Source organism: Pseudomonas sp. RGM2987 (genome assembly GCF_022952855.1).
GTDB lineage: Bacteria > Pseudomonadota > Gammaproteobacteria > Pseudomonadales > Pseudomonadaceae > Aquipseudomonas.
In genome coordinates this window covers 1-57,671 of sequence record NZ_JALJDX010000207.1, presented here as the reverse complement: position 1 = coordinate 57,671, position 57,671 = coordinate 1, and the positions used below count along the sequence as shown (strand labels likewise).

Annotated in this window: 48 protein-coding genes and 2 tRNA genes; 12 read left to right on the top strand and 38 right to left on the bottom strand. The window is 62.3% G+C overall.

Features of this window, described 5'->3' with window-relative positions; genetic code table 11:
* Positions 1 to 69: 69 nt before the first annotated feature.
* From RGM2987_RS17990 to rnr, 15 genes are all read right to left on the bottom strand, one after another.
* Positions 70 to 3,363, bottom strand: a complete 3,294-nt coding sequence (locus RGM2987_RS17990; protein WP_245143810.1) for a transglutaminase family protein — start codon at positions 3,361 to 3,363, stop codon at positions 70 to 72.
* 175 nt (positions 3,364 to 3,538) lie between these two features.
* On the bottom strand, positions 3,539 to 3,976 hold the full coding sequence (locus RGM2987_RS17985; protein ID WP_245143809.1) for a hypothetical protein: 438 nt from the start codon (positions 3,974 to 3,976) through the stop codon (positions 3,539 to 3,541).
* The gene (locus tag RGM2987_RS17980) at positions 3,973 to 4,428 is read right to left on the bottom strand and encodes a hypothetical protein (protein WP_245143808.1); all 456 of its coding nucleotides are present in this window, start codon (positions 4,426 to 4,428) and stop codon (positions 3,973 to 3,975) included. The genes RGM2987_RS17985 and RGM2987_RS17980 overlap by 4 nt, the downstream gene beginning before the upstream one ends.
* Positions 4,429 to 4,465: 37 nt before the next feature.
* Positions 4,466 to 4,927, bottom strand: a complete 462-nt coding sequence (locus tag RGM2987_RS17975) for a hypothetical protein (protein ID WP_245143807.1) — start codon at positions 4,925 to 4,927, stop codon at positions 4,466 to 4,468.
* Between the two features lie 79 nt (positions 4,928 to 5,006).
* The gene (locus tag RGM2987_RS17970; protein ID WP_245143806.1) at positions 5,007 to 5,468 is read right to left on the bottom strand and encodes a hypothetical protein; all 462 of its coding nucleotides are present in this window, start codon (positions 5,466 to 5,468) and stop codon (positions 5,007 to 5,009) included.
* Between the two features lie 96 nt (positions 5,469 to 5,564).
* Positions 5,565 to 6,026: a hypothetical protein gene (locus RGM2987_RS17965; protein WP_245143805.1), complete on the bottom strand. Its 462-nt coding sequence runs from the start codon at positions 6,024 to 6,026 to the stop codon at positions 5,565 to 5,567.
* The gene (locus RGM2987_RS17960) at positions 6,023 to 6,943 is read right to left on the bottom strand and encodes an NAD synthetase (protein WP_245143804.1); all 921 of its coding nucleotides are present in this window, start codon (positions 6,941 to 6,943) and stop codon (positions 6,023 to 6,025) included. The genes RGM2987_RS17965 and RGM2987_RS17960 overlap by 4 nt, the downstream gene beginning before the upstream one ends.
* Positions 6,944 to 7,121: 178 nt before the next feature.
* Entirely contained in the window at positions 7,122 to 9,434 is a 2,313-nt protein-coding gene (locus RGM2987_RS17955; protein ID WP_245143802.1) for a YgiQ family radical SAM protein, read from the bottom strand.
* 221 nt (positions 9,435 to 9,655) lie between these two features.
* Positions 9,656 to 11,053: a replicative DNA helicase gene (gene dnaB, locus RGM2987_RS17950; RefSeq protein ID WP_245143799.1), complete on the bottom strand. Its 1,398-nt coding sequence runs from the start codon at positions 11,051 to 11,053 to the stop codon at positions 9,656 to 9,658.
* Positions 11,054 to 11,180: 127 nt separating this feature from the next.
* Positions 11,181 to 11,627: a 50S ribosomal protein L9 gene (gene rplI / locus RGM2987_RS17945; RefSeq protein ID WP_003186385.1), complete on the bottom strand. Its 447-nt coding sequence runs from the start codon at positions 11,625 to 11,627 to the stop codon at positions 11,181 to 11,183.
* 18 nt (positions 11,628 to 11,645) lie between these two features.
* Positions 11,646 to 12,536, bottom strand: coding sequence for a hypothetical protein (locus tag RGM2987_RS17940; RefSeq protein ID WP_245143797.1), 891 nt, complete (start codon positions 12,534 to 12,536; stop codon positions 11,646 to 11,648).
* A 36-nt stretch (positions 12,537 to 12,572) separates the two neighbouring features.
* The gene (gene rpsR / locus RGM2987_RS17935; RefSeq protein ID WP_002551829.1) at positions 12,573 to 12,803 is read right to left on the bottom strand and encodes a 30S ribosomal protein S18; all 231 of its coding nucleotides are present in this window, start codon (positions 12,801 to 12,803) and stop codon (positions 12,573 to 12,575) included.
* Positions 12,804 to 12,831: 28 nt separating this feature from the next.
* Positions 12,832 to 13,260, bottom strand: coding sequence for a 30S ribosomal protein S6 (rpsF, locus tag RGM2987_RS17930; protein WP_003186395.1), 429 nt, complete (start codon positions 13,258 to 13,260; stop codon positions 12,832 to 12,834).
* A gap of 307 nt (positions 13,261 to 13,567) precedes the next feature.
* The gene (rlmB, locus tag RGM2987_RS17925; protein ID WP_245143795.1) at positions 13,568 to 14,329 is read right to left on the bottom strand and encodes a 23S rRNA (guanosine(2251)-2'-O)-methyltransferase RlmB; all 762 of its coding nucleotides are present in this window, start codon (positions 14,327 to 14,329) and stop codon (positions 13,568 to 13,570) included.
* Positions 14,326 to 16,944 carry a ribonuclease R gene (gene rnr, locus RGM2987_RS17920; protein ID WP_245143791.1) on the bottom strand — a complete coding sequence of 873 codons (2,619 nt, stop codon included), beginning with the start codon at positions 16,942 to 16,944 and terminating at the stop codon, positions 14,326 to 14,328. The genes rlmB and rnr overlap by 4 nt, the downstream gene beginning before the upstream one ends.
* A 227-nt stretch (positions 16,945 to 17,171) precedes the next feature.
* Between rnr and RGM2987_RS17915 the strand changes: the two genes are divergently transcribed.
* From RGM2987_RS17915 to RGM2987_RS17900, 4 genes are all read left to right on the top strand, one after another.
* Positions 17,172 to 17,258 (top strand) — tRNA-Leu (locus RGM2987_RS17915).
* Between the two features lie 177 nt (positions 17,259 to 17,435).
* Positions 17,436 to 17,522, top strand: a tRNA-Leu gene (locus RGM2987_RS17910).
* A 322-nt stretch (positions 17,523 to 17,844) separates the two neighbouring features.
* The gene (locus RGM2987_RS17905; RefSeq protein ID WP_245143789.1) at positions 17,845 to 18,855 is read left to right on the top strand and encodes an extracellular solute-binding protein; all 1,011 of its coding nucleotides are present in this window, start codon (positions 17,845 to 17,847) and stop codon (positions 18,853 to 18,855) included.
* Entirely contained in the window at positions 18,855 to 20,420 is a 1,566-nt protein-coding gene (locus tag RGM2987_RS17900) for an iron ABC transporter permease (RefSeq protein WP_245143787.1), read from the top strand. Before RGM2987_RS17905 ends, RGM2987_RS17900 begins: the two co-directional genes overlap by 1 nt.
* Positions 20,421 to 20,523: 103 nt before the next feature.
* On the opposite strand, the gene RGM2987_RS17895 is transcribed toward RGM2987_RS17900, so the two are convergent.
* From RGM2987_RS17895 to RGM2987_RS17885, 3 genes are all read right to left on the bottom strand, one after another.
* Positions 20,524 to 22,458 carry a methyl-accepting chemotaxis protein gene (locus tag RGM2987_RS17895; protein ID WP_245143785.1) on the bottom strand — a complete coding sequence of 645 codons (1,935 nt, stop codon included), beginning with the start codon at positions 22,456 to 22,458 and terminating at the stop codon, positions 20,524 to 20,526.
* A 150-nt stretch (positions 22,459 to 22,608) separates the two neighbouring features.
* Positions 22,609 to 23,901, bottom strand: a complete 1,293-nt coding sequence (locus RGM2987_RS17890) for an adenylosuccinate synthase (protein ID WP_245143783.1) — start codon at positions 23,899 to 23,901, stop codon at positions 22,609 to 22,611.
* A 54-nt stretch (positions 23,902 to 23,955) separates the two neighbouring features.
* Positions 23,956 to 25,143 carry an ATP phosphoribosyltransferase regulatory subunit gene (locus tag RGM2987_RS17885; RefSeq protein ID WP_245143781.1) on the bottom strand — a complete coding sequence of 396 codons (1,188 nt, stop codon included), beginning with the start codon at positions 25,141 to 25,143 and terminating at the stop codon, positions 23,956 to 23,958.
* Between the two features lie 61 nt (positions 25,144 to 25,204).
* Between RGM2987_RS17885 and RGM2987_RS27555 the strand changes: the two genes are divergently transcribed.
* On the top strand, positions 25,205 to 25,336 hold the full coding sequence (locus tag RGM2987_RS27555; RefSeq protein WP_280639976.1) for a hypothetical protein: 132 nt from the start codon (positions 25,205 to 25,207) through the stop codon (positions 25,334 to 25,336).
* A gap of 132 nt (positions 25,337 to 25,468) precedes the next feature.
* Here RGM2987_RS27555 and hflC read toward each other — a convergent pair whose 3' ends face one another.
* The 9 genes from hflC to RGM2987_RS17840 form a co-directional block, all read right to left on the bottom strand.
* The gene (gene hflC, locus RGM2987_RS17880; protein WP_245143778.1) at positions 25,469 to 26,338 is read right to left on the bottom strand and encodes a protease modulator HflC; all 870 of its coding nucleotides are present in this window, start codon (positions 26,336 to 26,338) and stop codon (positions 25,469 to 25,471) included.
* Positions 26,338 to 27,513: an FtsH protease activity modulator HflK gene (gene hflK, locus RGM2987_RS17875; protein ID WP_245143775.1), complete on the bottom strand. Its 1,176-nt coding sequence runs from the start codon at positions 27,511 to 27,513 to the stop codon at positions 26,338 to 26,340. Before hflK ends, hflC begins: the two co-directional genes overlap by 1 nt.
* Before the next feature lie 85 nt (positions 27,514 to 27,598).
* A complete protein-coding gene (gene hflX, locus RGM2987_RS17870) occupies positions 27,599 to 28,900 on the bottom strand; it encodes a ribosome rescue GTPase HflX (RefSeq protein ID WP_245143773.1) in 1,302 nt (433 codons plus the stop codon).
* Between the two features lie 12 nt (positions 28,901 to 28,912).
* Entirely contained in the window at positions 28,913 to 29,173 is a 261-nt protein-coding gene (gene hfq, locus RGM2987_RS17865; protein WP_003186419.1) for an RNA chaperone Hfq, read from the bottom strand.
* A 91-nt stretch (positions 29,174 to 29,264) separates the two neighbouring features.
* Positions 29,265 to 30,236 carry a tRNA (adenosine(37)-N6)-dimethylallyltransferase MiaA gene (gene miaA / locus RGM2987_RS17860; protein WP_245143767.1) on the bottom strand — a complete coding sequence of 324 codons (972 nt, stop codon included), beginning with the start codon at positions 30,234 to 30,236 and terminating at the stop codon, positions 29,265 to 29,267.
* The gene (mutL, locus tag RGM2987_RS17855) at positions 30,236 to 32,149 is read right to left on the bottom strand and encodes a DNA mismatch repair endonuclease MutL (protein ID WP_245143765.1); all 1,914 of its coding nucleotides are present in this window, start codon (positions 32,147 to 32,149) and stop codon (positions 30,236 to 30,238) included. The genes miaA and mutL overlap by 1 nt, the downstream gene beginning before the upstream one ends.
* Positions 32,146 to 33,576 (bottom strand): N-acetylmuramoyl-L-alanine amidase, encoded by a 1,431-nt coding sequence (locus RGM2987_RS17850; protein WP_280639975.1) that lies wholly within the window; start codon positions 33,574 to 33,576, stop codon positions 32,146 to 32,148. Before RGM2987_RS17850 ends, mutL begins: the two co-directional genes overlap by 4 nt.
* Positions 33,577 to 33,579: 3 nt before the next feature.
* On the bottom strand, positions 33,580 to 34,047 hold the full coding sequence (gene tsaE / locus RGM2987_RS17845) for a tRNA (adenosine(37)-N6)-threonylcarbamoyltransferase complex ATPase subunit type 1 TsaE (RefSeq protein WP_245143763.1): 468 nt from the start codon (positions 34,045 to 34,047) through the stop codon (positions 33,580 to 33,582).
* Positions 34,035 to 35,534, bottom strand: coding sequence for an NAD(P)H-hydrate dehydratase (locus RGM2987_RS17840; protein ID WP_245143761.1), 1,500 nt, complete (start codon positions 35,532 to 35,534; stop codon positions 34,035 to 34,037). Before RGM2987_RS17840 ends, tsaE begins: the two co-directional genes overlap by 13 nt.
* A 63-nt stretch (positions 35,535 to 35,597) precedes the next feature.
* On the opposite strand from RGM2987_RS17840, the gene queG reads away from it, so the two are divergent.
* Entirely contained in the window at positions 35,598 to 36,677 is a 1,080-nt protein-coding gene (gene queG, locus RGM2987_RS17835; protein WP_245143758.1) for a tRNA epoxyqueuosine(34) reductase QueG, read from the top strand.
* On the opposite strand, the gene RGM2987_RS17830 is transcribed toward queG, so the two are convergent.
* Both RGM2987_RS17830 and orn read right to left on the bottom strand, forming a co-directional pair.
* On the bottom strand, positions 36,659 to 37,273 hold the full coding sequence (locus RGM2987_RS17830; protein ID WP_245143859.1) for a trimeric intracellular cation channel family protein: 615 nt from the start codon (positions 37,271 to 37,273) through the stop codon (positions 36,659 to 36,661). The genes queG and RGM2987_RS17830 overlap by 19 nt on opposite strands.
* Before the next feature lie 242 nt (positions 37,274 to 37,515).
* Positions 37,516 to 38,058, bottom strand: coding sequence for an oligoribonuclease (gene orn / locus RGM2987_RS17825; protein WP_245143756.1), 543 nt, complete (start codon positions 38,056 to 38,058; stop codon positions 37,516 to 37,518).
* Positions 38,059 to 38,310: 252 nt separating this feature from the next.
* Here orn and rsgA point away from each other — a divergent pair, with 252 nt between their 5' ends.
* Positions 38,311 to 39,342, top strand: coding sequence for a small ribosomal subunit biogenesis GTPase RsgA (gene rsgA, locus RGM2987_RS17820; protein ID WP_245143754.1), 1,032 nt, complete (start codon positions 38,311 to 38,313; stop codon positions 39,340 to 39,342).
* A 174-nt stretch (positions 39,343 to 39,516) separates the two neighbouring features.
* Here the strand turns inward: rsgA and motB are convergent, their stop codons facing one another.
* Positions 39,517 to 40,557, bottom strand: a complete 1,041-nt coding sequence (gene motB, locus RGM2987_RS17815; protein ID WP_245143751.1) for a flagellar motor protein MotB — start codon at positions 40,555 to 40,557, stop codon at positions 39,517 to 39,519.
* 3 nt (positions 40,558 to 40,560) lie between these two features.
* Positions 40,561 to 41,412, bottom strand: a complete 852-nt coding sequence (motA, locus tag RGM2987_RS17810; protein WP_245143749.1) for a flagellar motor stator protein MotA — start codon at positions 41,410 to 41,412, stop codon at positions 40,561 to 40,563.
* 165 nt (positions 41,413 to 41,577) lie between these two features.
* Between motA and RGM2987_RS17805 the strand changes: the two genes are divergently transcribed.
* From RGM2987_RS17805 to RGM2987_RS17790, 4 genes are all read left to right on the top strand, one after another.
* Positions 41,578 to 43,116, top strand: coding sequence for an HDOD domain-containing protein (locus tag RGM2987_RS17805; RefSeq protein ID WP_245143746.1), 1,539 nt, complete (start codon positions 41,578 to 41,580; stop codon positions 43,114 to 43,116).
* Between the two features lie 42 nt (positions 43,117 to 43,158).
* Complete coding sequence (locus RGM2987_RS17800; protein WP_245143743.1) at positions 43,159 to 43,974, top strand: rhodanese-like domain-containing protein; 816 nt, start codon at positions 43,159 to 43,161, stop codon at positions 43,972 to 43,974.
* Positions 43,975 to 43,993: 19 nt separating this feature from the next.
* On the top strand, positions 43,994 to 44,854 hold the full coding sequence (gene asd / locus RGM2987_RS17795) for an archaetidylserine decarboxylase (protein WP_245143741.1): 861 nt from the start codon (positions 43,994 to 43,996) through the stop codon (positions 44,852 to 44,854).
* Between the two features lie 249 nt (positions 44,855 to 45,103).
* Positions 45,104 to 46,858, top strand: a complete 1,755-nt coding sequence (locus tag RGM2987_RS17790) for a molecular chaperone (RefSeq protein WP_245143739.1) — start codon at positions 45,104 to 45,106, stop codon at positions 46,856 to 46,858.
* 142 nt (positions 46,859 to 47,000) lie between these two features.
* Here the strand turns inward: RGM2987_RS17790 and serB are convergent, their stop codons facing one another.
* Positions 47,001 to 48,215: a phosphoserine phosphatase SerB gene (gene serB, locus RGM2987_RS17785; RefSeq protein ID WP_245143737.1), complete on the bottom strand. Its 1,215-nt coding sequence runs from the start codon at positions 48,213 to 48,215 to the stop codon at positions 47,001 to 47,003.
* Positions 48,216 to 48,348: 133 nt separating this feature from the next.
* Between serB and RGM2987_RS17780 the strand changes: the two genes are divergently transcribed.
* Positions 48,349 to 49,866, top strand: a complete 1,518-nt coding sequence (locus RGM2987_RS17780; protein WP_245143735.1) for an AhpA/YtjB family protein — start codon at positions 48,349 to 48,351, stop codon at positions 49,864 to 49,866.
* A gap of 251 nt (positions 49,867 to 50,117) precedes the next feature.
* Here the strand turns inward: RGM2987_RS17780 and RGM2987_RS17775 are convergent, their stop codons facing one another.
* From RGM2987_RS17775 to RGM2987_RS17750, 6 genes are all read right to left on the bottom strand, one after another.
* A complete protein-coding gene (locus RGM2987_RS17775) occupies positions 50,118 to 50,828 on the bottom strand; it encodes a PqiC family protein (protein ID WP_245143732.1) in 711 nt (236 codons plus the stop codon).
* Positions 50,829 to 51,007: 179 nt separating this feature from the next.
* Positions 51,008 to 53,272, bottom strand: a complete 2,265-nt coding sequence (parC, locus tag RGM2987_RS17770) for a DNA topoisomerase IV subunit A (protein WP_245143730.1) — start codon at positions 53,270 to 53,272, stop codon at positions 51,008 to 51,010.
* A gap of 10 nt (positions 53,273 to 53,282) precedes the next feature.
* Positions 53,283 to 53,804, bottom strand: coding sequence for a TIGR02281 family clan AA aspartic protease (locus RGM2987_RS17765; RefSeq protein WP_245143728.1), 522 nt, complete (start codon positions 53,802 to 53,804; stop codon positions 53,283 to 53,285).
* On the bottom strand, positions 53,801 to 54,787 hold the full coding sequence (locus tag RGM2987_RS17760) for an esterase-like activity of phytase family protein (protein ID WP_245143725.1): 987 nt from the start codon (positions 54,785 to 54,787) through the stop codon (positions 53,801 to 53,803). The genes RGM2987_RS17765 and RGM2987_RS17760 overlap by 4 nt, the downstream gene beginning before the upstream one ends.
* Entirely contained in the window at positions 54,787 to 56,691 is a 1,905-nt protein-coding gene (gene parE, locus RGM2987_RS17755) for a DNA topoisomerase IV subunit B (protein ID WP_245143723.1), read from the bottom strand. The genes RGM2987_RS17760 and parE overlap by 1 nt, the downstream gene beginning before the upstream one ends.
* A 43-nt stretch (positions 56,692 to 56,734) precedes the next feature.
* On the bottom strand, positions 56,735 to 57,343 hold the full coding sequence (locus RGM2987_RS17750; protein ID WP_245143721.1) for a YqiA/YcfP family alpha/beta fold hydrolase: 609 nt from the start codon (positions 57,341 to 57,343) through the stop codon (positions 56,735 to 56,737).
* Positions 57,344 to 57,671 lie beyond the last annotated feature (328 nt).

Genomic DNA, 57,671 nt, shown 5'->3' with positions numbered 1-57,671 from the left:
GCAGCGCTCACAAAAGGGGCCGCTTCGCAGCCCAGCGGGAGCAAGCTCCCTCGCCACAGGGGTGTGCATCTAGATTTTCGGGGCTCCGTGGAAACGCCGCAGATCGAGCGTAAGCGGAAATTCGTCATCCGTTTCCAGGCTCGGTATAGGAAGTTTACCGGGCGTGTGTCCAAGGCGGAAAAAGCGCGCCATCCGCCGGCTCTCGGCTTCGTTGGCGTTGACCGGCAGGCTCTCGTAGTTGCGCCCGCCCGGATGGGCCACGTGGTACTGGCAGCCACCCACGGAGCGTTGCATCCAGGTGTCGACCAGGTCAAAGACCAACGGGGCGTGCACCGGGATGGTCGGTTGCAGGCAGTTGGCCGGTTGCCACGCGCGAAAACGCACGCCAGCGACGAACTCGCCAACCCGGCCGGTGGCTTGCAGCGGCACCGGCACGCCATTGCAGGTCAGCACATAGCGTTGCGGCGCCAGGCCGCTGAGCTTGACCTGCAAGCGCTCCAAAGAGGAATCCACATAGCGCACCGTGCCGCCCACCGCACCCTCTTCCCCCAACACATGCCACGGTTCCAGGGCCTGGCGCAATTGCAGCTCGATGCCAGCGACCGCATAGTCGCCGACCTTGGGAAAGCGAAACTCCAGGTGCGCAGCGAACCACTCGGCTCGCAACGGGTAGCCGGCGGCGTTGAGCTCATGGATGACATCGGCAAAGTCCTGCTCGATAAAGTGCGGCAGCAGGAAACGGTCATGCAACTCGGTGCCCCAGCGTGCCAGTTTCGCCGGCGCGTAGGGTTCACGCCAGAACCGCGCCACCAGCGCCCGCAACAGCAGTTGCTGGGCCAGGCTCATGCGCGCATGCGGCGGCATCTCGAAAGCGCGCAGCTCCAACAGGCCGAGACGTCCGGTGGCACCGTCCGGTGAGTAAAGTTTGTCGATGCAGAATTCGGCGCGATGGGTATTGCCGGTCACGTCGATCAACAGATTGCGCAACAGTCGGTCAACCAGCCAGGGCGGACATTCCTCGCCGGGCTGCGGCATTTGCGCAAAGGCGATTTCCAACTCATACAGCGCGTCGTTGCGTGCCTCATCCACCCGGGGCGCCTGGGAAGTCGGGCCGATGAACAATCCGGAAAACAGGTAGGACAACGACGGGTGGTTATGCCAATAGCTGATCAGGCTGCGCAGCAGGTCGGGACGCCGCAGGAACGGTGAGTCCGCCGGTGTCGCGCCACCCAGTACGAAATGGTTGCCGCCGCCAGTACCGGTGTGCCGTCCGTCGATCATGAATTTTTCAGTGGTCAGCCGGTTCAGTCGCGCCTGTTCGTAGAGAAATTCGGTGCGCTCGACCAGCTCATCCCAGGTCGCCGAAGGTTGCACATTGACCTCAATCACGCCGGGGTCAGGGGTGACGCGGAAGTTGCTCAGGCGCGGGTCGCTCGGCGGCTCATAGCCTTCCAGCAGCACCGGGCAATGCAGCTCTTCGGCGGTCGCCTCGATGGCACTGACCAGTTCCAGGTAATCCTCGACCCGCTCCAGCGGCGGCATGAACAGGTACAGCCGGCCATCACGGGCCTCGGCGCAGAAAGCCGTGCGGGTCAGCCAATCGGCAGATTGATCGATTTGCGGAACCCGGCCATCCTCGATGACCGCCTTAGCGTGGCGGGACAGCCGCTCGGTGTCAGGCAGTCCGGGCAAGTCCTGGTTCGGATCGGTGGGATGGATGAACGGATACTCGGCCGCCGTCACCCAGGGTTGCGAGGCCAGCGGCAAGCGATAGCCCAGGGGCGAATCCCCCGGCACCAGCCGGCAGTGGTTGTCCCGCAGGTACCAACGACCGCTTTGCCATTGATCGCCCTTGGCGGTGCGGGCCAGCGGCAGCACCTGGCCGATCACTTTGTCCAGGCCCTGGCTGAAGACCTTGCGCAAGCGTGCCCGCTCCAGTGGATCGTCAAGACGTGGGTTCTGGGCGGTGACATTCGAAGGCAATGCACCTTCGCGCCATAGGTAATAGAAATTGTCTTCGTAGGCGGGAAACACGAAGCGTGTCGGAATTTTCAAGCGTTCGGCAACACTGCTCAGGAAGCGACCGGCGAGTTCGCCGTCGGCGCCATAGTCCTGCTGCTCATCGGCAATCAGCGCCGGGTTGTGCCAGATCGGCACGCCGTCACGCCGCCAGTAGCAATTGAGCGACCAGCGCGGCAGTTGTTCGCCGGGGTACCACTTGCCCTGGCCGAAATGCACCAGCCCCTTGGGCGCGTAGTGATTACGCAGGCGCAGGAACAACTCGGCAGAAAGCCGTCGCTTGTCCGGGCCGAGCGCCGCCGTGTTCCATTCGGCACCATCCGGGTCGTCGATGGACACAAAGGTCGGCTCGCCGCCCATGGTCAGGCGCACATCGCCTTCCAGCAAGTCGGCATCGATCTGCCGCCCCAGCGCCTGGATCTCCCGCCATTGCTCCTCGGTGTAAGGCTTGGTCACGCGCGGCGCTTCCCAGATCCGCTCGACGGACATCTCGTGGCTGAACTCGCACTCGCAAGGCTCCACCAGGCCACTGATCGGCGCCGCCGATGTCGGATCGGGGCTACAGGCCAACGGGATATGCCCTTCACCGGCGAACAGCCCGGACGTCGCATCCAAGCCGATCCAGCCAGCACCCGGCAGATAGACCTCACACCAGGCATGCAGGTCGGTGAAGTCCACGTCGGTTCCGGACGGCCCGTCGAGGCTTTTCACATCGGCGGTCAACTGGATCAGGTAACCGGAAACAAAACGCGCAGCCAGCCCGAGATGGCGCAACAACTGCACCAACAACCAGGCCGAGTCGCGGCAGGAGCCAGAGGCATGCTCCAGGGTGTGCTCCGGGGTCTGCACGCCCGGCTCCATGCGGATCAGGTAGTTGATGTCTTCGCTCAAGCGCTGGTTGAGTGCCACCAGGAAGTCCACCGCCGGCAGCGGCGTGCGGTCGATGCTGTCCAGATACGCCTGGAACCTGGGCGTCAGCGGCAGCTTTTCCAGATACGGCATCAGCTCATGCTTTTCATCGGCCGCATAGGTGAAGGGAATCTGCTCGGCATAGGGTTCGAGGAAAAAATCGAACGGATTGAACACCGCCATTTCCGCCAACAGGTCGACTTCGACCCGCAGCTCGCTGGTTTTCTCGGGAAACACCAGCCGCGCCAGGTAGTTGCCCTGGGGATCCTGCTGCCAATTGATGAAATGCTGCTCGGGCGAAACCTTCAGCGCATAGGAAAGAATCCGCGTACGGCTGTGGGGCGCCGGGCGCAGGCGAACGATCTGCGGGCCGAGCTCGACAGCGCGGTCATAGCGGTAGTGCGTGACGTGATGCAATGCGACATGTATCGACACAGCGTGCCTCCTGCGAGCCTGGGCGTTATCGAAAGCGGCGCAAGACTTATGCCATGCAGGCAGGCCGGACACTTTCTTGGTCTACTCAAGGCAGTAGAGCACTAAAACCGGACGTTGCTCGCTTTCGCGTGCAAAGGGCCGCACATAAATGTGGCGGGGACGGTAGCGAATCGACTCAGCGACGCGGGCGTGAGGCCTTGGCCGCCCGGATGATGAGCTCGCGTTGGCGGCGGATTTCCACCAGTTGGCTGCGCATTTCCCGGTGGCGTTTGCTGTTGAGCAGTAGTAGTCCCAACAGCGGGAACAACAAACCGGTCATGTAGACGACAGAATGCGGCTGATAGGTATAGGTAGGAAGCACCGCAAGAAAACTCGCCACATAGAACACGACAATGGCCCGCACGCCCCAGGGCCGCCCCCTGATCATCAAAAAATGACTCAACGCCAGGAGTAAAGCCAGGACCAACGCGACGAGAAAGGAATATTTGGCTCGCTCAGGACTGCCCCGAAAGTAGGTACTTGAAATCAATGAAATCGAAGCGGAGAGAGAGAAACAGGCTAAAAAGAAAGCGCAGATGAAGGTAGGAAAATAGCGAGCGAGGAAAGCCTTCAATGACGCCTCCCCTTTTTCATGGCTTTTTTAAGAGACTCGCGTTGCTCGCGAATCTCGACCAGCTTACTGCGCATTTCACGGTGGCGCTTGCTGTTGAGTAACAGCAAGCCCAATAGCGGGAACAACACCGCCAACGTATAGATGACTTTATGCGGGCGATCCTCGATAGTGGGTAATACGCCCAGCAGGCATAAGACCAGCACCGCGACCAATCCCCAGACCCATTGCGGCCTGCCGCGCACCACCATGAAATTGCAATGCACCACGATCAACGTGACTGCCGCGCCCCCCAGCACCGACCAGGTCGCTTGCTCACCGATTGAGGCCCTGGGCAGGTAAGACGTCACCAGCAAGGGAGCTGCACAGCCCAGCGATAACAGTGCCGCGAAAATCCCGCCAATGAAGGTCGGGAAATAGCGCACTAGAAAACGCGGCAGACTCAGATCGTCCATTACCTCTCCTAAGACGGCGATAGGTTAGCGAATCAGCTCAGCGGCGGGAGCGTGACGCTTTAGCGGCTTGGATGATGAGTTGGCGCTGGCGGCGGATGTCGACCAGCTTGCTGCGCATTTCCCGGTGGTGTTTGCTGTTGAGCAGTAGTAATCCCAGCAGCGGCAGCAGCAGCGCGAACAAATAAGCGCCTTGATGCGGCCGGTAAGCAAACATCGGAATCACCGCCCCCAGACAGCCCAAAAAGTAACCCGCTACACACCAGACGGCCCAGGCACGCCCGCGAGCAATCAAGAAGTTGCCCACTACCAGGACCAATACCAGGGCCAAGGTCCCGAGCCCGACACAGTTGGCCCTGACGGAGGGTTCCAAAGCACGCCAGTAAGTCGTTCCAGCCAGCACCAGCAACGTTGATCCTGAAAAGCAGGCCAGTAGGATGGTGCCCATGAACACCGGAAAATAACGGGCAAGGAAGCCCTTCAGCGATCCGCCGCCGATCATTCCGTGAACTCCTCGTACAGGCCGACGGCGATGGTCTTCACATGGCCGTTGCCTGTAAACTCCGATGACTCCCTACCACTCATCGGCGGGACCTAGGGCTTTTGATAGCTTGGATAATGAGTTCGCGTTGGTGGCGAATTTTCACCAGTTTGCGGCGCATTTCCCGATGGCGCTTGCTGTTGAGCAGCAAGAGGGCGAGCAGTGGAAAAAGCAGACTCAAACTGTAAATCAGCCTGTTGGGTCGATATTCAATTGTGGGCAGTACACATAAAAAACAAAGGCCCAGCACCATCGACAACAGCAACACCCAGCGCGGACGTCCGCGCGCGATCATGAAATTGCAATGCACAATGACAAGGGTAAGGGCAACTCCGCTCAGAAACGACCATTTCGCGTCATCGGCCAGGGAAAGGTCCCGGAAATAGCTGTCAAAGAACAGCGGAACAGCGAACACCAAGGCAAAGACCGACGCCATTATCGCCCCTATGAAGACGGGAAAATATTTAAACAAAAAACTGCGGATGCTGGGCCGCTCATTCACTGTCGATCCCCTCGTTTAGGCGTATGGCAATGGTCAGGACAGTTCCTCTTGTAGGCAACGGTACAAATTCGCAGTCGGACCGCCGAGCGAATGGGCTCAGTGACGCGCCCGTGAAGCTTTGGTAGCCCGGATAATTGCCTCGCGTTGATGGCGGATTTCTACCATGTGGCTGCGCATTGCTCTTTGCCCCTTGCTATTGATGAAAAGCAACCCCAGCAAAGGGGCCAGTATCGATAGCCCATAAACAACTTCATTAGGACGGTAGTTAATCATCGGCAGTACGAACAACAGGCACGACACGAAAATCCCATTTACCACCCTGACCCATTTTGGTCTGCCACGCAAAATCATGAAATTGCTATGGACAAGCAAAAGCGCTACTACAGCTCCGGCCAGTAATGGGTAGAACCCGAATTCAGCCAAGGGAATATCGTTGAAATAAGTCGAGTAAGACAGCGCGATGGCAAATGCGATTGAGAAATAAGCAGCAAAGACCCCACCAAGAAATGCCGGGAAGTAATGCCTGAAAAAAGCCCTGAGCGTGAGCACGTCATTCACTCTTCAATCTCCTCATAGAGACCGATTGCGATAGTTTTCACATTGCCTGACAAGGCACTTCCGGTGAGACCGATGGCGGCACCTAATGAGTCTTTGATTTGGGTGACGGTGCCATGCTTAATCTGGGTGGCTGTGAAACGCTTGGGCAACTCACCAGCCAATTGCTTGAGCTTTAGCATCTTCGAGGTCAGCCTTGGATCATTGATACTCAGCAACTCCTTAGTCAGCTTCGCCCGCTCCTGCCTGTTAAACCCGCGAAGTACTTCGCGCAGACTTTTCCCAGTCGTCGCCTTCGCAACCCTGACAAGCTTGATGGTAGTCAACGCGGAAGCGCCAACACCCACCAGGGAAGCGGCATCCAACCCAATAGCAACATTCTGGTACCAGGCTTCGCTGTCCAGCCAATCGTTGATGTCAGGCTTGGTCACCTCAAGTGTGGTCCGGCCAACCCCGTTGAGGCACTGTAAAGTGCTGGCGCCCGCAGCAGTCCAGGCAATCGCGACCATCACACCACTGGCCCCGGCACTGAAGGGTACCAGGATGGTTCCGCTGGCAATCACTACCCAACTGATTACCGCTCCCGCGCATGAAAGTGTTGTATTCACAGCCTCTATGACTAAACGCGACTCACGCGGATTGCTCTGTACTTGCTGAGCAAATTGCTGCGGAGCAACGTATTTCTGCGCCTCACGCAAGATGATCCGCTTGGGCTTAATGCTGCAGATCGGCTTGAACTCGCGCAGGGTCACCACGTTGAATTCGGCGTCGATGTACACCACGCCAGCGCCGACAATACCGGGGTCGGCATCAATGGCGGCGAACAAGCGCGGCAGGTTGATCTGGCTTTCGATGCGTTGGCGGGCCATGAATTGGGAGAAAGTGTTGTCCATGCCGATGCCCGGCAGCTGGGTGCTCATGTCTATCGTCCTTGGCAGTCGAGAAATGTCTTTTACCAACACTGAACCTGTGGCCGTCTGCACTTCCCGGTGAAAAACAGCAAGCATTGGCGGGCGCCACGATAACAAACGGCCAGCACCGTCGCTAGAAAGCAAAACGCCAGCACTTCGGCTGGCGTTTTACGTTATCGCTCAGGGATCAGCGCGGTACCACAGGCTTGCGCGCAGGCTTCGGCCCCTTGCCCTTGGCCGCGTCCTTACGCTCCTTGGCGGCCTGCTGGTTGCGGGCGAACGCCGCGGCCTTGGCTTGCTCGCGCTTGTCCCACGCATTGCCGCCGTCGCTGGCGCGCGGTGGGAGGCCGGTGTGCTGGGTCAGGATCCTGGTGGTGTCCTTGCCCACTTTGTGGCTGCCAGCCGGCGTCGAGTTCTTGCGTCGGGCACTCTGGTAGCTGTCGGTGGCCGGCTGGTGCAACGGGATCAACTGGTTCTTGCCTGGCCCGATCAGGTCGGCACGGCCCATGCGCGTCAGGGCTTCACGCAGCATCGGCCAACCCTTGGGGTCGTGATAGCGCAGGAAGGCCTTGTGCAGGCGGCGCTGCTCCTCGCTCTTGACGATGGTCACCCCGTCGCTCTTGTAGGTGACCTTGCGCAGCGGGTTCTTGCCCGAGTGGTACATGGCCGTGGCGGTGGCCATCGGCGACGGGTAGAACGCCTGCACCTGGTCGGCCCGGAAGCCGTTGCCCTTGAGCCACAGCGCCAGGTTCATCATGTCTTCATCGGTGGTGCCCGGGTGGGCGGCGATGAAGTACGGAATCAGGTACTGCTCTTTCCCGGCTTCCTTGGTGTACTTCTCGAACATCCGCTTGAACCGGTCATAGCTGCCGATACCCGGCTTCATCATCTGGTTGAGCGGGCCTTCCTCGGTGTGCTCCGGGGCGATCTTCAGGTAACCGCCGACATGGTGGGTCACCAGTTCCTTGACGTACTCCGGTGACTCGACCGCCAGGTCGTAACGCAGGCCGGAGGCGATGAGGATCTTCTTCACCCCAGGCAACGCCCGGGCGCTGCGGTACAGCTGGATCAGCGAGGAATGGTCGGTGTTCAGGTTCGGGCAGATGCCGGGGAACACGCAGGACGGCTTGCGGCACGCGGATTCTATTTCCGGCGTCTTGCAGGCGATGCGGTACATGTTCGCGGTCGGGCCGCCGAGGTCGGAAATCACCCCGGTGAAGCCTGGGACCTTGTCACGGATCTCTTCGATCTCGCGGATGATCGATTCTTCGGAACGGTTCTGGATGATCCGGCCTTCGTGCTCGGTGATCGAGCAGAACGTGCAGCCGCCAAAGCAGCCACGCATGATGTTCACCGAGAAACGGATCATCTCGTAGGCTGGAATCTTTTCCTTGCCATAGGCCGGGTGCGGGACACGTGCGTAGGGCATGCCGAACACGTAGTCCATTTCCTCGGTGGTCATCGGAATGGGCGGCGGATTGAACCAGACATCGACTTCGCCGTGCTTCTGCACCAGGGCACGGGCGTTGCCCGGGTTGGTTTCCAGGTGCAGTACGCGGTTGGCGTGGGCGTAGAGCACCGCGTCGTTGCGCACCTTCTCCACCGAAGGCAGGCGGATCACGGTCTTGTCCCGGGTCATTTTCGGGCTTGCCAGGATCTGCACGACCTTGGCTTCGCTCGGGTCTTCTGCACTTGAAAAAGTCGACCCTTTTTCCTGCTCGATGGCGCAGGCTTGAGTGTCCTGGGTGTTCACGTACGGGTTGATGATCTTGTCGATCTTGCCCGGGCGGTCGATGCGGGTGGAGTCCACCTCGTACCAACCTTGCGGCGTGTCGCGGCGGATGAATGCGGTGCCACGCACATCGGTGATGTCTTCGATCTTGTGGCCGTAGGACAGGCGCTGGGCGACTTCGACAATCGCCCGCTCGGCGTTGCCGTAGAGCAGGATGTCGGCGCAGGCATCGATCAGGATCGAGTTGCGCACCCGATCCTGCCAGTAATCGTAGTGGGCGATGCGCCGCAGGGACGCCTCGATGCCGCCAAGCACGATCGGCACATGCTTGTAGGCTTCCTTGCAGCGCTGGCTGTAGACCAGGCTCGCACGGTCCGGCCGCCTGCCCGCCAGGCCGCCGGGGGTATAGGCGTCGTCGGAGCGGATTTTCTTGTCGGCGGTGTAGCGGTTGATCATCGAGTCCATGTTGCCGGCCGCGACACCGAAAAACAGGTTGGGCTCGCCGAGCTTCATGAAGTCGTCCTTGGACTGCCAGTTCGGCTGGGCAATGATCCCCACGCGAAAGCCCTGGGCTTCCAGCAGACGGCCGATGATCGCCATGCCGAACGATGGGTGGTCGACGTAGGCATCACCGGTGACGATGATGATGTCGCACGAATCCCAGCCGAGCTGATCCATCTCCTCCCTGCTCATGGGCAGGAACGGCGCCGGACCGAAACATTCGGCCCAGTACTTGGGATAGTCAAATAACGGCTTGGCTGCTTGCATGTCGATGACCGGTATAGAAGATGAAAAATCGCGGGCGCGGAATATAGCACAAAAAATGATCAAGTCCGACGGCTATGGTCGGAAATAGCGCATTCCCCTGTGGGAGCGGGCTTGCTCGCGAAGGCGGACGGACATCCAACATCGATGTCGACTGATCCACCGCTTTCGCGAGCAAGCCCGCTCCCACAAGGAGCATTGCAGTCCTTCAAAAAGAGAAGGTCTTATTCATCATCATCAAAGTTATAGCTGCCCGGCGCCAAGTTCTCGAACCGCGTGTACTTGCCGATGAACGCCAGGCGGATAAACCCGATCGGGCCGTTCCGCTGCTTGCCGATGATGATTTCGGCGATGCCCTTGTGCTCCGTTTCCGGGTGATACACCTCGTCGCGGTACACGAACATGATGACGTCGGCGTCCTGCTCGATCGCACCCGACTCACGCAAGTCGGAGTTCACCGGGCGTTTGTTGGGACGCTGCTCCAGGGAGCGGTTCAGCTGGGAGAGCGCCACCACCGGGCAATTGAATTCCTTGGCCAGGGCTTTGAGGGAACGGGAGATCTCGGAAATCTCGTTGGTCCGGTTGTCGCCGCTGGAACCGGGGATCTGCATTAATTGCAGGTAGTCGATCATGATCAAGCCGACCTCACCGTGCTCACGCACCAGGCGTCGGGTACGGGCGCGCATTTCCGACGGGCTGATGCCGGCCGTATCGTCGATGAACAGCTTGCGGTCGTTGAGCAGGTTGACCGCCGAGGTCAGGCGTGGCCAGTCGTCATCTTCCAGTTGGCCGGAACGGACCTTGGTCTGGTCGATACGCCCCAGGGAAGAGAGCATCCGCATGATCAGCGATTCGCCTGGCATCTCCAGGGAGTAGACCAGGACCGCCTTGTCGCTGCGCAGTACGGCGTTTTCCACCAGGTTCATCGCGAAGGTGGTCTTCCCCATGGACGGACGGCCGGCGACGATGATCAGGTCCGATGGCTGCAGGCCGCTGGTCTTCTCGTCGAGGTCGGTGTAGCCGGTCGACAGGCCTGTGATCGCGTCCGCGGTGTTGAACAGCGTATCGATACGGTCAATGGCCTTGGTCAGCAGTTCGTTGACGCCCACCGGGCCACCGGTCTTCGGCCGGGCCTCGGCGATCTGGAAGATCTGCCGTTCGGCTTCGTCGAGGATCTCCTCGGCGGTGCGGCCTTCGGGGTTGAATGCGCTGTCGGCGATTTCGGTGCTGATGCCGATCAGCTGGCGCAAGGTCGCCCGTTGCCGGACGATTTGCGCATAAGCCTTGATGTTGGCGACGGACGGCGTGTTTTTCGCCAGCTCACCGAGGTAACCAAGGCCGCCGACCTGGGACGTCTGGCCTTCCTTGTCCAACTGCTCGGCCAGGGTCACGACGTCGATCGGCATGTTCTGATCGGCCAACTTGGCGATCGCACGGAAAATCAGGCGATGGTCATGCCGGTAGAAATCGCCGTCGGACACTTGATCGAGCACGCGTTCCCAGGCGTTGTTGTCCAGCATCAGGCCACCGAGCACAGCCTGTTCGGCCTCGATGGAATGCGGCGGCACCTTCAGGGCAGCGGTTTGCAGATCGTATTGCTCGGGAGCGGTGATTTCGTTCATGGCCACTTGATTCTTGGGAAACGCAGGGGAAATCGGCATTGCAGAAAGACAAAGGGCACGACCTGTAAACAGGATCGTGCCCGATGTTACCGACTAGTACCCGAGGGTGCCAGCCGACAGGTGTTGCTTAGGCTGCTACCACGACAACGCGTACGGTGGCTTCAACTTCGGCGTGCAGGTGCACGGCTACGTCGAATTCGCCTACGTTGCGGATGGTGCCGTTCGGCAGACGAACTTCGCTTTTTGCCACTTCAACGCCGGAGGCGGTCAGTGCGTCAGCGATGTCGTGAGTACCGATCGAACCGAACAGCTTGCCTTCGTCGCCAGCGGTGGCAGTGATGGTCACTTCCAGCTCAGCCAGTTGGGCAGCGCGGCTTTCAGCCGATGCTTTACGGTCTGCGGCGGCTTTTTCCAGCTCAGCACGACGCTCTTCGAACGCAGCCAGGTTGGCAGCGGTCGCAGCGGTGGCTTTGCCGAAAGGCAGCAGGTAGTTACGACCGTAGCCGGCCTTAACGTTTACTTTGTCGCCCAGGTTGCCCAGGTTGGCGATTTTTTCCAGAAGGATCAGTTGCATGTGAAAATCCTCTAACTTTTAACCTTCACCGTTCGCGTTGTCGGCATCCTTGGATGCCATACGACCGCGAAAATCAATCAGGCTGTCAACGATGGCCAGGACCACGAGCAACGGACCGAGCAAGTGCATGAAAGGCAACAACGTCACGTACATCCCCACCAGCCAGAAAGCAGCCAGTCGTTTCTGCGCCACCAACCCGTGAACCAGGGCCAGGCCGGCGAAGACCAGCGGTACACTGCACAACGGCAACAGGATCAGTGCCTGCAACCCGAAAAACGGGGCCACAAACATGACGGCCAGCAGTGACAGCGCCACGCTCTTGGGGAATCGGATTGCGCGAAATTCGCGCCCGAAACCACCGGGGTTATACAACGACGCCTGCCAATAGCGCCCAAGAATCAGGCACAGCACGCTAAAGATCTGCAACGACGCCGCTATCGAAACGATCATCAGCGGAGTGGCCATGCTGGTGAAAAACGCCTTTTCGTCTGCCGAGAGAGTCTCGTAGACCCCACCCATCGCCAGCGGCAGGACGTTCTCGAACGTCTGCGCCAGTGATTCGATGATGGAACTGAACACAGTCCCCAGGCTCACCGCACACAACAACCCCACGGCCACGCTGCATAGCAGCACGCGGTTCCAGGTATGCCCGGCGCGCAGAATCAACGCCAGGCCGCTAGCCCCAAGCAACACCAGAAGTGTCGTCGGGTCTTTCAGGAAGTACCAGCTCACCAACGCTGACAACACCCCGATACCCAGGACGCTCAAGGCGTCCGAACCGCGCCGCAGGAGCACCAGGCTCCCGGCGGCGGCACTCAACCAGAACAACAGCGGCAATGCCGCGGATCCGGCCACAACCAGCGTGGCCTGCACGCGTCCCCGCATGATGAAGTCAGCTAAGGCGCGCATGCATTCGATCCCTTACTACTCGTCGACTGCCCGGTCTCAGCGGCCGTGGCTGTCGGTGTAGGCCAGCAGGGCCAGGAAGCGGGCGCGCTTGATAGCGGTGGCCAGCTGACGCTGATAACGAGCTTTGGTACCGGTGATGCGGCTTGGAACGATTTTGCCGGTCTCGGATACGTAGGCTTTCAGAGTGTTGAGATCTTTGTAGTCGATCTCTTTCACGTCTTCAGCGGTGAAGCGGCAGAATTTACGACGACGGAAGAAACGTGCCATGTGATTGGCTCCTTAAAAGGTCCGTGGATTACTCGTCAGCGTTATCGCTGTTGTCGCTGTCGCTATCGCTGTCATCGCCATCGGCGCTGTCAGAGTGCTCAGGACGGTCGCGACGCTCACGGCGCTCACTGCGGTTTTCTTCAGCCTTGAGCATCTCGGATTGGCCGGTAACGGCTTCTTCGCGACGGATGACCAGGTTACGGATCACTGCATCGTTGTAGCGGAAGTTGTCTTCCAGCTCGGCCAGGGCCTTGCCGGTGCACTCAACGTTCAGCATCACGTAGTGAGCCTTGTGAACATTGTTGATTGCGTAGGCCAGTTGACGACGGCCCCAGTCTTCCAGACGGTGGATTTTGCCGCCGTCTTCTTCGATCAGCTTGGTGTAACGCTCAACCATGCCGCCGACTTGCTCGCTTTGATCCGGGTGGACCAAAAAGATGATTTCGTAATGACGCATGAATGCTCCTTACGGGTTGTAGCCTGCCGCTCAAAAACGGTCAGACAAGGAGTGAATGACACTTATGGACTTGAGGACGCTAGACACATAAGTGCCTGCCATCACAGCAAGGGGCGCAATTGTAGAGAAGGGCCGAGGGCGGCGCAAGGAAATTGGTGATTATTTGAACAGTCACAATCCGCGCGCCAACACAAACCACTGTGGGAGCGGGCTTGCTCGCGAAAGCGGTCTGACAGTCAACACATCGGCTGAATGATAGTCCGCATTCGCGAGCAAGCCCGCTCCCACAGTTTGATTGGGCTTGGCCTTAAGGTTTCTTGGCAGCCGCCTTCGCCCCACGCTGGCGCAGCGCCTCGAACAGGCACACCCCGGTCGCGACCGAGACGTTGAGGCTGCTGACGCTGCCGGCCATCGGCAGCTTGACCAGGTAATCGCAATGCTCGCGAGTCAGGCGGCGCATGCCTTTGCCTTCGGCGCCCATGATCAGGATGGTCGGGCCGGTGAGGTCCTGGTCATAAATGTTGACCTCGGCCTCGCCCGCCGTGCCGACGATCCACAAGCCACGCTGCTGAAGTTTTTCCAGGGTGCGGGCCAGGTTGGTCACGGCCACCAGAGGGATGACTTCCGCAGCGCCGCAGGCGACTTTACGCACCACCGGCGTCAAGGTCGCCGACTTGTCCTTGGGCACGATCACCGCCAAGGCCCCGGCGGCGTCCGCCGAACGCAGGCAGGCGCCGAGGTTGTGGGGATCGGTCACGCCGTCCAGCACCAGCAGCAAGGGCGCGCCTTCGGTGCGGTCGAGCAACTCGTCAAGCATCGCCTCGCCCCAGACCTGGCTTGGGCTGACTTCAGCCACGACGCCCTGGTGGACGCCTTCGACCCAGGCATCCATCTCGCGCCGTTCCGCCTGGCCGATGGCCACGCGGTTTTCGTTGGCCAGTTCGACCAGGGTCTGGACCCGCGGCTCGCTGCGGCCTTCGGCCAACCAGATCTGCTTGACCCGCTTGGGGTGATGACGCAGCAACGCTTCCACGGCGTGCACACCGTAGATTTTTTCCAACTGACTCATGACTTGGCCTTGGGTTTACGCGCCCCGCCACTTTTGGCCGGGGCCGAGCCCGCTTTCGGCGGGCCTTTACGGTGTTTACTCGGTTTGCTGTGGGCACTGTCCGGGGCTGACCGCTCGGCCTTTGTCCCCGACGCGGCCTTGCCGCCTTTCTTGGCTTCCGCCAGCAACGCTTGTTTCATTTCACGGCTTTTGCGCACTTCGGCGTTTTTCGCCGCGGCATCGCTCGGACGATAGGCTTCGCCGGCTTTTTCCTTGGCCGGACCACGACGCCCGGACTTGGACGAAGCAGGCTCCGCAGCAGCCTTGGCCGCAGGTGCAGAAGTTTCGGTACCGCGCTTCTTGCGGCCGATTGGCGCGCTGATGGTTTTTTCCGCCATCTCGAAGTCGATCTTGCGCTCGTCCAGGTCGACGCGCATCACCCGCACTTCAACGGTATCGCCCAGACGGAAGCTGCGACCGGTGCGCTCGCCCGCCAGGCGGTGATGCACAGGGTCGAAGTGGTAGTAATCGCCCGGCAGCGCGGTGACATGCACCAGGCCTTCGACGTAGATATCGGTCAGCTCGACGAACAGGCCGAAACCGGTCACGGCCGTGATCACGCCCGGGAACGACTCACCCACGCGATCCTTCATGTATTCGCACTTGAGCCAGTTCACCACGTCGCGAGTCGCTTCGTCGGCACGCCGCTCGCTCATCGAGCACTGCTCGCCGAGTTGCTCCAGCGCCGCCTCGTCGTACGGATAGATCCGCGCCTTCGGAATGGTCATCGCACCGGCACGCTTGACGTGCGGGGTGTTCATCTTCGAATGGATCACGCTGCGGATCGCCCGGTGCGTGAGCAGGTCGGGGTAGCGGCGGATCGGCGAAGTGAAGTGGGTATAGGCTTCGTAATTCAGGCCGAAGTGGCCCTGATTGTCCGCGCTGTACACCGCCTGGCTCAACGAACGCAGCATGACGGTCTGGATCAGGTGGAAATCCGGACGGTCCTTGATGCTCGCCAGCAGGGCCTGGTAGTCCTTCGGCGACGGACCTTCCTTACCTTTATGCAAGGACAGGCCGAGCTCACCGAGGAATGCCCGCAGTTTTTCCAGGCGCTCCGGCGGCGGGCCGTCATGGACCCGGTACAACGCAGGAATCTCGTGCTTCTTCAGGAATTCGGCGGTAGCCACGTTGGCCGCCAGCATGCATTCCTCGATCAACTTGTGCGCGTCGTTACGCACGGTCGGACGGATTTCGGCGATCTTGCGCTCGGAACCGAAGATGATCCGTGTTTCCTGGGTCTCGAAATCAATCGCGCCACGGACATGACGAGCCGCCAGCAGCACCTTGTATAACGCATAGAGCTGCTTGAGATCCGGCAACACCTCGTTGTATTCACCGCGCAGTTTGCGCGATTCGGCCAGTTTCGGCGTCTCGAGCATCGCGCTGACCTTGTTGTAGGTCAGGCGGGCATGGGAGTGGATCACCGCTTCGTAGAAGCAGTAGTCGGTCATTTCGCCGGACTTGGAGATAGTCATCTCGCAAACCATGGCCAGGCGGTCGACATGGGGATTGAGCGAGCACAGGCCGTTGGACAACTCTTCAGGCAGCATCGGCACGACGCGCTCGGGGAAGTACACCGAGTTGCCACGCACCTGGGCCTCGGCGTCCAGCGCCGAACCGAGCTTCACGTAGCTGGAAACGTCGGCGATCGCCACGTACAGCTTCCAGCCACCGGAGAACAGGCGCAGCTTGCCCGGACGGGCTTCGCAATAGACGGCGTCGTCGAAGTCACGGGCGTCCTCGCCGTCGATAGTGACGAACGGCAGGTGACGCAGATCGATGCGCTTCTCTTTGTCCTTTTCCTCGACTTCCGGCTTGAGCTTGGCGGCCTCTTTGAGGACCGCTTCAGGCCATACGTGCGGGATGTCATAGGTGCGCAGGGCAACGTCGATCTCCATGCCCGGCGCCATATAGTTGCCGACCACTTCCACCACGTCACCTTGCGGCTGGAAGCGTGGGGTTGGCCAGTGGGTGATCTTCACCTCGACGAACTGACCGACCTTGGCGTTGGCATTGCGGCCCGGGGTCACCAGCACTTCCTGCTGGATCTTCGGATTGTCGGCGACGACAAAACCGATGCCACCTTCTTCGAAGTAACGGCCAACGATGGTTTCGTGGGCGCGGGACACCACTTCGACGATCACGCCTTCGCGACGACCACGTCGATCCAGGCCGGACACCCGGGCCAGGGCCCGGTCACCGTCGAACACCAGGCGCATCTGCGCCGGGCTCATGAACAGGTCGTCACTGCCGTCATCCGGGATCAGGAAGCCGAAACCGTCGCGGTGACCGGCGATGCGGCCCAGGATCAGGTCGAGCTTGTCCACCGGCGCATAGGTGCCACGGCGGGTGTAGATGAGCTGGGCGTCGCGTTCCATGGCACGCAGACGGCGGCGCAGGGCTTCGAGCTGGTCTTCGGTGGTCAGACCGAATTCTTCGACCAGTTGCTCGCGGCTAGCAGGCGAACCCCGATCGGCGAGATGCGCCAGGATCAGTTCGCGGCTAGGAATAGGGTTTTCATATTTTTCCGCTTCACGAGCGGCCTCGGGATCGAGGGACTGCCAATCGGCCATTAGAGAGTTTTCACCTTGTCTATATGCGGGTTAGTTTGGCATAGGCTTAATGAAACGGGAAATTTCAGGCGCCTGAATCCTCTTTCTGAAGCTCTTCGACCATCCTTTGAAGCCTGTGATCGCGCCGCTGGTGAAATTTCCAGGTTTTTTTGTCGGGAGGGGTTTACAGTTAAAAACACGCTCCGTATAGTGCGCGCCATCGACGACGTACACACGTTGCCGATACTGCCCAGATGGTGAAATTGGTAGACACGCCAGCTTCAGGTGCTGGTGACCGCAAGGTCGTGGAAGTTCGAGTCTTCTTCTGGGCACCAATTTCAAGCAGCAGGTTGTCGACCTGCCAGCTTAACGAAAACCCGCGAAAGCGGGTTTTTTCGTTTACGGCCCCGGCAATTTCGTTTTGGTAATTACTAAAACAAAAACAGGGGTTTACAGATCAAAATGCGCTCCGTATAGTGCGCCACATCGACAGCGGCAACGCTGAAGATGCTGCCCAGATGGTGAAATTGGTAGACACGCCAGCTTCAGGTGCTGGTGACCGCAAGGTCGTGGAAGTTCGAGTCTTCTTCTGGGCACCAATTCAAGCTTCAAGGTCAAGACCTTGAATCCTCACAGAAACCCGCGAAAGCGGGTTTTTGCGTTTCTGGGGTTTGCTTACCAGTATCTGTGGCGAGGGCGCTTGCTCCCGCTGGACCGGGCTGGCGCACCAGGACGAAGTCCTCCTTGCCTAGCTCGCCTGATGGGCCTTTAGCCTTTGGGGCTACTTCGTAGCCCAGCGGGAGCGAGCTCCCTCGCCACGGGACCCGCATCTCCCCCCCAGGACATCCAGACGCACATGAGAAACAATATCGTTTATCATTGTTACAAGTTTTTGCTACACGACAGTGAGGAACCCTGCGAATGATGTCTGGAACCACCCTGCGCCGCGCGCTCAACTGCACCCTGCTCGGCCTGGCCCTCGCAACACCCCTCGCCCATGCCGCCGACAAGGTGGAACTGACCCTCTACAACGGCCAGCACAAGGAAGTCGGCGACGCGCTGGCCAAGGCCTTCGAAGCCAAGACCGGCATCCACGTCAATGTGCGCAAAGGCAGCAGCAATCAACTGGCCAGCCAGGTGGTCGAAGAAGGCGAGCGCTCCCCCGCCGATGTGATCTACACCGAAGAGTCACCGCCCCTGAACAAACTTGGCGAACAAGGCCTGCTGGCGAAAATCGACGACGCCACCCTGAATGTGCTGCCCAAGGATTATGTCGCTGGCAATGGCACCTGGATGGGGGTGACCGCCCGCGTGCGCGTGGTGGCCTACAACCCGAAACGGGTCGACGAAAAAGACCTGCCCAAGACCGTCCTCGATTTTGCCCAGCCGCAATGGCAAGGCAAGGTCGGCTTCGTACCGACCAGCGGCGCATTCCAGGAACAGGCCGTTGCCATCATCAAACTGCATGGAATGGAAGCCGCCGAGGAATGGCTCACCGGGCTGCGCGCCTTCGGCAAGGTCTACAGCAACAACATGGTCGCTCTCAAGGCTGTGGAAAACGGCGAAGTGGCGGCTGTGCTGGTGAATAACTATTACTGGTTCGCCTTGCAGCGAGAGAAAGGCCAGCTCGCTTCCAAACTGCATTATTTCACCGGCGGCGATGCCGGCGGGCTGGTGACGGTGTCCAGCGCCGCGGCCTTGAAGTCCAGCAAACACCCCGAGCAAGCCCAGCAATTGCTTGCCTATATGGCCAGCGAAGAAGGCCAGCGGGTGATCACCCAGACGTCCGCCGAATACCCGCTGCACAAGGGCATGGTGTCGGATCGCGGCCTCAAGCCATTCAGTGAGCTGGAACCACCGAAAGTCACCCCGGCCGACCTGGGCAACGCCGAAGAAGCGTTGGAGCTGGAACGCGAAGTCGGCCTGAACTGATGGCGACATCGCTGAACGCTCCGTCCATGGCGGCTGGGTATCTGCCCCGACGCAAGCGCCCGCCCATCGGCCTGTTGTTGCCGGTGGCGTTGCTGGTGCTGCTGAGCGCGTTGCCCCTGCTCTACGTGGCAACAAAGGCCTGGCAAGCGGGCTGGGCCGAGGCCCTGCATCTGCTATGGCGACCGTATGTGTTCGGGTTGCTGCGCAACACCCTGGCGTTGATGCTCGGCGTCACACTGGCCTGCGGCGTCATCGGGCTGTCCCTGGCCTGGTTGCTGGAGCGCAGCAATCTACCCGGACGCCGGGTATGGGGGGTGATCCTCTGCCTGCCGTTCGCGGTGCCGGCGTTTGTCAGCAGTTTCACCTGGGTGTCCCTCAGCGCGCAGTTCGAAGGCCTGGGCGGGGCGATCCTGGTGATGAGCCTGTCGAAGTACCCGCTGATCTTTCTTCCGGTGGCAGCCACGTTGCGCAACCTGGACCCATCCCTGGAAGAATCCGCCCGCACCCTGGGGCAGAACCGCTGGGGCGTGTTCTTTCGGGTCACGCTTCCGCTGCTCTGGCCCTCGTTGCTGGCCGGCTCGTTGCTGATTGCATTGCACATGCTGGTGGAGTTCGGCGCACTGTCGATCATCGGCCTGCAAACCTTCACCACCGCCATCTACCAGCAGTTCGAGCTGGAATTCAGCAACGCCAACGCGGCCATGCTGTCGGCGGTCTTGCTGGTGCTGTGCCTGATTCTGCTCTGGCTGGAGTTGCGGGTGCGAGGCAAGGGGCGCCATGTGCGCACCGGCCAGGGCGCGGCGCGTCAGGCCGAACAAGTGCGACTGGGACCTTGGGCCCTTCTCGGCCAGGCGTACTGCCTGCTCCTGACGGTGATCGGCAGCGGTATTCCCTTGGGGATGCTGGTGTATTGGCTGCTGGTCGGCACTTCCGCCGCGTTCCCGATCGGCGAGATCAGCGAGGCGTTGCTGTCGTCGCTGGCGCTGTCACTTGGCGGCGCCGCGCTCTGCCTGGTACTGGCCGTGCCGGTGGGCCTGCTGGTGGTGCGCTACAAGGGCCGGCTGGCCGTGTGGGCCGAACGCCTGCCCTATCTGCTGCACGCGCTGCCGGGACTGGTGATCGCCCTGAGCCTGGTGTATTTCGCGCTGCACTATGTGCCGGCGCTGTACCAGACCTCAGGTTTGCTGCTGATCGCCTATGCACTGCTGTTCCTGCCGCTGGCCCAGGCCCCGGTGCGCACTGCCTTGAACAAAGCCGCACCGCAGCTGGAGGAGGCGGCCCGCACCTTGGGCGCGTCTTCGTTCAGTGCTTTTTGCCGGGTGACCCTGCCGATCATCTTCCCGGCGCTGGGCGCCGCGTTCGCGCTGGTGTTCCTGGATGCCATGAAGGAGCTGACCGCCACGCTGCTGCTGAGTCCAACCGGGCTCAACACGTTGGCGACGGCTGTCTGGGCTCATACCTCGAACGTGGAGTTCGCGGCCGCAGCGCCTTATGCGGCGCTGCTGATCGTGGTGTCGGGGTTGCCGGTTTATTTGCTGACGACGCGGATGTATCTGGACCGCTGAAATGGCTATCGCGAGCAGGCTCGCTCCCACATTGGCCCGAGTACACACTCGAGGACAGCTGTGGGAGCGAGCCTGCTCGCGATGAGGTCAGCCCGGGCAACGATCAAGCCCTGAACTGCCCCAGGCTCGCTTTCAACTGCGCCGCCAGGCCGTCCAGCACCTTGCCGCTGGCAGTGGTCTCGACCACGGCCTGGGCGGCTTTCTCAGCCTGGACGTGGATGGTTTCCACTCTTCCGCGCACCGCTTGCGCGCCCTGGGCCTGATGGGCTGCCGCCTGGGTCGCAAGACCGATGGCCGCGTGCACCTGCTCCACGGAGGTCTGCACCGATTGCTGCAAACGCGCGCTGTCACGCAGCACCAGCAAGCCCTCGTTGGCCTGGCGCCCGGCCTGGCCAATCGCCGCCACCGCTTCGCGAGCGCCTTGCTGCAACGCCACGATATGCGCCTGGATGTCGCCCGTGGAGCTTTGGGTCTTGCTCGCCAACGCCCGCACCTCATCGGCCACCACCGCAAAGCCACGCCCGGTTTCCCCGGCCCGCGCGGCTTCGATGGCCGCGTTCAAGGCCAGTAGGTTGGTCTGCTCGGCGATGCCGTGGATCACCGTCAATACCACTTCGATCTGCTCGCTCTGCTGCGCCAGCCGCTCGATAACTTTTGCCCCGGTGTCCACCTGTCCGGCCAGTGCCTCGATCAAACCGCTGACCTTGGCCGAGGTCCGGGTGTTTTCGTCGGTGGCCTGGCGAATCTCCACCACTTGTTGCAAGGCCGCCTGCATGGCCTGGCTTTCCGATTGCGCCTCATCGGCCATTTGCGACAGCGCACGCAGGCTCTCGGCCACCTCATCGCGCTGCATCCCGGCCGCGGCATCGGCGCCGGAGTTACGCAAAGTCATCGCGCCGATTTCCACACCGGTGCGCTGGGCGACATCGCCTGCCTCGCGCACGATGGGCTGCAACTTATCCACAAAGCGATTGACCGCCGAGGCCATGTCGCCGATTTCGTCCTTGCTGCTGATTTGCACGCGCTTGGTCAAGTCACCCTCGCCCGCCGCCAGATCATTCATCGCCGCGATCAACAGCTTCAGGCGGTTGACCACCCGGCGCCCCAGGACCACGGCCAACAGCAGCAACACACCAAAGCCCACCAGCGCCAGGCCCAGGCCGATGCGCCAGCGTAAGGTACTGGCAGCTTCCTGCACGGTGCTGGCGGTGTTGGTCTGCATCTGCGTGGCGGTGGCCTGCGCCGATTGCAGGCGGCCGCGCATGGCGGTGGCGCTGTCGGCCGCAGCCCCCTTGAGGCTGTCACCGACCAACTGGTCGCTGCTGGCAATCAGAGCCGCGAAGCGCTGGTCCAGCGCCTCCAGGTCGGTCTCCACGGACGCCGTGGAGACGCCCATCAAGACCTTGCCGATCTCCACGCCGTTGGGGTTGATCGAGGCTTCCAGGTAATACACCGATGGATCGCTCTTCGCCGCATCCAGCACTTTGTCCAACGCCCGCTCGCCCTTGCCCTTTTCCAGCAAGGCCTTGTTGATCGGGTTTTCCCGGTTCAGGTAGCGGGTCAGGTGCTCACCGGCAGCGTCGTCGTAAATGACGAACAGCACGTTGGGATTGCGCTGGGCGCGACGGGCGAACTCGGACAGCGTAGGGACGTCGTTGTCCCACATGGCGCGGGGTGCGACGGAGGCCAGGAGTTGCGCCATATCATTGGCGGAATCGCGCAAGTCCTTTTCCAGGGTGCCACGCAGCTGCGCCTGTTCATCCTTCAGACGGGCAGAAAGCCCGGCATTCAGGCGCTGACGGGTATTGGCGGACAGACTGTCCAGGCTTGAGGTGACTTCGCGCCCGGCCTGTTCCAGCTCAGCCGAGAGCTTCTGACTGTCAGCCCCCAGCCGCGAACCGAGGTCCGCCTCGAGGGCCGTGACCGTGCTTCGGGTCAGCGCGACAGCCACCAGCACCTGCACCAAAAGGGCGATACCAAGGGTAACGAACACCGGCCGCAGCAAACGGCTTTGTAACAATGAGAGAACAGCCGACACGGGAAATCCCTCTAGCAAACGCCATTAATTTGATGGCACTCGTCAAGAGGTGCCTGTAATGGACATTCACAGCAAGTGTCGTGCCGCCGGGCCGGCAGAAACGACAAAGGACCCAAACAAGGGTCCTTTGTTTTTTACATCAACGACTTATCAGCCGAACGGATGGCGCAGAACGATGGTTTCGTTGCGGTCCGGCCCCGTCGAAATAATGTCGATCGGCGCACCGACCAGCTCTTCGACGCGCTTGATGTAGTTGCGGGCCGCCACCGGCAGCTCTTCCAGGGTCTTGGCGCCCACGGTCGATTCAGCCCAGCCTGGCATCTGCTCGTACACCGGCTCCAGGCCGATGTAGCTGTCGGCGTCGGTCGGTGCGTCGATGACAGCGCCGTCCTGGTTCTTGTAGCCCACGCAGATGTTGATGGTTTCCAGACCGTCCAGCACGTCCAGCTTGGTCAGGCACAGGCCCGAGATGCTGTTGACGTCGATGGCGCGACGCAGGATGACGGCATCGAACCAGCCGCAACGACGGGCACGGCCGGTGGTGGCGCCGAACTCGTGGCCACGCTTGGCCAGGAATGCACCGACGTCGTCGAACAGCTCAGTCGGGAACGGGCCCGATCCGACGCGCGTGGTGTAGGCCTTGGTGATGCCCAGGATGTAGTCCAGGTACATCGGGCCGAAACCCGAACCAGTGGCGATGCCGCCGGCGGTGGTGTTGGAGCTGGTGACGTACGGGTAGGTCCCGTGGTCGATGTCCAGCAACGAACCCTGGGCACCTTCGAACATGATGTCCTTGCCGGCGCGACGCAGCTCGTGCAGCTCGGCGGTGACGTCGAGCATCATCGGCTTGAGCAGCTCGGCGTACTCCATGCACTCGTCCAGGGTTTTCTGGAAGTCGATGGCCGGTTCTTTGTAGTAATTGACCAGGACGAAGTTGTGGTAGTCCAGCAACTCACCCAGCTTGGCGGCGAAGCGCTCGCGGTGGAACAGGTCGCCGATGCGCAGGCCGCGACGGGCCACCTTGTCTTCGTAGGCCGGGCCGATGCCGCGACCGGTGGTGCCGATCTTCAGCTCGCCACGGGCCTTTTCACGGGCCTGGTCCAGCGCGACGTGATAGGACAGGATCAGCGGGCAGGACGGGCTGATACGCAGGCGCTCGCGCACCGGTACGCCTTTTTCTTCCAGCTTGATGATTTCCCGCAGCAAGGCGTCGGGAGCCACCACCACACCGTTGCCGATCAGGCACTGGACGCCTTCGCGCAGTACGCCGGACGGAATCAGGTGCAGGACGGTTTTTTCACCGTCGATCACCAGCGTGTGGCCTGCGTTGTGGCCACCCTGGTAGCGCACTACGGCGGCAGCATGTTCGGTCAGCAGATCAACGATCTTGCCTTTGCCCTCATCACCCCACTGGGTGCCCAGGACTACGACATTCTTACCCATAACACTTGTCCTCATTCGCGCAAACTTGGTGCCGGCCACGGCCGGCGGGAAAACTCAAGAAGCCAGCGGCAATACTTGCCAAAGCCCATTCTGCTGAATCAATTGCCGGTCGCAGTCCGCTTCACGGGCGGCGGCCACGGGTTGCCCAGGCAAAGCCTGGACGACTCGCTGACCCTCACTGCGCAACTGGCAGACCGTCTGCCAGAGTGCCGCATCCGTACTGTCAGGCATCCAGATACCGCCGGACGGTAGCTCGATTTCAGCACGCCCCAGGGTCACCAGGGTTTTCAAATCGGTAGAGAAGCCGGTGGCCGGACGGGCGCGACCGAAGTCGGCGCCGATATCGTCATAGCGACCGCCCTGGGCGATGGACTGGCCCACGCCCGGTACGAAGACCGCAAACACGACACCGGTGTGGTAGTGATAACCGCGCAACTCACCCAGGTCGAAATACAACGGCAGCTCGGGGAAGCGCACCGACAGCCGCTCGGCAATGGCCAGCAAGTCGTCCAGCGCCGCCAATACCGGCGCCGGCGCCTGGGCCAGGCGCTCACGGGCAGCCTCCAGCACCTCACGCCCGCCACACAGGTCCACCAGCGCCCGCAGCATGCCCGACAGGTCTGCCGGCAAGCCTTCGGTCAGGCTGATGACTTCGTCAATGGCCTTGCGTTGCAGGGCGTCGAACAACTGTTGTTCCACTTCGCCGGACAAACCGGCCGCGCGGGCCAGGCCGCGGTAGATGCCGACATGCCCCAGGTCCATGTGGACATCCGGCACGTCAGCCAGTTGCAACATGGCCAACATCAGGCTGATGACTTCTACGTCGCTGCTCGGGCTGGCGTCGCCATACAACTCGGCGCCCAGCTGGATCGGGCTGCGCGACGATGACAAGGCCCGCGGCTGGGCGTGCAGCACACTGCCGGCATAGCACAGGCGGTTGGGGCCTTCGCGGCGCAGGGTGTGGGCGTCGATGCGCGCCACTTGCGGCGTGATGTCGGCCCTAAAGCCCATCTGCCGGCCCGACTGCGGGTCGATAACCTTGAAGGTGCGCAGATCCAGGTCCTGGCCCGCGCCGGTCAGCAGGGATTCCAGGTACTCGATATGCGGGGTAACGACGAATTCGTAACCCCAGCTCTGGAACAGATCCAACACCTGCCGACGCGCTACTTCGATACGCGCAGCTTCCGGTGGCAGTACTTCTTCGATGCCATCTGGCAGCAGCCAGCGGTCTACCGTTGCCATTACGCCATTCCCCTATGGTCCGGGCGGCCAGCCCTCGGGCAAGCCTTGAGTGAAGCAGAAAATGCCTGCGTCATGCGCACCCCATGGGTTAAACACGCGCAAGAGCGACGTGACGAATGGCCTGCAATCGGCCTCGTCCGGCACTTTCCTCGAAAAACCTGTCGAGTCGTTCAACCCGACGCCTGCCACTTGAACCGCAATCGAACGTGCAGACGCAAAAAAGCCGGGAATTTCCCGGCTGCCGCATCATACACACGTTTTCCCAAAGGATCACCCCGCCCGACGCTTTAGCCGCCGGGCGGAGTGCCCCAAGGTCAACGCCGTATCAAGGCTTGGCCTTCTCCAGGTAATGGAAGAAGTCGCTGCTTGGGTCCAGGACCAATACGTCGGATTTGTTCGCGAAGCTTTCACGGTAGGCACGCAGGCTACGGTAGAACGCGTAGAACTCCTGGTCCTGGCCGTAGGCCTTGGCGTAGATCGCGGCGGACTGGGCGTCGCCATCACCGCGAACCTCTTCCGATTCACGATAGGCTTCAGCCAGCAGCACGCGACGTTGGCGATCGGCGTCGGCACGAATGCCCTCGGCCAGCTCGTTACCCTTGGCGCGGTGCTCGCGGGCTTCACGCTCGCGCTCGGTGCTCATCCGCTCGAACACGCTGCGGTTCACTTCCTTCGGCAGGTCGATGGCCTTGACCCGGACATCGACCACTTCGATACCCAGCTCCTTTTCCGCCATCGTGTTCAGCGAACGGGTGATGTCGGCCATGAGCGCATCACGCTCACCGGACACCACTTCATGCAGCGTGCGCTTACCGAACTGGTCACGCAGGCCCGATTCCAGGCGACGGGACAAGCGCTCGTCGGCAATCTGCTTCAGGCCGGACGTCGCGGTGTAGAAGCGCTCGGCATCCTTCACGCGCCACTTGGCATAGGCATCCACCATCACGGCTTTCTTTTCCAGCGTCAGGAAGCGTTGCGTCGGCGCATCCAGCGTCATCAGGCGAGCGTCGAACTTGCGCACCTTGTTGACGTACGGCACCTTCACATGCAGGCCAGGCTGGACATCCGCCTGGACCACGCGACCGAATTGCAGCAACACCGCGCGCTCGGTCTGAGCCACGATGTAGAAGCAGTTCCAGGCAGCGATCGCCACGACGACACCGACAATAAGGGCGATCAGTGATTTATTGCTCATCAGCGACTCTCCCTGGTACGTGCTTGCTGTTGCTGCAGGTCCGCCGCCGCACGGGCATTGGCTTCATTGCTGGCGGCCGCCGTGCTGCCGGTCGGCGGCGTGCTGGTATTGCGACCGCCCTCGACCATCTTGTCCAGCGGCAGGTACAGCAGATTGCTCTGGCCGTTCTTGTTGCCGGTCACGAGGACCTTGCTGGTGTTGCTGAAGACTTCCTGCATGGTGTCCAGGTACAGGCGCTGACGGGTCACCTCAGGGGCCTTGCGATACTCGGCCACCAGCTTGGTGAAGCGATCGGCCTCACCCTTGGCACGGGAGACCACTTCGTCGCGGTAACCGTTGGCGTCCTCGATGATCCGCTGGGCCTGGCCACGGGCTTCCGGCACGACGCCGTTGGCATAGGTTTCGGCCTGGTTGCGTGAACGCTGCTCGTCTTCACGGGCGCGGATCACGTCATCGAAGGCTTCCTGGACTTCACGCGGTGCCGCGGCGCTCTGCACGTTGACCTGGGTCACGGTGATGCCGGTGCGATAGGTGTCGAGGAACCGTTGCAGGCGCTCCTTGATCTCGCTGGCCATCAGTTCACGGCCTTCGGTCAGCACCTGGTCCATGGCGGTGGAACCCACCACATGGCGCAGGGCGCTTTCGGTTGCGTGTTGCAGGCTGATTTCCGGCTGGTCGACGTTCAGCACGAAGTCCTGCAGGTTGGTGATCTTGTACTGCACGGTCAGCGGCACTTCGACGATGTTCTCATCTTCGGTGAGCATCTGGCCCTGCTTGGTGTAGGCACGCTCGCGCGTGACGTTTTCCATGTACTTCTGATCGATTGGCGGGAAGTAGATGTTCAGGCCCGGACCAACCGTCTCGTAATACTTGCCGAAGCGCAGCACCACGGCCTGCTCCTGCTCGTCCACGACATACACGGCGCTGTACAGCCAGACAGCCGCGAGCACGACAAGACCGATGCCGAGCAGGCCGAAACCGCCGCCCTTGCCCGGACGACCGCCGCCATCGTCACCGCGTTTCTTACCACCACCGAACAAACCGTTCAGGCTTTCCTGCAGCTTGCGGAAGGCCTCATCGAGATCCGGTGGCCCCTTGCGGTCGCCGTTGTTACGACGCTTGCCGCCCCAGGGATCCTGGTTATTCGAGTTGCCACCCGGCTCATTCCAAGCCATAGCGCTCTCCATCTGATAAAGCAAAGACGCACCCACGGCGCGCCGACCAATGCTACAGAATGCCTGACACCGCTTTCTCAGGCTTTTATTGCAAAGTGTGTTGCTCGATGAACTCCGCCGGTTCCAGCCCTTCGCGACTGACCAGGCGGTTCAACTCCGACCGGGGCAGGCGCACGGCCAGCAGGCAGGTGCCTTCCTCGTCGTGCTGTTCCTGCTGCACCGCCCCCAGCTCGAAGAACTGGGCGCGCAGCCGGGCGAAACGTTGCGGCAACTTCAGGGTGCCGACGAACAGGTCGTCACCCAACAACTCGGCCACGGCCTGCTTGAGCAGGTCCAGGCCAGTACCGTCGCGGGCCGACAGCCAGACCCGCTGCGGCTTGCCGTCGGCATCGCGCTGGATCTGCGGCTCCACGCCTTCGAGCAAATCGAGTTTGTTGTATACCTCGAGGATCGGCAAGTCCTGGGCCCCGATCTCGCCCAGCACCACCATCACCTGCTCGATCTGCAGCATCCGGTCCGGCTCGGCGGCATCGATCACGTGCAGCAGCAGGTCGGAATTGCTCGACTCTTCGAGCGTAGCCCGGAAAGCCTCGACCAGCTTATGCGGCAAGTGACGGATGAAACCCACGGTGTCGGCCAGCACGATCGGCCCGAGGTCGTCCAGGTCGAGCCGGCGCAGGGTCGGGTCGAGCGTGGCGAACAACTGGTCGGCGGCGTAGACGTCGGACTGGGTCACGTTGTTGAACAGGGTCGATTTGCCGGCGTTGGTATAACCCACCAGTGAAACCGTCGGGATATCGGCGCGCTTGCGACCGCGACGCGACTGCTCGCGCTGGCTGCGGACCTTCTCCAGCCGCCCCTTGATCTGGCGCAGGCGGACCCGCAGCAGGCGCCGGTCGGTTTCCAGCTGGGTTTCACCCGGGCCGCGCAGACCGATACCGCCCTTCTGCCGCTCAAGGTGAGTCCAGCCGCGAACCAGCCGCGTACTCATGTGCTCAAGCTGGGCCAGTTCGACCTGGAGCTTGCCTTCATGGGTGCGGGCGCGTTGGGCGAAGATGTCGAGAATCAGCCCGGTCCGGTCGATCACGCGACACTCGAAGACACGTTCGAGGTTACGTTCCTGACTGGGCGTGAGGATGTGATTGAAAATCACCAGGTCGACGTGCTCGGCCTTGACCAGGTCGCGCAACTCCTCGACCTTGCCACTGCCGATCAGGAACTTGGCGGTTGGCCGATGACGCGGCACGTTGAAAAACGCGACGGTATCGGCGCCGGCCGACAGTGCCAGTTCCTGAAACTCCTGCGGATCTTCGCGCGCCTCAGGGTCCTGTCCATCCAAGTGAACGAGAATGGCCCGTTCACCACCACCGTGGCGCTCAAAGAACAAAGGAGACTCCTATCAGGCGTTACCCGGCTCAGCGTCGCCGCCTTCGGATTCGGTTGCGCTAGGCAGACGAATCGGACGGACCGGCACGACGGTCGAGATCGCGTGCTTGTAGACCATCTGGCTGACGGTGTTTTTCAGAAGGATGACGAACTGGTCGAAAGACTCGATCGTGCCTTGCAGTTTGATCCCGTTGACCAGATAGATGGACACCCCAACTTTTTCTTTACGTAAAGTGTTCAAGTAAGGGTCTTGTAGCGAATGCCCTTTTGACATGTGCCGCACTCCTTTAAGGATCAATAATAAAAATCGGAATCAGATGGCTTGGGCCGTCACACCCCCAAGGATAGACGGCAATTGCAAGGACTCAGCTCAATATGGAGATGGTCCGAAGGTATTTCAAGGCGCGTGGCAGATTGTCGCAATCGAGACTGTCGAGCCAATGCAGGTCAGTCCAGCTGCGCAGCCAGGTGAACTGGCGCTTCGCCAATTGGCGCGTGGCAATGATCCCACGCTCCTGCATCTCGGCTGACGTCAGCTTGCCGTCCAGGTAATCCCAGACCTGTCGGTAACCCACAGCACGTATAGACGGCAACCCGGCATGCAGGTCACTTCGCTCACGCAGGGCTACGACCTCGTCGATGAATCCCTGTTCCAACATTAAAGTGAATCTTTGTTCAATTCGCCGGTGCAGCACTTGCCGGTTCGCCGGAGCGATGGCCAGATTCGCGACAGTATAGGGCAATTGTTGCAGTCCCGAAGCGGCTGCTTCAGTACTTTGCGCAGATTGTCGCTGGCGCAGGGCCGTCATGCTCAGGCCGCTGACCCGATAAACCTCCAGCGCCCGGCTGAGCCGCTGCGGATCGTTGGGGTGGATACGCGCCGCCGACTCCGGGTCGATCGCCGCCAATTGTTCGTGCAGGGCTTGCCAGCCAAGGCGCGCAGCCTCCTCTTCGATCTGCGCGCGCACCTCGGGGTCGGCCGCCGGCATGTCCGCCAGACCGTCGACCAACGCCTTGTAATACAGCATGGTGCCGCCCACCAGCAGCGGGATCTTGCCCCGCGCGGTGATCTCGGCCATGGCCTGGAGCGCATCACGACGAAAATCCGCCGCCGAATAGGCTTCGGCCGGATCGAGGATATCGATCAGGCGGTGAGGGAATTCGGCCAGCAGCGCCTTGGACGGCTTGGCCGTGCCGATGTCCATGCCCCGGTAGACCAGCGCGGAATCGACGCTGATCAGCTCGCAGGGCAGGACTTTGGTCAGCTCGATGGCCAGGTCGGTCTTGCCCGCCGCAGTCGGGCCCATCAGGAAAATCGCCGGAGGCAACTGGCTCATCAACGACCGCGCAAAAACAGTTTGTCCAGGTCGTCCAGGCCCAATTGGGTCCAGGTCGGCCGGCCATGGTTGCATTGACCGCTGCGCTCGGTGTTTTCCATGTCCCGCAGCAGGCCGTTCATTTCCGGCAGGGCCAGGCGTCGGTTGGCGCGAATCGCACCGTGGCAGGCCATTGTGCCAAGCAGCTCGTTCAGGTGCGCCTGGATCCGGTCGCTGGTGCCGTATTCCATCAGGTCCGCCAGCACATCGCTGACCAGTCGGTTGGCCTCGGCCTGTTTCAACAACGCCGGGATCTGGCGGATCGCCAGGGTTTCCGGGCCCAGGCGTTGCAGCTCGAAGCCCAGGCGCTGAAACCAGCTCACGTGTTCTTCGGCGCAATCGGCTTCGCGCTGGCTGACGGCCAGGGATTCAGGCACCAGCAGCGGCTGGCCACTCAAGCCTTCGCTGGCCATGGCGATTTTCAGCCGCTCGTACATGATCCGCTCATGGGCGGCGTGCATGTCTACCAGCACCAGGCCCTGGGCGTTTTCCGAAAGAATGTAGATGCCTTTGAGTTGCGCCAGGGCGTAGCCCAGCGGCGGGATATCGCCCTGGCCATCAGGCAACGCGGGCGCAGCGCTTTCAGGCAAGGGCTTGAAGAATTCGCGATAGGCCGCCTGGGCCTCGGCGGCCGGCACGTTCGACTGCGGGCGCGGGGTGTATTGATACTGATAGCCACTGCCCGCACCGCTGCCTGCGGTGTTGTAGCTCGGCTGGGGCTGGGGTTGTTCCAGCAAGGCATTGGCCGCCAGGCGCATCTCACCTTGCGGCCCGAACTCGCCGGCCTCAAGCCCGGTCGGCCGGACCATGCCGGCCACCGCAGCCGGCGCCGCCAGTTGGTCTTCCGGGCGCACGTCGCCCAAGGCGCGGTGCAAGGTGCCGTAGAGAAAATCGTGGACCATGCGCCCGTCCCGGAATCGCACTTCGTGCTTGGTCGGGTGCACGTTGACGTCCACCACGGCTGGGTCGACTTCGAAAAACAGCACGAACGTCGGATGCCGACCATTGAACAGCACATCGCGATACGCCTGGCGCACCGCGTGGGCCACCAGTTTGTCGCGCACCGCCCGGCCATTCACGTAGAAATACTGCAAGTCCGCCTGGCTGCGGGAAAAGGTCGGCAACCCGACCCAACCCCACAGATGCAGGCCATTGCGCTCCACCTCGATGGGCAAGGCCTGCTCGAGGAACCCCGCGCCACACACTGCCCCCACGCGCCGGGCACGGGCCGCATCGTCCTGGGCCTCGTGCAGGCTGAGGATGGTCTTGCCGTTGTGGCGCAAATGGAAGGCCACGTCAAAACGCGCCAGGGCCAGGCGCTTGATGACTTCTTGCAGGTGATCGAATTCGGTTTTCTCGGCCTTGAGAAACTTGCGCCGGGCCGGAGTATTGAAAAACAGGTCGCGTACTTCCACCGAAGTGCCCACCGGGTGCGCCGCCGGCTGGACGCGCGAGGCCATGTCCCGGCCCTCGGTCTCGACCTGCCAGGCCTGGTCGGCGTCGCGGGTGCGCGAGGTGAGCGTCAGGCGCGACACCGAACTGATGGACGCCAGCGCCTCACCCCGGAACCCCAGGCTCATGACTCGCTCCAGGTCCTCCAGGTCGCGGATCTTGCTGGTGGCGTGACGCGCCAGGGCCAGCGGCAGGTCGTCGGAGGAAATGCCGCCACCATCATCGCGCACCCGCAACAACTTGACGCCGCCCTGCTCGACGTCCACATCGATGCGCCTGGCCCCGGAATCGAGGCTGTTTTCCAGCAACTCCTTGATGACCGACGCCGGGCGCTCGACCACCTCGCCGGCGGCGATCTGGTTCGCCAGCCGAGGGCTGAGCAGCTCGATGCGGGCGTTGCTGCCGATCACTTCATTGCTCATTCTTTGGACGCCACTTCGTTGCCCGGAATCGTCAGGGTCTGGCCGATCTTGAGTTCGTCGCTCTTGAGGTTATTGGCGCTGCGCAAGGTGGCAGGCGATACCTGGTAGCGCACGGCAATCATCGCCAGGGTTTCGCCCGGGCTGACCCGATGGTCCCGCGGGCCTTGGGCGATCTTGCCGGAATCACGCAGCCAGGCGATGTAGGTGCCGGGCGGCGGGTTCTGTTGGAAGAACTGCCGCACGCCGCTGCTGATGGAACGAGCGAGCGCCTGCTGGTGGCTGGACGACGACAGTTTGGACGCTTCGTTGGAGTTGGAGATGAAGCCGGTTTCCACCAGGATCGACGGGATATCCGGCGACTTCAGCACCATGAACCCGGCCTGCTCGACACGCTGCTTGTGCAACGGCGTGACGCGGCCGATGTTGCTCAGGACTTTCTGGCCGACGTTGAGGCTGGAGGTCAGCGAGGCGGTCATCGACAGGTCGAGCAGCACACCGGCGAGCATCCGGTCCTTGTCGTCGAGGCTGACGTTGCCGGCCCCACCGATCAGGTCGGAACGGTTTTCGCTGTCGGCCAGCCAGCGGGCGGTCTCGGAAGTGGCCCCACGGTCGGACAGGGCAAACACCGAGGCACCGAAGGCCGCTGCCGAAGGCGCGGCGTCGGCGTGAATGGAGACGAACAGGTCGGCGCCTTTCTTGCGGGCGATTTCGGTACGGCCGCGCAATGGAATGAAATAGTCGCCGGTGCGGGTCAGCTCGGCGCGGAAGCCTTTCATGCCGTTGACCTGGCGTTGCAGCTCACGAGCAATGGACAGCACCACGTCTTTTTCCCGCTGCCCGCGCGAGCCCGAGGCTCCCGGGTCTTCACCGCCGTGACCGGCGTCGATCACCACGATGATGTCACGCTTGCCGGCCGGGGCCGGTGGCAGCTTGATCGCCGGTTCAGACGGGGTGACCGGTACCGCCGGCACCGTGGCGACATTGGTCGGCGGTGGAGGTGGCGGCGCGGCATCGGCCGGGTTGTCGAACAGATCCACCACCAGCCGATTGCCATACTGGGCGTTCGGGGCCAGGGTGAAGCTTTTCGGGGTCACGGCCTTCTTCAGGTCGATGACCACCCGCAGGTCGGTCGGCGTGCGCTGGGCCGAACGCATCGCAGTGATCGGCGTGTTGGCGGTCGCCACGTTCAACGGCGCGCCAAGGGACGCACCATTGATGTCGATCACCAGGCGATCCGGGGCGGTCAGGGTGAATACGCTGTGTTGCACCGGGCCCGTCAGGTCGAACACCAGGCGCGTGTTGTCCGGCGCCCGCCAGAGGCGAACGCTGTTGACCTTCGTCTCAGCCACAGCATCGACGGCCAGTGCCGTAAGCAACAGTCCTACGACAGCAACCACCGCGCGAAAGCGCATACCAAACCCCATCATCAATTAGTTTTCCAATGCCAAAGCGGCACACCACGACTCGCCACGCGAGCCTTGCGGCGTCAGTTTCAGCGAACGCCCGCCGTTATGCGCGCCAATGGTAATGGTCAGGTCAGGCTTTGGCAAAAAGCCTGCACCCTTGCGGGGCCATTCGATCAGGCACAGTGCGTCATCTTCGAAATAATCGCGGATACCCAGGAATTCCAGCTCTTCGGGGTCCACCAGTCGGTACAGGTCGAAATGGAAAGCGCGAATGTCGCCGATCTCGTAGGGCTCGACCAGGGTGAAGGTCGGGCTCTTGACCGAGCCAATGTGCCCAAGGCCGCGGATAATGCCCCGGGACAGGGTGGTTTTCCCCGCGCCGAGATCGCCTTCGAGAAATATCAGGCCATGGCCTGCGGTGATGCGCGCGATGCGGGCACCCAGTTCCGTCATGGCAGGTTCGTCCGCCACGTACAGGGTTACTTCAGACACGGTGAATGCTCCTCCAACAACTGACGAATGGCCGGGATCAGATCGGTGGCCGCCAGCCCCCGGCCCGCCCGACCGACCTGGGTGCCGGCGTTGGCGTGCAGCCAGACCGCCAGGCACGCAGCCTCGAAATGTTCCATGCCCTGGGCCAACAAGGCGCCGACCACGCCGGCCAGTACATCCCCCAGGCCGGCGGTGGCCATGGCCGGATGGCCCTGAGCGCAAACCGCCAGGCGACCATCCGGGCTGGCAATCAGGCTGCCGGCGCCCTTGAGAATCACCGTGGCGGCGTATTTCTGGCTCAGGGCGTGGGCCGCCGCCGGACGATCAGCCTGCACCTGGGCGGTGGATATCTCCAGCAGCCGCGCCGCCTCGCCCGGGTGCGGGGTGATGACACATTGCTCAGGCAGACTGACCGCACCGCTGCCGAGCAGGTTCAGCGCATCGGCGTCCCACACCTGGGGCAGTGGCGCATCGGCTGCTGCCGACAGCAGACTGCGCCCCCAGGCCGCCTGGCCCAGGCCCGGCCCGACCACCAGCACACTGGCCTGCTGCAGCAACCCCATCAACTGGTTTGCCGAGCCGGAGCCCTGCACCATCACTTCCGGCAGCCGGGTCAATGCGGCCGGTACGTGTTCGCTGCGGGTCGCCATGGAAATCATGCCGGCACCGCAGCGCAACGCGCTTTCGGCACTCATCTGGATGGCGCCGCCGAAGCCCCGGTCGCCGCCGATCAACAGCACATGGCCGAACTTGCCTTTGTGGGACGTGGCAGGGCGCGGCACCAGACGTGGGAGATTGCTCGGCAGGAGCAATCGAGCGCAGGCCGGCGCCGCTTCGATGAGGTCAGGATCGGCGTGCAGGTCGTTGAACACCAGTTCACCGACCCGATCCGCCGCCTCGCCCGTGAACAGCCCCAGCTTCAAGCCAATAAAGGTCACGGTCAGGTCAGCCGAGACCGCCGTACCCAGCACCCGGCCGGTGTCGGCACACAAGCCCGAAGGGATATCCACCGCCGCAACCGGCAGGCCGCTGACATTGATCGTGTCGATGGCGCGGATATAGGGCTCGCGGACCTCGCCGCTCAAGCCGGTGCCAAGCAAGGCGTCCAGCAACACACCGCGCATGGGTGACTCATCCGACCACGGCTCTACCGGCACGCCCACGGCGACCGCCTCGGCGTGGGCATTGGCCGCATCGCCCTGCAATCGCCGCGGCTCGCCCACCGTCAGCACCCGCACCGACCAGCCGGCGCGCCGGGCCAGGGTCGCCACCAGGTAACCGTCGCCAGCGTTGTTGCCATGCCCGGCCAGCACCGTCAACTCGTCGGCATCCGGCCAGCGCCGCACGATGGCCCGCCAGGTGGCGCGGGCGGCGCGCTGCATCAATTCAAAACCGGCCGTGCCCGCCGCGATCAGTTGCGCATCGAGGGCCCGGACCTGCGCAGCGCTGTACAGCGCGTCGGGAAAATCATCTTTAGTGTGCGGCATGCGTCTTCGGGCTCCGATGTCTGGCAGAATTATACGCATCTCAGCTCCGGTTTCTCTCGCCTCATGCCTGCCATTCCCACCGACCTGCCCGCCCTCGCCCAATCCATCAAGGACTGGGGCCGCGAGCTGGGTTTCCAGCAGGTCGGCATCAGCGGCCTGGACCTCGCCGAGCATGAGCAACACCTGCAACGCTGGCTCGAGGCCGGCTACCACGGCGAGATGGACTACATGGGCGCCCACGGCAGCAAACGCTCGCACCCCGAGGAACTGGTGCCGGGCACGTTGCGGGTGGTGTCCCTGCGCATGGACTACCTGCCGGGCGACACGCACATGGCGCAAATGCTCGGCCAACCGGAAAAAGCCTACGTCTCGCGTTATGCGTTGGGCCGCGATTACCACAAATTGATCCGTAAACGCGTGCAACAACTGGCAGAAAAAATCCAGGCAGCCATCGGCCCTTTCGGCTATCGCGCCTTCGTCGACAGCGCACCGGTGCTGGAGAAAGCCATCGCCGAACAGGCCGGACTGGGCTGGATCGGCAAAAACACCCTGGTGCTGAACCGCAAGGCCGGCAGTTACTTCTTCCTGAGCGAACTGTTTGTCGACCTGCCATTGCCAGTGGACCCGCCCCAGGCCAGCGAACACTGTGGAAAATGCACCGCGTGCCTGGACATCTGTCCTACGAACGCTTTCGTCGGGCCCTACGTGCTGGATGCCCGCCGCTGCATTTCCTACCTGACCATCGAACTGAAGAGCGCCATCCCCGAAGAATTGCGGCCGCTGATCGGCAACCGGGTATTCGGCTGCGATGACTGCCAGATCGTCTGCCCGTGGAACCGCTTCGCCCGCCCCTCGGCAGAAAGCGATTTCAAACCGCGACACAACCTGGACAATGCCGGTCTGGCCGAGCTGTTTCTGTGGGACGAGGAAAAATTCCTCAGCAGCACCGAAGGCTCGCCGCTGCGCCGCGCCGGTTACGAGCGCTGGCTGCGCAACCTGGCGGTGGGCTTGGGCAACGCACCGTCAACCATCCCGGTGATGCAGGCCCTGGAGGCGCGGCGTGATTATCCGTCGGAACTGGTGCGCGAACACGTGGAGTGGGCGCTGCGCCAGCACGCCGAGCGTCAGACTTCGTCGTTGTAGACGAACTTCGGCATCTCCCAATGAAAGCGGATCGCCAGCAGCCTTAGCAGGAAACCGCCGAACAAGGTGATGAGAATCGCCTGTTCGCTGGGCAATTGCAGGTACACGCACAGCAGATAGCACCACGCGGCGGCAAACGAGACGCTGGCATACAGCTCGCGACGGAAGATCAGCGGAATATCGTTGCAGAAGATGTCGCGCAGGATGCCGCCGAACACGCCGGTGATCACACCACTGACCGACGCCACCAGCATGCCGTGGCCCATTTCCAGGGCGGTCATGCAACCGATCAGGGTGAAGGCCACCAGGCCCACGGCGTCGAGCACCAGGAACAGCGAGCGCAGGTGACGCATCCAGCGCGCCAGGAACACCGTCAGCATCGCCGCCGCCGTGGTCAGCACCAGGTATTCCGGGTGCTTGACCCAGGTCAGCGGGTAATGCCCGAGCAGCACGTCACGCACCGAGCCGCCACCCAGCGCCGTGACGCAGGCGATCAGCACTACGCCGAACCAGTCCATGCCCCGCCGCCCGGCGGACAGTGCGCCGGTCATGGCTTCGGCGGTGATGGCGATCAGATAGAGCATCAACAGCATGATGGCGGTCCTAACGGGAAGGCGCGCAGTCTAGCCATTTCGAGCAGGCACCAAAAGAGGGCGATCATCGACCCTGCAAATACAGAACTGTGGCGAGGGGATTTATCCCCGTTGGGCTGCGCAGCAGCCCCATGCAGCCGCTCCCCTGGCCAACCTGACACAGCGAGGCGTCAGGTTTGAGGGTTGCTGCGCAACCCAGCGGGGATAAATCCCCTCGCCACAAAAAGCGCTCTTGCCGCAGCGTCTTAGAACTTGATGAAGTGCTTGCGGTAATGCTGCAACTCGGCGATGGACTCGCGGATGTCGTCCAGGGCCAGGTGGCTGCCGCCCTTCTTGAAGCTGTCGCGCACTTCCGGCGCCCAGCGCGCGGCCAGTTCCTTGAGAGTGGAGACGTCCAGGTTGCGGTAATGGAAGTAGCTTTCCAGGGATTTCATGTGGGTATACAGGAAGCGCCGGTCCTGGCAGATGCTGTTGCCGCAGATCGGCGACTTGCCCTTGGGTACCCATTGTTCCAGGAACGCGATGGTCTGGGCCTCGGCCTCGGCCATGCTGACTTTGCTCTCGCGTACCCGCTGGGTCAGGCCCGAGCCGCCGTGCTGGCGGGTGTTCCATTCATCCATGCCGGCCAGGATCTCATCGCTGTGATGGATGGCGATCACCGGGCCTTCGGCCAGGGTGTTGAGGTCACTGTCGGTGACGATGGTGGCCATTTCGATGATGACGTCGGTATCAGGATTCAGACCGGTCATTTCCAGGTCGATCCAGATCAGGTTCTGCGGGTTTTGCATAGGAAGGGCTCCTCGGAGTAGCTGCGCAGTTTAGCCTAGGCTTTGTACGAGAAGTGCCTACGCGACGATCATACTGCGTTGAAAACAGGCTCGGAATGCTCATTTACAATCAGTAGACTCCACTTCCTCGCCTGTTTTCGCCTTGTCTGATCGCCGCTCGGCGACTTCTCGTACAAACCCAAGGCAAGCCCCTCGGCGTGCTAAACTCGCGGCCGTTTTACCTAATCGCTGCATTATTCATACGGAACACCCATGGCCAAACGCCAACTCAATCGTCGTCAAAACTGGCGCATCGAAAAGATCCAGGGCGAGCGCGCCGCACGTGCCGCCAAACGCGAATCCAGTGCTGTCGAAGCCCTGGAAGGCGGCGACCTGGGCCCTGAACAGACCGGGCTGGTGATCGCCCACTTCGGCGTGCAGGTCGAGGTCGAGGCCCGCGAAGGCGAGCTGGCTGGCCAGGTGTTCCGCTGCCACCTGCGCGCCAACCTCCCGGCACTGGTCACCGGCGACCAGGTGGTCTGGCGGGCCGGCAACCAGGGTATCGGCGTGATCGTCGCGCAATTGCCGCGTCACACCGAGCTGTGCCGTCCGGACAGCCGCGGCCAGCTCAAGCCCGTGGCCGCCAATGTCGACATGATCGTGATTGTGTTCGCCCCGCTCCCCGAGCCCCATGCCAACCTGATCGACCGCTACCTGGTGGCCGCCGAACACGCCGGCATCCGCCCGTTGTTGCTGCTCAACAAATTCGACCTGATCGACGAACACAACGCGCCGGCGCTGAATGCGCTGCTGTCGGTCTATCGGCAGTTGGGTTACCCGGTGCTGGAAGTCTCGGCCCACCACGGCAACGGCATGGAGCAACTGCAACAGCAGCTGGACGGGCGCATCAGCGTGTTCGTCGGCCAGTCCGGCGTCGGCAAGTCGTCGCTGGTCAACAGCCTGCTGCCGGAAGTCGAGACTCGTGTCGGGCCGCTGTCCGAGCTGTCCGGCCAGGGTACCCACACCACCACCACCGCGCGCTTGTTCCACTTCCCCCGCGGCGGCGAGCTGATCGACTCCCCGGGCATCCGCGAATTCGGTTTGGGCCACGTCAGCCGGGCAGATGTCGAGGCTGGATTCATCGAGTTCAACGACCTGATCGGCACTTGCCGCTTCCGCGATTGCAAGCACGACCGCGAGCCCGGCTGCGCCTTGCTCAAGGCGCTGGAAGACGGTCGCGTGCAGCAGCAACGGATGAACAGCTATCGCTCGATCATCGCCAGCCTCCCGCAAAGCAGTTATTGATTTAACGCGATTGAAGGGCGGGCTCTGTTGTGGCGAGGGAGCTTGCTCCCGCTTGAGCGCGCAGCGCTCACTCAAGGGGGGCTGCTACGCACCCCAGCGGGAGCAAGCTCCCTCGCCACGAAAGCCAGAGCTTCAAATAAAAAGCCGCGAATAATCGCGGCTTTTTATTTGGGCTCACTGCGCCGGCGGCGCGGCCGGTTTCGGCGCGGTGTCGTCGAACAGGTTCAGCCGCTCACGCAATTCATGGGCCGGCACGGGTTGCTGGTCCGCCGGCAACGCGTTCGGATCCGCCGCAGCGCCAGGTGTCGCCGCCGGCGCTTCGCCCGGAGCACCCTGGCCCTGGGCCGGGTCTGGCGCCGGGTCATCGGTTTGCGAACCTTCGATGGCCTGCTGGGCCTTCTTGGTCAGTACCACGATGTCGATACGCCGGTTGACCGGGTTGAACGGGTCCTTGCGATCGAACAGCGCCGAGGAGGCATAGCCGACCACCCGCGCCACCTGCTCGTCCGGATAACTGCCGGTCACCAGGGCCCGACGTGCCGCGTTGGCGCGGTTGGCCGACAGTTCCCAGTTACCGTAGTCGCCCTTGCCGACGTAAGGCTTGGCATCGGTGTGACCGCTGATGCTGATCTTGTTCGGCACCGCCTTGATGGTGTCGGCCATGGCCAGCAGGATGTCTTCGAAATACGGCTTCAGGCGTGCGCTGCCGGAGTCGAACATCGGACGGTTCTCGGCGTCCATGATCTGGATGCGCAAGCCGTTCGGCGTGATCTCGAACAGGATCTGGTCCTTGAATTTCTGCAGTTGCGGGTTTTCTTCAACCTTGTTCTGCAATTCCTGCAAGAGCAATTCCAGGCGTTCGCGCTCGATCTGCTCGGCCATGCCTTCGACCTGCTCGGAATCCACCGTCACCTTGTCAGGCTGGGGCTGGGATTTGACTTCAGGGTTGAGGGTGCTCTCCGGCGCCAGGGTCGGCGTACCGCCCAGGTCGATGATATACGGCGTGCCACTCTCGGAGAAACCGACCGGGTCCTTGAAGTAGCCGGCGATGGCGATCTTCTGTTCAGGGGTTGCAGTGGACAGCAGCCACAACACCAGGAAGAACGCCATCATCGCCGTCGCGAAGTCGGCGAAGGCGATTTTCCAGGCCCCGCCGTGGTGCCCGGCGGCGATGCGCTTGACGCGCTTGATAATAATCGGCTGGTTGTTTTCCATGACTCAGCGACCGCGAACCGCTTGTTCCAGCTCAGCGAAGCTTGGACGGTGCGCCGGATAAAGGACCTTGCGACCGAACTCCACCGCCAGCGATGGCGGCATGCCCGAGGCCGAGGCCACCAGGGAAGCCTTGATGGCCTCGTAGACGTTGAGCTCTTCCTTGGCGTCATGGGCCAGGGAGTGAGCCAGCGGACCGAAGAAACCATAGGCCGCCAGAATACCGAAGAACGTACCCACCAAGGCCGCACCTACGTGCAGGCCGATGGACTTCTGGTCGCCATCGCCCAGGGAAGCCATGGTCACCACGATACCCAGTACCGCCGCGACGATACCGAAACCGGGCATGGCGTCAGCGATACCGGTTACGGCGTGGGACGGATGCTCCAGGTCTTCCTTGAGGCTGTACAGTTCCATGTCGAACAGACCTTCGAGCTCATGGGGAGCCATGTTGCCGGACGACATGATGCGCAGGTAATCGCAGATGAACGCCGTCATGCGGGCGTCCTTGAGCACCGCGGGGTACTTGGCGAAAATCGGGCTGGCGGCGGCGTCTTCGATGTCGCCCTCAATGGCCATCATGCCTTCGCGGCGGCTCTTGTTGAGGATCTCGTAGATCAGCCCCAGCACTTCGAGGTAGAAGGTGTGGCTGAAGCGCGAACTGAACATGCTCAGGGATTTTTTGAGCACGTGCATCGTCATATAGCCAGGGTTGGCTTGCAGGAATGCACCGAGGGCCGCACCACCGATGATCATCACCTCGAAAGGCTGGATCAGGGCGGCAATCTTGCCATGGGAGAGCACGTATCCGCCGAGCACGCTCGCGAACACGACAATGATGCCGATAATTTTAGCCATAGATAGAAAGTACTTACTTAAGTCGGGTTCAAGGTCATATTCGGAAGCTGAAAAATCTCTTCTTCTACTTATCGGCAAAACTGCGCCAGACTATAGCCAGTTCTGGCGAAAAGCCAATTTGCCCCGTTCCGGGCGTAGATACTTCGGGGATGAGCGCGTCCAGCCATGACTCACGAAACCAAGGTTCCAACGCCACGACCGACCACGCTGCAAGGCTGGGTACAACTGCTTGAGGGCGTGCATCTACCGGTTCCCCAGGCCAGTCACGACCTGGTCTGCAAGGCCATCGCCGACAGTCGCCGCTCCCTGCGTGACATCGCCGAGCTGATGCAAGACAGCCCCGCCCTGGCCCTGAGCGTGATTCGTGAAGCCAACCAGCACACCCATGGCAGCCTCGCCGAGCCTGCGGAAAATCTCGAAGTGGCGATCAACCGCCTCGGCCTCAAGCGCACCGAAGAACTGCTTGCGCGCCTGCCCTCGCTGCCACAGCAGGAGATCCCCGTCGCCCTGCGCCAGATGCAACTGATCAGCCAGCATGCCACGCAACAGGCCAACGGCTTTTTTGCCAGCCGCCTGGCGCGCCTGTGGCAGGATATCCACTGGGGCAGCCTGCTGTTCCTCTCGCCGCTCTGGGCGCTGGCCCTGACTCACCCTCGGCTGCTGGAAGAGCGCGAGTTGCGGGTCGTCCACAAGGGCCAATCCGCCGCCAAGGTGGAGCGCGAACTGTTTGGTGTCAGCCTGTTGCAAATCTGTCTGGCGCTGGTGGAAACCTGGCGCCTGCCGATCTGGGTGGTGCAGGGCTATCGCCTGTTGCTCACCGAGCGCCGCGAACTGGTGAAGGTGCTGCGAATCGCCCGGGACAGCGAGCACCCGTTGCGCCAGCAAAATCGCCTGGACGACGACCCGACCCTGCGCCGGTGGCTCAATCAACCGGCCAACACCGTCTTGCTGGCCAACGGCCTGGCACTTTCGGCCCACCAGGCCTGGGATTGTCCCCACAGTTCGCGCTGGCAGTACCTCACCAGCTTGTATCTGCAGATGTCGATGGATGAGCTGCAACAGCAATTGCACCAGCAAGCCGCCATCAGTGCCCGTCATCATGCCATGCCGGACCTCTGGCACCCGGCCGTGGCACTGATCTGGCCGTGGGGCCGGCGTCGCGTCCACCCCGGTTTGCTCCCGGCAGCCGCGCCCAGCGCCGAGAACCTGGGCCAGTGGCGCAAGCAATGCTCTGAACTGCTGGTGGAGCCGAGCCCCTTCCGCAATGCCATGCACCTGACCACTTCGGCACGGGATGTACTGGTCGCCTGCGGCATGCGTAGGGTGATGATCCTGATGGCCGACCGCAGCCAGACCAGCGTGCGCGTGCACCAGACCGCCGGCCTGCCCACCGAAGCCGCAGCCATGAGTTTCACCATCAGCCAAAGCAAGGTCTTGCAGCGGTTGCTGGCCCAGCAGGCTCAGATTCGCCTGAATCCGGAGAACAACGCGCAGTTTTCCGCGCTGCTGCCACCGGGCCTGCGCAGCCTGTTCAAGGGCGAGCACCTGATCTTGCGTTCGCTGACCTGCAACGGACGGGTGATCATGCTGGTGGCGGTGGACCAGGGCGGCGGGCCGTTCTCGGACGTGACCGTGCAGGCCTTCGGCAAAACCGTGCAATGCATTGAACGGGCCCTGCACACCTTTACCAACCGCGGCCGCTGAACTTGCTACAATCCTTTCCCTTTGCGCCCCTGGAGACCTCACATGCCTGACTTCTCTGGCTTGCCGCTGGTGATCGAACCGAGCGAGCTGCTTGCGCGCCTCGACGCCCGCGAACTGATCCTGGTGGACCTGACCAGCGCCGCCCGCTACAGCACCGGGCACATTCCGGGCGCCCGCTTCGTCGACCCGAAGCGCACGCAACTGGGCCAACCACCAGCACCGGGCCTGTTGCCGGCCAAAGCTGACCTGGAAGCCCTGTTCGGCGAACTCGGGCACAACCCCGACGCTGTTTACGTGGTCTATGACGACGAAGGCGGCGGTTGGGCCGGGCGCTTCATCTGGCTGCTGGACGTGATTGGCCACGGCAAGTATCACTACCTCGACGGCGGCCTGCTGTCGTGGCTGGACGAAAGCCTGCCGGTCTCGGTCGAAGTCCCGGCGCCCGTCGCAGGCCCGGTGAGCCTGACCCTGCATGAAGCCCCCACCGCAACACGCGAATACCTGCAAAGCCGCCTCGGTGCCGCCGACCTGGCGATCTGGGACGCTCGCGGCCCGCTGGAATATTCCGGCGAGAAAGTCGTCGCGGCCAGGGGCGGGCATATCCCCGGCGCAATCAATTTCGAATGGACCGCCGGCATGGACCAGGCGCGCAACCTGCGCATTCGCCGGGACATGCCGCAAATCCTCGAACAATTGGGCATCACGCCTGACAAAGAAATCATCACCCATTGCCAGACCCACCACCGCTCTGGCTTCACCTATCTGGTGGCCAAGGCGCTCGGTTATCCGCGGGTCAAAGGCTATGCCGGTTCCTGGGGCGAATGGGGCAACCATCCCGACACGCCCATCGAGCTTTGAAAGCGCTTAAGGACAGTTAATGAAAAACCGTTTGTTCATCCTCTCTCAGTACCTGCTGCCCCACCACCTGCTGTCGCGGCTGGCCGGCTGCATCGCCGAATGTCGCGTGCGCTGGTTCAAGAACGCATTCACGGCGTGGTTCGCCAAGCGCTATCAAGTGGACATGTCCCAGGCCCTGGTGGAAGACCTGACTGCCTACGAGCACTTCAATGCCTTCTTCACCCGGGCCTTGAAAGACGGCGCACGCCCGCTGGACGAAACCCCGGGCGCGATCCTCAGCCCGGCCGACGGAGCGGTCAGCCAACTCGGTCCGATCGAGCATGGCCGGGTGTTCCAGGCCAAGGGCCACAGCTTCAGCGTGCTGGAACTGCTGGGCGGTGATACGGCCAACGCCGCACCGTTCATGGGTGGTGATTTTGCCACCATCTACCTGTCCCCCAAGGACTACCACCGCGTCCACATGCCGCTGGCCGGCACGCTGCGGGAGATGGTCTACATTCCCGGGCGGATTTTCTCGGTCAACCAGACCACCGCCGAAAACGTCCCGGAACTGTTCGCCCGCAACGAACGCGTCGCGTGCATTTTCGACACCGAGCGCGGGCCGATGGCCGTTGTGCTGGTGGGCGCAATGATCGTCGCCTCCATCGAAACCGTCTGGGCCGGGCTGGTCACGCCACCCAAGCGTGAGCTCAAGACCTTCCGCTACGACGAAGCCGCCCGGGCACCGATCCACTTGGAAAAAGGCGCAGAGCTTGGGCGCTTCAAGCTGGGCTCCACGGCCATCGTGTTGTTCGGGCCGGGCCAGGTGAAATGGGCCGAGGAACTGGTGGCCGGCTCGCCGGTGCGGATGGGCCAGGGGCTGGCGCTGCCAACCGCTTAATCAAGCCGCTCAGACCGGGTCGCGGCATTCGCGAGCAAGCCCGCTCCCACAAGGGATTTACTGCGCACACAAGTTTTGTGTCCAGCGGAGATCCCCTGTGGGAGCGGGCTTGCTCGCGAATGCGGGATGCCAGCCGCTACAGTGCTGCTGACCCAACCCCTGTACCGCGCACTCATACCCCTATTTCAGCCACAGCTGCTAGAGTTGAGGAGATCCTTTTCATTTTTCTGGCCGGAGCCCGTCCACGGCATGAATGAGACCAGCCCTCTCCAGTTATTGCGCGTCTTGACCCCGACGCAGTCACGCCTGTCGTTCTGCGATGGTACGCCACGCGATCTCAAGCGCTGGATCGCCAACCTGCCCAAGGCCAACATCGGCGAGACAGCCCGCCTGTTGTACCAGGCCCTTGGCGAACTCAACCAGTTTCTCACCCCCAGCGACAATCGCCTGCAACTGCTCGAGCTGCTGCGGCCCGAGGTGTATTACGTCTGCAAACACCTGGAGCGGCACTTCCTGCAACAGGCCATCGTGCTGGACGACCGCTCGCGCAAGATCGTCAACCTTTGCCAGGCCCTGCAAACCCATCTGGCGATGGGCTACAAGCAGATCGTGGCGCGCATTGCGGCGAAATACACCAAGGACCGCGCGCGCCTGCTGAGCACCGCATTGCAGCGGGCCATGCATGCCCTCGACAGCCTGCTGGTGCGGGTCAGCCAGATCTATAGCCCGGTGCCTGAAGGCTTGTGGCTCGATTTACACCAGTTGTACCGGATCGCCTGTCAGCACCGCTTGCAGCACCTGAGCGTGAGCGACGAACTGGCGAGCCAGGTCCATCAATTGAACGCCGAGCAAACCTACGTCGTCGCGCTGCTGTTGGGGGCGTCACGCAGCAATCAACTGCGCCAGAGCCAGATCGCACGGCTGGCCGAAGTGCTGGAGCCCTGGAGTCAGTACGTCCAGCTCGATCCAGCCACAACCGCCACCAGCCTGTTCGCCGTCGCGCCGGAACTGGACATCGGGCCACGCTATCGCTCCAAATTCAGGGCCGAGCAGCAACCGACCTTGCAGGGTTTCGATCCACAGCGCCTGGTCAGTGCGATTGCCGCTCACCTGGATAAACCCGCTGACCTGCCCGTGCCTGGCGGCATGAGCGCCGACACCCTGCACCATTTGCAAGCGGCCTGGGGCGAGGCGGCCGAGCGCAGCTTCCAGCGCACCGAGGGCAATGGCACGCTGACCCTGTGCGTGGGCATGAGCGCGTTGCACTACTTCCTCGGCGGCGAACGCTCGTTCAGCGATATCCTGAAAACCCCTACCACTGGCAAGGCGCGGTTCGAGGCTTCACCGACCAAAGGCAGCGACACCTGGAAACAGGCTTTCGATGCCGCCCCCAGCGGCGACAGCGACATGCTGCCCTACGAAGAAATCGAGTATCCGGTCAACCCGGCCGACGACGACGGCAGCAGCTCCGACAACCAGCATCACTTCCCGACCTACGACCTGCCGATTGTCAACCACAGCCCCGGCGGCTACTGCCTTGCCTGGCCGAAGGAAATGCCGGAACAGCTGCAAGCCGGGGAAATGATCGGCATCCGCGATGCCAGCGATCAGACCTGGAGCGTTGCCGTGGTCCGCTGGATCCGCCAAGTGCGCAACGGCGCCATGCAAATGGGCATCGAACAGGTCGCGCCCCATGCCCAACCCTGCGGTTTGCAACTGGTCCGGGAGGAGAATGAGCATGGTCACTACCTGCGAGGGCTGCTATTGCCAGAGATCAGCGCCATCGACCTGCCCCCCACCATGATCGCCCCACGCCTGCCGTTCCAGGAGGGCCAGCAGATCCTGATCAACACCAACGGCCAGGAACGCCGGGCCGGCCTGGACCGACGGCTCACCAGCACCCACAGCTTCAACCAGTTTTCCTATCATCCGGAGGACTCGACCGCCGCCGGGGATGGAACCGATGCCGAGGGAGATTTCGACTCGTTGTGGAAATCGCTTTAGACAACCAATACAGTCCTTTTGTGGCGAGGGAGCTTGCTCCCGCTGGGTCGCGAAGCGGCCCTAAAAACCTGACGCCTGCTGCGCAGGCCAGCGAGCAAGCTCCCTCGCCACGAAAGCGCTCACTCCAAATCGGTGTATTGGCTCAGAGCTGCCCGTCCCGATCCCTGAAGCCCAACAGGTACAACACCCCATCCAGCCCCAGGGTTGAAATCGCCTGCCGGGCCGATTGCTTGACCAATGGCTTGGCGCGGAACGCCACGCCCAGGCCGGCGATGGCCAGCATCGGCAAGTCGTTGGCGCCGTCGCCCACGGCGATGGTCTGCTCCAGGCGCAGTCCTTCCTTCGCCGCCAGCTCTCGCAACAGGTCAGCCTTGCGCTGGGCATCGACGATGGGCTCGACGGCGACGCCGGTGACCTTGCCATCCACCACTTCCAGCTCGTTGGCGAACACGTAGTCGATGCCGAGCTTGGCCTGCAACTGCTTGGCGAAGTAGGTGAAGCCACCGGACAGGATCGCCGTCTTGTAGCCCAGGCGCTTGAGCTCGGAAAACAGGGTTTCAGCGCCCTCGGTCAGGCGCAGGGAGGCACCGATGGAATCCAGCACACTGACGTCCAGGCCTTGCAACAAGGCCAGGCGCTCCTTGAAGCTGGCGCGGAAATCCAGCTCGCCGGCCATGGCCCTCTCGGTGATAGCCGAAACCTTGTCGCCCACCCCGGCCGCTTTTGCCAGTTCATCGATGACTTCGGCTTCGATCAGCGTCGAATCCATGTCGAACACCGCCAGGCGGCGGTTACGCCGGAACAGCGAATCTTCCTGGAAGGCGATATCGACGTTCAGTTCCTGGGCGACGCTGAGGAATTCAGCCCGCAGTGCCTGGGGATCGGCCGGTTCGCCGCGCACGGAAAACTCGATGCAGCCCTTGCCCTTGTCGTCCGGGGTGTCCAGCGGCATGCGCCCGGACAACCGATCGATGTGGTCGATGTTCAGGTCATATTTGGCGGTGATCGAACTGACGCGCTGCAACTGCTCGGCGGTGACCTTGCGGGTCAGCAGGGTTACGATGTGGCGCTTCTTGCCCTGGCCGGCGACCCAATGCTGATAATCGGCTTCGGAAACCGGAGTGAAACGCACCTGCTGGTCAAGTTTGTAGGCGGTGAACAGGATGTCCTTGAGCACCGATTTGCTCTGCTCGGCGTCCGGGATTTCCACCAGGATGCCGAACGACAGCGTGTCATGGATCACCGCCTGACCGATGTCGAGAATGTTCACACCACCCTGGGCCAGAACGCCGGTAATGGCCGCAGTCAGACCCGGACGGTCGCTGCCAGTGATGTTTATCAGGACGATTTCGCGCAAGGCGCACCCCCGCAGGTGGAAAAAAAGCGCATTCTACCCACATTCAGTGACCATCGGGCACCGCCGGTGCTTTGCCGGTCATGGGGCTGTCGCTATACTGCGCGTCAATTTCACGGACAAAGAGCCGAGCTCAGTGAACCGGCCCACGCCAGTCAAAACCGACAATTTCTTCCTGCTGATCTTCCGTGCACTGCGCCACCGTCGCGTGCCGATCGCATTGCGCATTGCCAGCCATAACGTGATCCTGGTCGCCCTGGCCCTGGTCATCTATGCCTGCGTGATGGGGTTGCAGTTCAAGCAGGCCATGCATGAGCAGGCCGATGCGCTGGGTGAAAGCCTGACCACCCAGACCGCCACGTCCGCCACCGAGCTGCTGGTGTCCAACGACATCCTCAGCCTCAACGTGCTGCTCAACAACCTGACCAAGAACAAACTGGTGGCCCACGCCGCCATCTACAGCGTCGACAACCGCATCCTCGCCGAGGCCGGCCAGCGTCCCAAGCCAGGCCTGCTGGGCGAGTCCGGCGGCATGTACCAAAGCAAGATCACCTTCCAGGACGTGACCGCCGGGCAACTGCGCATCAGCCTGGACATGGACCAGTTCCAGCAGCCGATGACCATCAGCCTGCAAAGCATGGGCATCCTCAGCGCGATCCTGCTGGCACTGGCGCTGGCCTTGAGCCTGCGCCTGGGCCGGCACATCTCCACGCCGCTGCTGCAACTGCGAGTGTGGCTGCGGGACATCGACGAGCACACGCCGGCCACCCAGCGCCAGGACGAAATCGGCGACCTGGCCCGGCAACTGCACGCCAGCTTCGCGCCGGAACCTGCGCCCGTGCCGGAACCCGAAGAACTCGACTTCGTTGACGAGGACGCCGCCGAGCCAGGCTTTGAGGTGCGCAACCTGCGCGATCCGGGCTTCGACGAAAGCCCGCCGATGCCGGCTGCCAAGGCCGCCCCGCGGCATGTGGTGCGTACGGTAGAGGATGACGAGGACGACGACGCCTTCGCCGACCTGCGTGACGAGTCAGTGACCGGCGAGCCAAAACCGCTCGCCCGACCTGTCGTCTCGAACCAGCCCCAGCACAGCGCCGTACTGGCGGTGCAACTGGGTGCCCAGGATCAACTGCGCCGCCTGCCCCAGGCGCGCCTGAAGGAATTGCTCGAGCGCTACCGCGATTGCCTGGACCAGGCCGCATCGCTTTATCAGGGCGAATTGCACACCCTCAACGATGGCAGCACGCTGATGCTGTTCCATACCGAGGACAGCGGCGACGACTACCTGACCAATGCCGTTTGCTGCGGCGAGCTGCTGCGGGCCCTGGGGCATCAGTTGCAGATCGAAGTCGCCGACAGCGGCATCACCCTGCAACTGCAACTGGGCCTGACCCTGGGCGACGGGCTGTTCGGCCTGAGCCAGATCGACCTGCTGCTGACCGAAACCGCCCAGGACGCCCTGGCCCTGTCGCAACACAGCCGCAACCTGCTGCTGGTGGAACGCAAGATCAACGACGACGCGCTGATTCGCCAGCGCGCCCGCATCCGCCCCATCGCCAGCCCCGAAGGCGCCTGCTGCGTGGAGCGTCTGATGGAGCCGTATCCGTCGATGCTGGAGCGGCAGTTGGCGCGGATGCATGAGCGCCAGGCCTGAGATTCAGTAGCTGGTACGACGAAGCCCGCAAATGAGTAATTGTCTGCGGGCTTTTTGTTGGCTGTGCTGGCCTCTTCGCGGGCAAGCCCGCTCCCACAGGGATCTCCAGTGGACGCAAATTCTGCAGTCCGTTCGGATCCCTTGTGGGAGCGGGCTTGCTCGCGAAGAGGCCCGTGCGGGCACCGGTAATCCACCCGCCAGAAACAACAAAGCCCGCATCAACGCGGGCTTCGCTTCACATCAGTCCAACCTCAAAACCTGAACACTTCCATATCCGTACGAATCGGCAAGGCCATCGGGATTTTCGGCGATTTTTCCGGTTCGGCAGGCTTGGCCTGGACCGGAGCGGACTTGCGGGTCGGAGCTTCGACGATCGGCGGCTGGTTGGCCAGCGGTTTGAGCGCCGTGGAGAGCTGTTCGGCCAAGCGCTGCACCAGGACGCCCTGGGCCTGGACCTGTGCCGCGGTGGTGCCGGCATGTTGCTCTTGCAGGTGCACGATGCGGTTTTCCCGCACCTTGCCGCGACGGTCGATCAACCGCCACTGGGCGTCGAGTACCGCCGGTTGGGCTTTGCCCGAATCCAGGCGGGTAATCGACAGCAGCACCTGGACATCCGGGGTAAAACCCTGGATGGCTGGCGCCAGGACTACGCGCTGGCTGTCCAGGTGCCCGGCCACCTGACGCAACAGCAATTGATCGATGTCCGAGGACAGGCTACCGGCCCAACGGCCGTCCGTAGCAGCCTGCAGGCTGCCGTCCGGCTGGCGTTGCAACAGGGTTTCGCGTTGCAGGTAATCGGCAATCAACACCGGCCCCAGCAATACCGCCATGCCCGTGCTTTGCGCAGGCTGGGCCGGGTTGCCGCTGTCGAGTTGATACAGCGACACCGGCTGGTTGACGGCGCAACCCGCCAGGCCAAGCAGGCCGGCGAGCCACAAAATAGGAAGGCGCAGAGCAGTCATCATCCCGTCCAAGTGGCGGCCACAAGGCATACCACAGTGAAAAAATACTTGGTCATAAAAAAGAACGCTCGGCCACGCCGGCGCTTGAAAGGGCCTATCATCCGTGAATATGCGTCCCGACTCCAGCGCGAAAGCGTCGGTCTGCACCTTTTAATCGCAGACCGAGCCCTCTAGCACGCTTAATTCAGGTTTTCGACGAGCAGCGCATCGACCCGTTGAAAACCCCTCGGAAGCTTGTTGCCCCGCCGACCGCGTTCACCTTTGTAATGTTCAAGATCGTCTGCTTTCAACGACAGCGTCCGCTTTCCAGCCTGCAGGACGAGCGTGGCGCCTTCCGCCAATACTGCAATATCCGTGACATATTCCTCACGGCTCGCCACCCGTTCGCCGGAAATGCCAATAATTTTGTTGCCCTTGCCTTTGCCCAGTTGCGGCAGGTCGCTGATCTTGAACACCAGCAGCCTGCCCTCGGTCGTCACCGAAGCCAGCCAATTACTCTCACGGTCGGCGACCGGGCGCGGCGCAATCACCTTGGCGTTGTTCGGCAGGCTCAACAGTGCCTTGCCCGCCTTGTTCTTGGCTTGCAGATCCTCGCCCTTGACCACGAAACCGTAGCCTGCGTCCGATGCAATAACGTACAGCCCATCATCATCAGGCATCAGCACGCATTCAAAAGTTGCACCTGGTGGCGGAGTTAATCGACCGGTCAGCGGTTCGCCCTGGCCACGCGCCGACGGCAGGGTATGAGCCGCCACCGAATAGCTGCGTCCCGTAGAGTCGATAAACACCGCAAACTGGTTGGAACGCCCAGGCGCCAGGGCCTTGAAACCATCCCCGGCCTTGTAGGAAAGCCCTGCGGCGTCGATGTCGTGGCCCTTGGCGGAACGTACCCAGCCTTTTTCCGACAGCACGACGGTGACTTTCTCGTTCGGCAGCAGATCGTGTTCGCTCAGCGCCTTGGCTTCGGCGCGCTCGACGATCGGCGAACGGCGGTCGTCGCCATAGGTTTCGGCGTCCTTGAGCAGTTCGGTGCGCACCAGTTTCTTGAGCTTGGCTTCGCTACCTAGCAGGGCTTGCAGCTTGGCCTGCTCCTTGAGCAACTCATCCTGCTCGGCCCGCAGCTTCATCTCTTCCAGACGCGCCAATTGCCGCAGGCGGGTGTCGAGGATGTAGTCGGCCTGGATTTCGCTCAAGGCAAAGCGGGCAATCAAACTGGCCTTGGGGTGTTCCTCGGTGCGGATGATGTGGATCACTTCGTCCAGGTTGAGGTAGGCAATCAGCAAACCGTCCAACAGGTGCAGGCGGCGTTCGACCTTGTCCAGGCGGAATTGCAGGCGCCGGCGGACGGTCTTGACCCGGAACTCCAGCCATTCCACCAGCAGCGCCCGCAGGTTTTTCAGCTGTGGCTTGCCGTCCAGGCCGATGATGTTGATGTTGACCCGATAGCTGGACTCCAGGTCGGTACTGGCGAACAGGTGCTGCATCAGTGCGTCATGGTCGACCCGGCTGTTGACCGGAATGATCACGATCCGGCACGGGTTCTCATGGTCGGACTCGTCGCGCAGGTCCGCAACTTGCGGTGCTTTCGATGGTTTTGCCTGCATCATCGCGGCAATCTGTTCCAACACCTTGGCCCCGGACACCTGATGCGGCAGCGCCGTGACGATGATGTCGCCGTCCTCGATGTGGTACACGGCACGCATGCGCACCGAACCGCGACCGTTCTCGTAGATTTTCAGCAGTTCGGCGCGCGGTGTGATGATTTCCGCTTCGGTCGGATAATCCGGACCCTGGATGTGCTCGCAGAGTTGCTCGACCGTGGCTTTTGGCTCGTCCAGCAGGCGCACGCAAGCTGTCGCCACTTCCCGCAGGTTGTGGGGCGGCACATCAGTGGCCATGCCCACGGCAATGCCTGTGGTGCCATTGAGCAGGATATTCGGCAATCGTGCCGGCAACACCAGGGGTTCGTCGAGGGTACCGTCGAAGTTCGGCCCCCAATCCGCAGTGCCCTGGCCCAATTCGCTGAGCAGCACTTCGGAGTAACGCGACAGGCGCGCCTCGGTGTACCGCATGGCCGCGAAGGACTTGGGATCGTCCGGCGCACCCCAGTTGCCCTGCCCGTCCACCAGGGTGTAGCGATAGCTGAACGGCTGCGCCATCAGCACCATGGCTTCGTAGCAGGCAGAATCGCCGTGGGGGTGGAACTTGCCGAGCACGTCGCCGACGGTGCGAGCCGACTTCTTGTGCTTGGAGTCGGCGTCCAGCCCCAGCTCACTCATGGCGTAGACGATCCGCCGCTGGACCGGCTTCAAGCCGTCGCCGATGTGCGGCAGGGCACGGTCCATGATCACGTACATGGAGTAGTTGAGGTAGGCATTTTCGGTGAAGTCAGCCAGCGATCGGCGTTCTACGCCATCTAAGCTGTCTGCAAGAATGTCGCTCATGCGGGCCTCATCAGTTCGTTGTCTGGCGCAGCAGCATGGTGCCGTCGCGCTGGGTAAATTCAAGTTTGTTCAGGGCGCTCATGCCCAGCAGCACTTGTGTGCCGCCCAGGCCAGGCGCCACCAGGGCCCGGACATCGCGCAAGACAATGTCGCCCAGTTGCAGCCGGTCGATGCGGGTGCGATAGCCCTCGCTCAAACCGTTGGCCGTGCTCAATGTCACGCCAAAACCTTTTTCCAGCCTGAGGCGCTCGGCCAGCTCCACCGGAATCGCCACGTCGGTGGCGCCGGTGTCGAGCATGAAGTCCACCGGCTGGCCGTTGATCTGGCCGCTGGCGACGAAATGCCCCTGGGTATTGCCGAGCAGCTTCACCTCGATAAATCCGTCACCGCGTTGCGAGTACACCTGGGTGTTGGGGTTCTGCTGGCGCTGTTCCAGCTGAGCAAAAAACCGCGTGGCCAGGAACAGCGCCGCACACCAGGCCAGGATCATCAGCACGCGACCGGCGCGCTTGCCCGGTGGCTGTTGACTCATGGCGAGGCGCTCCAGCCGCCGTCCGGCGCGGCAAAGCGCCAGACGATCGGGCGTTCTTCACCATCGGCCCGGCGCCCGTCATTGTTGTCCAGGCCGATCCAGGCACCCTCGGCATCCACCACCAGCGCTTCGGCCAACCCATAGGCCTGGGCATAGCGGCGATTGTCCTGCAACGCCTCGGCGGCGAACGACCAGCAACGCTCCACCTTGGCGCTCTGCGGGTCACGCCGGCAGACCTGGAAGGCGTTGCGCTCCAGGGTAAACAGTTTGCCGTTGAACAGTGAAATATCGGCGAAATCCCGGGAAACCGGCTTGGCCTTGGGAAATTGCGCCGGCTGCATCTCCAGCCCCGCTTCGCTCAACAGCACGCAGTTGCCATCGCAATCCCACACCGTTTGCTGGCGCTTGATCAATAGCAGGCCGCGACGCTCACGCTCAGCCGCCAACCAGAGCTGGTCGCCGGCCGGGTTCACCGCCAAGCCTTCGAACAGCGCATTGAAATGCAGCAACATGCCGCTGGCCCGGGCCTGGCGAATCAACGCCGGGGCGATTTTCAACCAGGACGCCTCGCCTGTCGGCGGCACCTGCAATATAGCCGCATAGGCCTCGCTGACCACATAGCGATTGCCGGCACTGTCGCAACTGATGCCTTCGAAATCCAGCGCCCCACCGCGCAGGAACGACGCCGCCCAGGTTCGTGAACGCAGGCCCCAGGGCAAGCCGTTGTCGGGCACCTGGGGCACGTCAATGACCAGGGCATCTGCCTGCCAGACCTTCGCATCGGACGCGTCCAGGCGATAAATGCGGTCATCGTCGCGATCGGACACCGTCCACAGCTCGCCGCCACACACGGCCAGCCCGGACAAGTTACCGCCGCGCATGCCCTCGACGACATGCTCGGACAGCAACTTCAGTTCCGGTGCCGGCTCTGCCACCACAACCCCCGCCCACAGCACCAATGCCAGGGCGAACCCGTTGCGCATCAGGCCAGCACCTCGGCCAGGTCACCTTTGGATTCGAGCCAGGACTTGCGATCACCGGCGCGTTTCTTCGCCAGCAGCATGTCCATCATTTCCGAGGTCGCTTCGAAATCTTCCAGGGTCAACTGCACCAGGCGACGGGTGTTCGGGTCCATGGTGGTTTCGCGCAACTGCGGCGGGTTCATCTCGCCCAGGCCTTTGAATCGGGTGACCTGCGGCTTGCCGCGCTTCTTCTCGGCCACTAGGCGGTCAAGAATGCCGTCGCGCTCGGCTTCGTCAAGGGCGTAGTAGATCTCCTTGCCCAGGTCGATGCGGTACAGCGGAGGCATCGCGACGTACACGTGGCCGGCGTCCACCAGCGGCCGGAAATGCTGGACGAACAAGGCGCACAGCAAGGTCGCAATGTGCAGGCCATCGGAGTCGGCGTCGGCGAGGATGCAGATCTTGCCGTAACGCAGCTGGCTCATGTCCTCGGCGCCTGGATCGACACCAATGGCAACGGCAATGTTGTGCACTTCCTGGCTCGCCAGCACTTCGCTGCCGTCCACTTCCCAGGTGTTGAGAATCTTGCCGCGCAACGGCAGGATCGCCTGGAACTCTTTGTCCCGCGCCTGCTTGGCCGAACCACCGGCGGAATCACCTTCGACCAGGAACAGCTCGGACCGCATCGGGTCCTGCCCGGCGCAATCGGCAAGCTTGCCCGGCAATGCCGGTCCTTGGGTGATGCGCTTGCGCTCGACCTTCTTGCTGGCCTTGAGCCGGCGACCGGCGTTGCTGATCGCCAGCTCGGCCAAAGCCAGGCCGGTTTCCGGGTTGGCGTTGAGCCACAGACTGAAGGCGTCCTTGACCACCCCGGAGACAAACGCCGCCGCTTCACGGGACGACAGGCGCTCCTTGGTCTGGCCGGAGAACTGCGGCTCCTGCATCTTCATCGACAGTACGAAGGCGATGCGCTCCCAGACGTCTTCTGGCGCCAGCTTCACGCCACGGGGCAACAGGTTGCGGAACTCACAGAACTCACGCATCGCGTCCAGCAGGCCCTGGCGCAACCCATTGACGTGGGTGCCGCCCTGGGCCGTGGGGATCAGGTTGACGTAGCTTTCCTGGACGCTTTCACCACCCTCGGGCAGCCACAGCAGCGCCCAGTCCACGGCTTCTTTATTACCGGCCAGGCTGCCGCAGAACGGCTCGTTCGGCAGGCGTTCGAAGCCGTTGACCGCATCCACCAGATACGAGCGCAGGCCGTCTTCGTAATGCCACTCGACCTTCTCGCCGGTGGCCTTGTCCTCGAAGCTGACCAGCAGCCCCGGGCACAACACGGCCTTGGCCTTGAGCACGTGCTTGAGACGGCTGACGGAGAACTTCGGCGAATCGAAATACTTCGGATCCGGGGCGAAATAGACGCTGGTCCCGGTATTGCGCTTGCCGACGGTGCCCACCACTTCCAGCTCGGTGGCCTTGAAGCCATCGGCGAAGGTCATCTGGTACTCGTTGCCGTCGCGCTTGACCCGCACACGAACCTGGGTCGACAAGGCGTTGACCACGGAAATACCCACCCCGTGCAAACCGCCGGAGAACTGGTAGTTCTTGTTGGAAAACTTACCGCCCGCGTGGAGCTTGGTGAGGATCAGCTCGACGCCCGACACGCCCTCTTCAGGGTGGATGTCCACCGGCATGCCGCGCCCGTCATCGCTGACTTCCAGCGAATGATCGGCGTGCAGGATGACCTGCACCGACTTGGCGTGCCCGGCCAAGGCTTCGTCGACGCTGTTGTCGATGACTTCCTGGGCGAGGTGGTTCGGCCGACTGGTGTCGGTGTACATGCCGGGGCGCTTGCGCACCGGGTCGAGGCCCGAGAGGACTTCGATGGCGTCTGCGTTATAAGAGCTAGCGCTGGGAGTGGCCATGGGGTCTCGTCGTCAGTGTTCAAATGAAAAAGGGGGCGATGGCTCACAGCAAGGTGAAGTCGATCGCCTGGTACAAATCGGCGCCTATGCCGGCAAAACTCAGCAGCGCCGGCAGTTGCTGGGCAAACCCTTGGAAACTGTGGTCGCCGCCAGCCTGGATGCGCAAGGCACAGGCGCGGTAATACTGCTGGGCGTGGCGATAATCCAGCGTTTCGTCACCGGTTTGCAACCATACCTGATACCGCTGCGGATCCCGGGGCGCCGGGACTTCCAGTTCGGCCAGGGTTGTGACGTGGTCGAGGGTCAGGTCCCAGGTTTCGTCGGTGTATAGATTTTTCTGCGGGCCCAGGTAGCCGTCGAACATCCGATGGGGGCTGACGGCCGGGTTGATCAACAACGCCTTGAGGCCGTGGCGCTCGGCCAAGTGAGTGGCATAGTAGCCGCCGAGCGAGCTGCCGACCAGCAGCGGACGGCCCAGTTGGGTAATCGCCTGCTCCAGCTGGGCCATGGCTTCGCGGGGGTGGTGGTGCAGGGCCGGCACTTGCAGTCGGTCGGCCAGGCCCAGGCGGGTCATCACGTCGATGAGCTGGCGGGCCTTGGTCGAGGCTGGGGCGCTGTTGAAGCCGTGGATGTAGAGGATCGAGGCGGACATGCCAACTTCCTGTGTCGGGGGGCAAAGGCCGGAGTTTACAGGGAGTTTGTGGCGGTTTGGGGGGATTTGGCCGTATCGCCGGCCCATCTCTGCTGGCTGTGCTGCGATTCCAATTGTGGGAGCGGGCTTGCTCGCGATGGCTTTGTGTCGGTCTGTGGGGATTTTTTGACCGTGTACATATCCATTTCTGCGGTAACGGCGGCTTAGGGTTCCGCCCTGACGGCGGCTCACTTTTTTTCAAACGCCAAAAAAAGTAAGCAAAAAAGGCTGTGCCCCACCACTGGGCACCTCGCCAAGGCTCGGTGTTCCCTCACTCCGGCATTGCTCC

Coding starts and splice junctions, on each gene's coding strand:
- RGM2987_RS17850 (WP_280639975.1), bottom strand. CDS start 33,576: ATGATGGGGTTTGGTATGCGCTTTCGCGCGGTGGTTGCTGTCGTAGGA.
- rpsR (WP_002551829.1), bottom strand. CDS start 12,803: ATGGCACGTTTCTTCCGTCGTCGTAAATTCTGCCGCTTCACCGCTGAA.
- motB (WP_245143751.1), bottom strand. CDS start 40,557: ATGGAAAACAACCAGCCGATTATTATCAAGCGCGTCAAGCGCATCGCC.
- RGM2987_RS17885 (WP_245143781.1), bottom strand. CDS start 25,143: ATGGCAACGGTAGACCGCTGGCTGCTGCCAGATGGCATCGAAGAAGTA.
- rsgA (WP_245143754.1), top strand. CDS start 38,311: ATGGCCAAACGCCAACTCAATCGTCGTCAAAACTGGCGCATCGAAAAG.
- rnr (WP_245143791.1), bottom strand. CDS start 16,944: ATGGCCGATTGGCAGTCCCTCGATCCCGAGGCCGCTCGTGAAGCGGAA.
- RGM2987_RS17790 (WP_245143739.1), top strand. CDS start 45,104: ATGAATGAGACCAGCCCTCTCCAGTTATTGCGCGTCTTGACCCCGACG.
- RGM2987_RS17955 (WP_245143802.1), bottom strand. CDS start 9,434: ATGCAAGCAGCCAAGCCGTTATTTGACTATCCCAAGTACTGGGCCGAA.
- parE (WP_245143723.1), bottom strand. CDS start 56,691: ATGGCCACTCCCAGCGCTAGCTCTTATAACGCAGACGCCATCGAAGTC.
- RGM2987_RS17765 (WP_245143728.1), bottom strand. CDS start 53,804: ATGAGTCAACAGCCACCGGGCAAGCGCGCCGGTCGCGTGCTGATGATC.
- hflK (WP_245143775.1), bottom strand. CDS start 27,513: ATGGCTTGGAATGAGCCGGGTGGCAACTCGAATAACCAGGATCCCTGG.
- RGM2987_RS17905 (WP_245143789.1), top strand. CDS start 17,845: ATGATGTCTGGAACCACCCTGCGCCGCGCGCTCAACTGCACCCTGCTC.
- motA (WP_245143749.1), bottom strand. CDS start 41,412: ATGGCTAAAATTATCGGCATCATTGTCGTGTTCGCGAGCGTGCTCGGC.
- RGM2987_RS17840 (WP_245143761.1), bottom strand. CDS start 35,534: ATGCCGCACACTAAAGATGATTTTCCCGACGCGCTGTACAGCGCTGCG.
- RGM2987_RS17940 (WP_245143797.1), bottom strand. CDS start 12,536: ATGCGCGCCTTAGCTGACTTCATCATGCGGGGACGCGTGCAGGCCACG.
- RGM2987_RS17760 (WP_245143725.1), bottom strand. CDS start 54,787: ATGCGCAACGGGTTCGCCCTGGCATTGGTGCTGTGGGCGGGGGTTGTG.
- dnaB (WP_245143799.1), bottom strand. CDS start 11,053: ATGAACGAAATCACCGCTCCCGAGCAATACGATCTGCAAACCGCTGCC.
- RGM2987_RS17775 (WP_245143732.1), bottom strand. CDS start 50,828: ATGACTGCTCTGCGCCTTCCTATTTTGTGGCTCGCCGGCCTGCTTGGC.
- RGM2987_RS27555 (WP_280639976.1), top strand. CDS start 25,205: ATGCCTGCGTCATGCGCACCCCATGGGTTAAACACGCGCAAGAGCGAC.
- queG (WP_245143758.1), top strand. CDS start 35,598: ATGCCTGCCATTCCCACCGACCTGCCCGCCCTCGCCCAATCCATCAAG.
- miaA (WP_245143767.1), bottom strand. CDS start 30,236: ATGAGCCAGTTGCCTCCGGCGATTTTCCTGATGGGCCCGACTGCGGCG.
- rlmB (WP_245143795.1), bottom strand. CDS start 14,329: ATGAGTCAGTTGGAAAAAATCTACGGTGTGCACGCCGTGGAAGCGTTG.
- mutL (WP_245143765.1), bottom strand. CDS start 32,149: ATGAGCAATGAAGTGATCGGCAGCAACGCCCGCATCGAGCTGCTCAGC.
- orn (WP_245143756.1), bottom strand. CDS start 38,058: ATGCAAAACCCGCAGAACCTGATCTGGATCGACCTGGAAATGACCGGT.
- RGM2987_RS17800 (WP_245143743.1), top strand. CDS start 43,159: ATGCCTGACTTCTCTGGCTTGCCGCTGGTGATCGAACCGAGCGAGCTG.
- RGM2987_RS17750 (WP_245143721.1), bottom strand. CDS start 57,343: ATGTCCGCCTCGATCCTCTACATCCACGGCTTCAACAGCGCCCCAGCC.
- RGM2987_RS17900 (WP_245143787.1), top strand. CDS start 18,855: ATGGCGACATCGCTGAACGCTCCGTCCATGGCGGCTGGGTATCTGCCC.
- parC (WP_245143730.1), bottom strand. CDS start 53,272: ATGAGCGACATTCTTGCAGACAGCTTAGATGGCGTAGAACGCCGATCG.
- RGM2987_RS17890 (WP_245143783.1), bottom strand. CDS start 23,901: ATGGGTAAGAATGTCGTAGTCCTGGGCACCCAGTGGGGTGATGAGGGC.
- RGM2987_RS17980 (WP_245143808.1), bottom strand. CDS start 4,428: ATGGACGATCTGAGTCTGCCGCGTTTTCTAGTGCGCTATTTCCCGACC.
- RGM2987_RS17805 (WP_245143746.1), top strand. CDS start 41,578: ATGACTCACGAAACCAAGGTTCCAACGCCACGACCGACCACGCTGCAA.
- rplI (WP_003186385.1), bottom strand. CDS start 11,627: ATGCAACTGATCCTTCTGGAAAAAATCGCCAACCTGGGCAACCTGGGC.
- RGM2987_RS17975 (WP_245143807.1), bottom strand. CDS start 4,927: ATGATCGGCGGCGGATCGCTGAAGGGCTTCCTTGCCCGTTATTTTCCG.
- hfq (WP_003186419.1), bottom strand. CDS start 29,173: ATGTCAAAAGGGCATTCGCTACAAGACCCTTACTTGAACACTTTACGT.
- rpsF (WP_003186395.1), bottom strand. CDS start 13,260: ATGCGTCATTACGAAATCATCTTTTTGGTCCACCCGGATCAAAGCGAG.
- asd (WP_245143741.1), top strand. CDS start 43,994: ATGAAAAACCGTTTGTTCATCCTCTCTCAGTACCTGCTGCCCCACCAC.
- hflC (WP_245143778.1), bottom strand. CDS start 26,338: ATGAGCAATAAATCACTGATCGCCCTTATTGTCGGTGTCGTCGTGGCG.
- RGM2987_RS17960 (WP_245143804.1), bottom strand. CDS start 6,943: ATGAGCACCCAGCTGCCGGGCATCGGCATGGACAACACTTTCTCCCAA.